The sequence below is a fragment of the Spartinivicinus marinus genome, from assembly GCF_026309355.1.
GTDB lineage: Bacteria > Pseudomonadota > Gammaproteobacteria > Pseudomonadales > Zooshikellaceae > Spartinivicinus > Spartinivicinus marinus.
This window is the reverse complement of record NZ_JAPJZK010000001.1, coordinates 3,035,841-3,093,511: the sequence shown is the minus strand read 5'-3', so window position 1 is coordinate 3,093,511 and position 57,671 is coordinate 3,035,841. Positions and strand designations below refer to the sequence as shown.

The 57,671-nt window shown below is 41.3% G+C and carries 53 protein-coding genes and 1 tRNA gene (2 of these 54 cut by a window edge); 22 read left to right on the top strand and 32 right to left on the bottom strand.

The window, feature by feature from the left end; translation table 11 throughout:
- The 8 genes from OQE68_RS13955 to OQE68_RS13920 all read right to left on the bottom strand — a co-directional run.
- Positions 1 to 557, bottom strand: partial view of a response regulator transcription factor gene (locus OQE68_RS13955; protein ID WP_180570473.1) — the 5' portion only. 64 nt of this gene lie to the left of the window's left edge; the window shows 557 of its 621 coding nt (coding positions 1-557); it begins with the start codon at positions 555 to 557; the stop codon falls past the left edge of the window.
- A 460-nt stretch (positions 558 to 1,017) separates the two neighbouring features.
- Complete coding sequence (locus tag OQE68_RS13950; protein ID WP_255491013.1) at positions 1,018 to 2,442, bottom strand: HlyD family type I secretion periplasmic adaptor subunit; 1,425 nt, start codon at positions 2,440 to 2,442, stop codon at positions 1,018 to 1,020.
- A complete protein-coding gene (locus OQE68_RS13945; RefSeq protein ID WP_180570474.1) occupies positions 2,439 to 4,622 on the bottom strand; it encodes a type I secretion system permease/ATPase in 2,184 nt (727 codons plus the stop codon). Before OQE68_RS13945 ends, OQE68_RS13950 begins: the two co-directional genes overlap by 4 nt.
- 14 nt (positions 4,623 to 4,636) lie before the next feature.
- On the bottom strand, positions 4,637 to 6,448 hold the full coding sequence (locus tag OQE68_RS13940) for a GGDEF domain-containing protein (RefSeq protein WP_180570475.1): 1,812 nt from the start codon (positions 6,446 to 6,448) through the stop codon (positions 4,637 to 4,639).
- 205 nt (positions 6,449 to 6,653) lie between these two features.
- Entirely contained in the window at positions 6,654 to 7,547 is an 894-nt protein-coding gene (locus tag OQE68_RS13935; RefSeq protein ID WP_266195400.1) for an IS982 family transposase, read from the bottom strand.
- A gap of 106 nt (positions 7,548 to 7,653) precedes the next feature.
- Positions 7,654 to 8,514, bottom strand: coding sequence for an endonuclease/exonuclease/phosphatase family protein (locus OQE68_RS13930; protein WP_180569950.1), 861 nt, complete (start codon positions 8,512 to 8,514; stop codon positions 7,654 to 7,656).
- 69 nt (positions 8,515 to 8,583) lie between these two features.
- On the bottom strand, positions 8,584 to 9,294 hold the full coding sequence (locus OQE68_RS13925) for a thiol:disulfide interchange protein DsbA/DsbL (protein ID WP_180569951.1): 711 nt from the start codon (positions 9,292 to 9,294) through the stop codon (positions 8,584 to 8,586).
- A 265-nt stretch (positions 9,295 to 9,559) separates the two neighbouring features.
- A complete protein-coding gene (locus tag OQE68_RS13920; protein ID WP_353618570.1) occupies positions 9,560 to 10,012 on the bottom strand; it encodes a pilin in 453 nt (150 codons plus the stop codon).
- A gap of 244 nt (positions 10,013 to 10,256) precedes the next feature.
- Between OQE68_RS13920 and OQE68_RS13910 the strand changes: the two genes are divergently transcribed.
- Positions 10,257 to 10,790 carry a hypothetical protein gene (locus OQE68_RS13910; RefSeq protein WP_180569952.1) on the top strand — a complete coding sequence of 178 codons (534 nt, stop codon included), beginning with the start codon at positions 10,257 to 10,259 and terminating at the stop codon, positions 10,788 to 10,790.
- A gap of 90 nt (positions 10,791 to 10,880) precedes the next feature.
- On the opposite strand, the gene OQE68_RS13905 is transcribed toward OQE68_RS13910, so the two are convergent.
- On the bottom strand, positions 10,881 to 11,522 hold the full coding sequence (locus OQE68_RS13905) for a c-type cytochrome (protein WP_180569953.1): 642 nt from the start codon (positions 11,520 to 11,522) through the stop codon (positions 10,881 to 10,883).
- 375 nt (positions 11,523 to 11,897) lie between these two features.
- Here OQE68_RS13905 and yihA point away from each other — a divergent pair, with 375 nt between their 5' ends.
- From yihA to OQE68_RS13885, 4 genes are all read left to right on the top strand, one after another.
- Positions 11,898 to 12,518, top strand: a complete 621-nt coding sequence (yihA, locus tag OQE68_RS13900; RefSeq protein ID WP_180569954.1) for a ribosome biogenesis GTP-binding protein YihA/YsxC — start codon at positions 11,898 to 11,900, stop codon at positions 12,516 to 12,518.
- 452 nt (positions 12,519 to 12,970) lie between these two features.
- Positions 12,971 to 15,547: a polynucleotide kinase-phosphatase gene (locus OQE68_RS13895; protein WP_180569955.1), complete on the top strand. Its 2,577-nt coding sequence runs from the start codon at positions 12,971 to 12,973 to the stop codon at positions 15,545 to 15,547.
- 13 nt (positions 15,548 to 15,560) lie between these two features.
- Positions 15,561 to 16,961 carry a 3' terminal RNA ribose 2'-O-methyltransferase Hen1 gene (locus tag OQE68_RS13890; RefSeq protein WP_180569956.1) on the top strand — a complete coding sequence of 467 codons (1,401 nt, stop codon included), beginning with the start codon at positions 15,561 to 15,563 and terminating at the stop codon, positions 16,959 to 16,961.
- A 161-nt stretch (positions 16,962 to 17,122) separates the two neighbouring features.
- Positions 17,123 to 18,034, top strand: coding sequence for a nucleotidyltransferase domain-containing protein (locus OQE68_RS13885; protein ID WP_180569957.1), 912 nt, complete (start codon positions 17,123 to 17,125; stop codon positions 18,032 to 18,034).
- A 110-nt stretch (positions 18,035 to 18,144) separates the two neighbouring features.
- On the opposite strand, the gene OQE68_RS13880 is transcribed toward OQE68_RS13885, so the two are convergent.
- The 5 genes from OQE68_RS13880 to OQE68_RS13860 form a co-directional block, all read right to left on the bottom strand.
- The gene (locus OQE68_RS13880; RefSeq protein WP_180569958.1) at positions 18,145 to 18,537 is read right to left on the bottom strand and encodes a RidA family protein; all 393 of its coding nucleotides are present in this window, start codon (positions 18,535 to 18,537) and stop codon (positions 18,145 to 18,147) included.
- A gap of 194 nt (positions 18,538 to 18,731) precedes the next feature.
- Positions 18,732 to 20,846, bottom strand: coding sequence for a bifunctional GTP diphosphokinase/guanosine-3',5'-bis pyrophosphate 3'-pyrophosphohydrolase (gene spoT, locus OQE68_RS13875; RefSeq protein WP_180569959.1), 2,115 nt, complete (start codon positions 20,844 to 20,846; stop codon positions 18,732 to 18,734).
- A gap of 185 nt (positions 20,847 to 21,031) precedes the next feature.
- On the bottom strand, positions 21,032 to 21,271 hold the full coding sequence (gene rpoZ, locus OQE68_RS13870) for a DNA-directed RNA polymerase subunit omega (RefSeq protein WP_180569960.1): 240 nt from the start codon (positions 21,269 to 21,271) through the stop codon (positions 21,032 to 21,034).
- Between the two features lie 121 nt (positions 21,272 to 21,392).
- Complete coding sequence (gene gmk / locus OQE68_RS13865) at positions 21,393 to 22,013, bottom strand: guanylate kinase (RefSeq protein ID WP_180569961.1); 621 nt, start codon at positions 22,011 to 22,013, stop codon at positions 21,393 to 21,395.
- Between the two features lies 1 nt (position 22,014).
- Complete coding sequence (locus OQE68_RS13860; RefSeq protein WP_180569962.1) at positions 22,015 to 22,881, bottom strand: YicC/YloC family endoribonuclease; 867 nt, start codon at positions 22,879 to 22,881, stop codon at positions 22,015 to 22,017.
- Positions 22,882 to 23,176: 295 nt separating this feature from the next.
- Between OQE68_RS13860 and rph the strand changes: the two genes are divergently transcribed.
- On the top strand, positions 23,177 to 23,893 hold the full coding sequence (gene rph, locus OQE68_RS13855; protein ID WP_180569963.1) for a ribonuclease PH: 717 nt from the start codon (positions 23,177 to 23,179) through the stop codon (positions 23,891 to 23,893).
- Between the two features lie 110 nt (positions 23,894 to 24,003).
- On the opposite strand, the gene OQE68_RS13850 is transcribed toward rph, so the two are convergent.
- The gene (locus OQE68_RS13850) at positions 24,004 to 24,801 is read right to left on the bottom strand and encodes an exodeoxyribonuclease III (RefSeq protein ID WP_180569964.1); all 798 of its coding nucleotides are present in this window, start codon (positions 24,799 to 24,801) and stop codon (positions 24,004 to 24,006) included.
- Positions 24,802 to 25,144: 343 nt separating this feature from the next.
- Between OQE68_RS13850 and pyrE the strand changes: the two genes are divergently transcribed.
- A complete protein-coding gene (pyrE, locus tag OQE68_RS13845) occupies positions 25,145 to 25,792 on the top strand; it encodes an orotate phosphoribosyltransferase (protein WP_180569965.1) in 648 nt (215 codons plus the stop codon).
- A gap of 21 nt (positions 25,793 to 25,813) precedes the next feature.
- Positions 25,814 to 26,809, top strand: a complete 996-nt coding sequence (locus OQE68_RS13840) for a hypothetical protein (protein ID WP_180569966.1) — start codon at positions 25,814 to 25,816, stop codon at positions 26,807 to 26,809.
- A gap of 147 nt (positions 26,810 to 26,956) precedes the next feature.
- Here OQE68_RS13840 and slmA read toward each other — a convergent pair whose 3' ends face one another.
- The 5 genes from slmA to coaBC form a co-directional block, all read right to left on the bottom strand.
- On the bottom strand, positions 26,957 to 27,553 hold the full coding sequence (gene slmA, locus OQE68_RS13835) for a nucleoid occlusion factor SlmA (protein ID WP_180569967.1): 597 nt from the start codon (positions 27,551 to 27,553) through the stop codon (positions 26,957 to 26,959).
- Positions 27,554 to 27,691: 138 nt separating this feature from the next.
- Positions 27,692 to 28,582, bottom strand: coding sequence for an acetylglutamate kinase (argB, locus tag OQE68_RS13830; protein WP_180569968.1), 891 nt, complete (start codon positions 28,580 to 28,582; stop codon positions 27,692 to 27,694).
- A gap of 340 nt (positions 28,583 to 28,922) precedes the next feature.
- Positions 28,923 to 31,520 (bottom strand): phosphomannomutase/phosphoglucomutase, encoded by a 2,598-nt coding sequence (locus tag OQE68_RS30850; protein WP_353618571.1) that lies wholly within the window; start codon positions 31,518 to 31,520, stop codon positions 28,923 to 28,925.
- Between the two features lie 318 nt (positions 31,521 to 31,838).
- Positions 31,839 to 32,297, bottom strand: a complete 459-nt coding sequence (gene dut, locus OQE68_RS13820; RefSeq protein WP_180569969.1) for a dUTP diphosphatase — start codon at positions 32,295 to 32,297, stop codon at positions 31,839 to 31,841.
- A gap of 8 nt (positions 32,298 to 32,305) precedes the next feature.
- Positions 32,306 to 33,526 carry a bifunctional phosphopantothenoylcysteine decarboxylase/phosphopantothenate--cysteine ligase CoaBC gene (gene coaBC, locus OQE68_RS13815; RefSeq protein WP_180569970.1) on the bottom strand — a complete coding sequence of 407 codons (1,221 nt, stop codon included), beginning with the start codon at positions 33,524 to 33,526 and terminating at the stop codon, positions 32,306 to 32,308.
- Between the two features lie 110 nt (positions 33,527 to 33,636).
- Here coaBC and radC point away from each other — a divergent pair, with 110 nt between their 5' ends.
- From radC to OQE68_RS13790, 5 genes are all read left to right on the top strand, one after another.
- A complete protein-coding gene (radC, locus tag OQE68_RS13810) occupies positions 33,637 to 34,311 on the top strand; it encodes a RadC family protein (RefSeq protein WP_180569971.1) in 675 nt (224 codons plus the stop codon).
- Between the two features lie 161 nt (positions 34,312 to 34,472).
- Positions 34,473 to 34,709 carry a 50S ribosomal protein L28 gene (gene rpmB, locus OQE68_RS13805; protein ID WP_180569972.1) on the top strand — a complete coding sequence of 79 codons (237 nt, stop codon included), beginning with the start codon at positions 34,473 to 34,475 and terminating at the stop codon, positions 34,707 to 34,709.
- A gap of 12 nt (positions 34,710 to 34,721) precedes the next feature.
- Positions 34,722 to 34,877, top strand: a complete 156-nt coding sequence (gene rpmG / locus OQE68_RS13800; RefSeq protein ID WP_180569973.1) for a 50S ribosomal protein L33 — start codon at positions 34,722 to 34,724, stop codon at positions 34,875 to 34,877.
- Positions 34,878 to 35,139: 262 nt separating this feature from the next.
- Entirely contained in the window at positions 35,140 to 36,465 is a 1,326-nt protein-coding gene (trhP, locus tag OQE68_RS13795; protein WP_180569974.1) for a prephenate-dependent tRNA uridine(34) hydroxylase TrhP, read from the top strand.
- A 290-nt stretch (positions 36,466 to 36,755) separates the two neighbouring features.
- Positions 36,756 to 36,983 carry a hypothetical protein gene (locus OQE68_RS13790; RefSeq protein ID WP_180569975.1) on the top strand — a complete coding sequence of 76 codons (228 nt, stop codon included), beginning with the start codon at positions 36,756 to 36,758 and terminating at the stop codon, positions 36,981 to 36,983.
- A 112-nt stretch (positions 36,984 to 37,095) separates the two neighbouring features.
- Here the strand turns inward: OQE68_RS13790 and OQE68_RS13785 are convergent, their stop codons facing one another.
- Both OQE68_RS13785 and OQE68_RS13780 read right to left on the bottom strand, forming a co-directional pair.
- Positions 37,096 to 38,277, bottom strand: a complete 1,182-nt coding sequence (locus tag OQE68_RS13785; RefSeq protein ID WP_180569976.1) for a DesA family fatty acid desaturase — start codon at positions 38,275 to 38,277, stop codon at positions 37,096 to 37,098.
- Positions 38,278 to 38,646: 369 nt separating this feature from the next.
- The gene (locus OQE68_RS13780; RefSeq protein WP_180569977.1) at positions 38,647 to 40,689 is read right to left on the bottom strand and encodes a hydantoinase/oxoprolinase family protein; all 2,043 of its coding nucleotides are present in this window, start codon (positions 40,687 to 40,689) and stop codon (positions 38,647 to 38,649) included.
- 204 nt (positions 40,690 to 40,893) lie between these two features.
- Between OQE68_RS13780 and mutM the strand changes: the two genes are divergently transcribed.
- Both mutM and OQE68_RS13770 read left to right on the top strand, forming a co-directional pair.
- The gene (mutM, locus tag OQE68_RS13775) at positions 40,894 to 41,715 is read left to right on the top strand and encodes a bifunctional DNA-formamidopyrimidine glycosylase/DNA-(apurinic or apyrimidinic site) lyase (protein ID WP_180569978.1); all 822 of its coding nucleotides are present in this window, start codon (positions 40,894 to 40,896) and stop codon (positions 41,713 to 41,715) included.
- A gap of 212 nt (positions 41,716 to 41,927) precedes the next feature.
- Complete coding sequence (locus tag OQE68_RS13770) at positions 41,928 to 42,281, top strand: hypothetical protein (protein ID WP_180569979.1); 354 nt, start codon at positions 41,928 to 41,930, stop codon at positions 42,279 to 42,281.
- A gap of 195 nt (positions 42,282 to 42,476) precedes the next feature.
- Here the strand turns inward: OQE68_RS13770 and OQE68_RS13765 are convergent, their stop codons facing one another.
- The 5 genes from OQE68_RS13765 to OQE68_RS13745 all read right to left on the bottom strand — a co-directional run bounded on the left by OQE68_RS13765 (position 42,477) and on the right by OQE68_RS13745 (position 47,431).
- Positions 42,477 to 42,731 (bottom strand): YfhL family 4Fe-4S dicluster ferredoxin, encoded by a 255-nt coding sequence (locus tag OQE68_RS13765; RefSeq protein WP_163831195.1) that lies wholly within the window; start codon positions 42,729 to 42,731, stop codon positions 42,477 to 42,479.
- A 179-nt stretch (positions 42,732 to 42,910) separates the two neighbouring features.
- Positions 42,911 to 43,396, bottom strand: a complete 486-nt coding sequence (gene coaD / locus OQE68_RS13760) for a pantetheine-phosphate adenylyltransferase (RefSeq protein ID WP_180569980.1) — start codon at positions 43,394 to 43,396, stop codon at positions 42,911 to 42,913.
- Between the two features lie 314 nt (positions 43,397 to 43,710).
- Positions 43,711 to 45,300: a GMC family oxidoreductase gene (locus tag OQE68_RS13755; protein ID WP_180569981.1), complete on the bottom strand. Its 1,590-nt coding sequence runs from the start codon at positions 45,298 to 45,300 to the stop codon at positions 43,711 to 43,713.
- Between the two features lie 2 nt (positions 45,301 to 45,302).
- A complete protein-coding gene (locus OQE68_RS13750; RefSeq protein WP_180569982.1) occupies positions 45,303 to 45,953 on the bottom strand; it encodes a twin-arginine translocation pathway signal protein in 651 nt (216 codons plus the stop codon).
- Between the two features lie 47 nt (positions 45,954 to 46,000).
- On the bottom strand, positions 46,001 to 47,431 hold the full coding sequence (locus OQE68_RS13745) for a coniferyl aldehyde dehydrogenase (RefSeq protein ID WP_180569983.1): 1,431 nt from the start codon (positions 47,429 to 47,431) through the stop codon (positions 46,001 to 46,003).
- A gap of 159 nt (positions 47,432 to 47,590) precedes the next feature.
- On the opposite strand from OQE68_RS13745, the gene OQE68_RS13740 reads away from it, so the two are divergent.
- Together OQE68_RS13740 and OQE68_RS13735 are read left to right on the top strand one after the other, a co-directional pair.
- On the top strand, positions 47,591 to 48,262 hold the full coding sequence (locus OQE68_RS13740; RefSeq protein ID WP_180569984.1) for a TetR/AcrR family transcriptional regulator: 672 nt from the start codon (positions 47,591 to 47,593) through the stop codon (positions 48,260 to 48,262).
- On the top strand, positions 48,252 to 49,070 hold the full coding sequence (locus OQE68_RS13735) for a Ppx/GppA phosphatase family protein (RefSeq protein WP_180569985.1): 819 nt from the start codon (positions 48,252 to 48,254) through the stop codon (positions 49,068 to 49,070). The genes OQE68_RS13740 and OQE68_RS13735 overlap by 11 nt, the downstream gene beginning before the upstream one ends.
- A gap of 69 nt (positions 49,071 to 49,139) precedes the next feature.
- On the opposite strand, the gene OQE68_RS13730 is transcribed toward OQE68_RS13735, so the two are convergent.
- The gene (locus OQE68_RS13730) at positions 49,140 to 49,952 is read right to left on the bottom strand and encodes an HAD-IIA family hydrolase (RefSeq protein ID WP_180569986.1); all 813 of its coding nucleotides are present in this window, start codon (positions 49,950 to 49,952) and stop codon (positions 49,140 to 49,142) included.
- Between the two features lie 6 nt (positions 49,953 to 49,958).
- Positions 49,959 to 50,681, bottom strand: coding sequence for a sulfite exporter TauE/SafE family protein (locus OQE68_RS13725; protein WP_180569987.1), 723 nt, complete (start codon positions 50,679 to 50,681; stop codon positions 49,959 to 49,961).
- Positions 50,682 to 50,836: 155 nt separating this feature from the next.
- Here OQE68_RS13725 and OQE68_RS13720 point away from each other — a divergent pair, with 155 nt between their 5' ends.
- Positions 50,837 to 51,475 (top strand): hypothetical protein, encoded by a 639-nt coding sequence (locus OQE68_RS13720; RefSeq protein WP_180569988.1) that lies wholly within the window; start codon positions 50,837 to 50,839, stop codon positions 51,473 to 51,475.
- A gap of 318 nt (positions 51,476 to 51,793) precedes the next feature.
- Positions 51,794 to 52,987 (top strand): adenylate/guanylate cyclase domain-containing protein, encoded by a 1,194-nt coding sequence (locus OQE68_RS13715; protein WP_180569989.1) that lies wholly within the window; start codon positions 51,794 to 51,796, stop codon positions 52,985 to 52,987.
- A 17-nt stretch (positions 52,988 to 53,004) separates the two neighbouring features.
- Here the strand turns inward: OQE68_RS13715 and OQE68_RS13710 are convergent.
- Both OQE68_RS13710 and OQE68_RS13705 read right to left on the bottom strand, forming a co-directional pair.
- Positions 53,005 to 53,081: transfer RNA gene (locus OQE68_RS13710), tRNA-Arg, on the bottom strand.
- 34 nt (positions 53,082 to 53,115) lie between these two features.
- Positions 53,116 to 53,682, bottom strand: a complete 567-nt coding sequence (locus OQE68_RS13705; protein WP_180569990.1) for a hypothetical protein — start codon at positions 53,680 to 53,682, stop codon at positions 53,116 to 53,118.
- A 229-nt stretch (positions 53,683 to 53,911) separates the two neighbouring features.
- Here OQE68_RS13705 and OQE68_RS13700 point away from each other — a divergent pair, with 229 nt between their 5' ends.
- Positions 53,912 to 54,367 carry a hypothetical protein gene (locus OQE68_RS13700; RefSeq protein WP_180569991.1) on the top strand — a complete coding sequence of 152 codons (456 nt, stop codon included), beginning with the start codon at positions 53,912 to 53,914 and terminating at the stop codon, positions 54,365 to 54,367.
- 75 nt (positions 54,368 to 54,442) lie between these two features.
- On the opposite strand, the gene OQE68_RS13695 is transcribed toward OQE68_RS13700, so the two are convergent.
- A complete protein-coding gene (locus tag OQE68_RS13695) occupies positions 54,443 to 55,624 on the bottom strand; it encodes an SGNH/GDSL hydrolase family protein (RefSeq protein ID WP_180569992.1) in 1,182 nt (393 codons plus the stop codon).
- Between the two features lie 311 nt (positions 55,625 to 55,935).
- Between OQE68_RS13695 and sbcD the strand changes: the two genes are divergently transcribed.
- Together sbcD and OQE68_RS13685 are read left to right on the top strand one after the other, a co-directional pair.
- Positions 55,936 to 57,198 carry an exonuclease subunit SbcD gene (gene sbcD / locus OQE68_RS13690; RefSeq protein ID WP_180569993.1) on the top strand — a complete coding sequence of 421 codons (1,263 nt, stop codon included), beginning with the start codon at positions 55,936 to 55,938 and terminating at the stop codon, positions 57,196 to 57,198.
- A protein-coding gene (locus tag OQE68_RS13685; RefSeq protein WP_180569994.1) for an AAA family ATPase crosses the window boundary here: on the top strand, positions 57,198 to 57,671 show its start. It continues 3,201 nt past the right edge of the window; the window shows 474 of its 3,675 coding nt (coding positions 1-474); its start codon is at positions 57,198 to 57,200; its stop codon lies off the right edge, out of view. The genes sbcD and OQE68_RS13685 overlap by 1 nt, the downstream gene beginning before the upstream one ends.

Below are 57,671 nucleotides of genomic sequence, written 5' to 3'. Positions count from 1 at the left end.
GAAAGGTGGGCTTTAATTGTACGCTCTGATACACCCATTTTATTGGAGATATCTTTATTATTGAGTCCTTCCACCACTTGTAGTGCAACTTCCTGTTCTCTGGGAGACAGTTTGTGTAATAGTTCCGTATTTGCTTTTTTATTCGGTTGCTGGGCAAGACTTTTTACCATAGCTTCCATAAAAGGTTTTCCACACCATACCTGTCCTTGTGACACCACAGCAATTAATAATGGGATTTGTTTCGCTGCCATAAATGCATTACATACACCTACGACACCTGCTTGAAAATAGGTATACGCCCGTTTGGTATCATACTCATCTTCCAATACAACAACTTTTGCTTGTGGTTGCTGAGTAATCAACTCTGGAATCATTGTCAGTGGATCTGCAAGGTCACGCTCATGCAGTAGGTAAATACTTTCATGGATGGTGCGCAAATTACTTAAAGCGTCCTGCAGTGAAGAAGTCGCAATCAGCTTGTAGTTAGCGTCAGCAAGTGCTCTTTGCCAATGCAAACAAACATGCTCTGATGGACTGTATAAAAGTAAAGTCAGCATACTGCTCAAATAATTCTTATCACTACTACCTAAACTTCACTACTTGGTACCTAAAGTTCAAGACTGGGCACCCAAACTTCAACACCTAGCATTCAAATTAAAACAACTTGATACATGAAATTCTCTAACAGCATCTAGATTTATACAACTAGTGCTAAATAAATAATTTATAATTAAACGGGTCCCAAATAGTAAAACACTTACTCCTAATTATTACAACAAATTTCAATTAAATAGCATTGCCTAATTAGCACTTTCCGTTCCAAATTTAGTTATACTCAACTTAGCCATATTCAGTAGCCTACTCAACTATCAAATCTGGCAATTGACATTGTGCTAACAATAACATTTAACCTATTAAATAGGTCACCTTAAGGGTGCCTCTAATAAGCCTAGCAAGTTTGTAGAACAAGAGTAGATAAAATAAGGCAACCTGACCAGATTTATTATTTTTTTGCTATCAGCGCTCAGTCAAAGCATTCTGTTTTGCTCTTAAAATTGGTTTTAGCAAATAATCCAGCACTGTTTTCTTACCAGTTATGATATCCACATCTGTAAGCATGCCTGGAATAATCGGTAAAGGTTTGTCTTTACTACCAAGATTGCTCTCATCAGTTCTTATTCTCACTAAGTAGTAGCTTTCATCTTCTTCATCTTGAATGGTATCGGCACTAATATGCTCCACAACACCATCCAACCCACCATAAATAGCAAAATCATAGGCAGTGAACTTAACCACAGCTTTGAAACCAAGACGAATAAAAGCGATGTCTTTTGGTCTTATTTTAGCTTCGATTAACAGCGTATCTTCCAAAGGTACAATTTCTACTAAGTTCATGCCTGGCTGTACTACTCCACCAATGGTTGTAATATCAATTTTCTTAACAATCCCCGCCACTGGTGAACGAACAGAGGTCCTCTGTACTTGATCTTCTATTGATGAACGAGACTCTTTCAGCTGGGCTAATTTCACTTCAGTTTCTTTCAGTTCTGCTACCGCTTTTTCTTTAAACTCTAAACGAACTTCCTGTTCTTGCTGTTTAGCTTCTTTGAAAGAAGACTCCAACTTTGGTATTGCCAAGCTAGCGGTTTCCAGTTCACCATCTAAATCATTCAACCGCTGCTCCAGCTGAATCATTTCTACTTCAGATACAACCCCCTGCCTAGCTAAAGGCTTGGTCATTTCGTACTCACGCTTCAATAAACTCCTACTTCTTTCCAAACGTTTCTTCTGTGCTTGAGTACTTTTTAAGTCCTGCTGCACTTGCTCTGCTTGCTCTTTTACGATGGATAACTCAGACTCCATTGATTGTTTGCGACTTCTGTAGATCTCTCTTTCACGTCTTTTATACTCGGGAAAGTTGTCTAGCTCCTTGGGGAAAGCCAACTGCGTTTCATTTATTTCAGACTGTAATCGAGCAATGGATGCCAGCAGGCTAAAGTATTCCACCTCACTTTCTCTAAAACTCGATGCAAAACGGGTATCATCCAGTTGCATGAGTGACTGACCTTTTTTCACCATATCACCTTCTGCAACATACAATTCTTTTAATATCCCCCCTTCCAGATTTTGCACTACTTGTAAGTGAGTAGAGGGAATAACTTTGCCTGAGCCACGGGTAACCTCGTCAATCTCTGCCCAGGCTGACCAAATTAATAAAACAATGACAACGACAAAAACAGTAAAGAGTAATATCCGGCTACCTTTTGGCGTTTTCAGCATCATTGCTGCACTGGTATCAGACATATAGTCAAGATCATAGGAAGGCATATTATCAGCAAGTTTTGCTTTAAAAGCCCGCCGCTCTCCTAGTCTTGCTTTAGTCGCTTTTAAGCGTCCTTTCTGAGCCTGTTGGCCTTGCATTTTTGGGGCTGGTTTATTCATGCTTCAATTTTCAGTTTGCCTTCCCGCAAAGCAGCATGAACCAATTCTTTAGGTCCATCTGCCACTATTTTGCCCTGATCAACGACTATCAGCCGATCAACCAACTCAAGTAGTGAGGCTTTATGCGTTACTAACACTAAGGTTTTATGTGCCAACTGCCCCATCAATTTCTGCTTCATTTGCATTTCACTGGTGTTATCCATCGAGCTACTGGGTTCATCCAACAGTAAAATTGGAGGATCAAGCAGAATAGCCCTAGCTAATGCAATACTCTGACGCTGTCCACCAGAAAGATTACTACCTCGCTCCCCCACCATTAAATCCAAACCATCCGGATGCTTGTTAGCAAAATCTGCAACTCCCGCTATTTCTGCTGCTCTGATAATAGCGGCATCATCGACAAAGTGAGCACCCAGCGAAATGTTATCTTTCACAGAGCCATAAAATAAAACAATATCTTGCGGCACACAGCCAATGTTATGGCGTAAATCAGAAGGATTCACTTGCCGTAAATCAATGCCATCTATTCTGACAGCCCCTTCATCAGGCTGATAAAGCCCTAAAACTAGCTTTTCTATGGTGGTCTTGCCTGACCCAATCCTGCCTATAATAGCCACTTTTTCACCAGTTTTAATTTTAAAGCTAACGTTACTCAGCGCTCTAATTTGCTGGTTAGGATAGGTAAAACTGACACGATCAAAGTCAATATTGCCTTCAAATTTTGGGCGGTTAACAAAGCGCTTGTCATCTGGATTTTCTCCTGGCAGTTTCATCACCTCATCCAACCCTATAAAGGCAGATTTTGCCTGGTTATAGCGTGTAGATAATGAAGCCACTTGAGCCATAGGCGCTAAACAACGACCTGCCAGCATAACAGTGGCAATTAGCCCTCCCATGCTGACCTCGCCTTCTGCAATCAAATAAACCCCTAAAGCGATAATCCCAACGGTGGACATCTGCTGTACATAAGTAGCAACGGCTCCAGCAGAAGCAGACAATAATTTAGTTTTTACTCCCCATTTAGCAATATTGCCAACTGCCTGCTCCCATTTATACTGCACTTCACTTTCAGCTCGGGCTATTTTCAATGCTTCTAGCCCAGTCAAACTTTCTATTAAAGTTGCATTTTTCTGGGCAGAAGTACGCAAAGTTTGCTCAATGGAGTCTCTCAACGGTGCTTGGATCAGATAACCATAAACACCTATTATGATGATACCAATAATGGGAATCCAAACCAGTGGACCAGCAATGACAGCTATAATCAGCAAAATAATAAAAACAAAAGGCAAATCAACTACGGCAGTAATACTGGTAGACGTAATGAAGTCTCGAATACTTTCAAACTCTTGCAGGTTTTTTGCAAACGATCCCACCGAGGTAGGATTTGCAGACATTTTTATCCCTAAAACCTGAGAAAATATTTTGGCCGACAACAAAATATCTGATTTTTTTCCTGCCAAATCAATAAAATAACTTCGCAGCATTTTTAGTAAAAAATCAAAACTAAATACAATAACGGCTCCTACTGCCAGCACCCACAAGGTATCAAATGCCTGATTAGGTACAACCCGATCATATACATTCATTACAAACAGGGGTGATGCCACTACAAAAATATTAATTAGCAGAGAAGCAAATAGTACATCCCGATAAATTTTCCAAGACCCCTTCAAAGTGTTCCAAAACCAGTGGCCTTTTTCTTCCTGAAGATGGGCAGCAGTACGCTTATCGTAGCGAAATTGCTCTTTTATAAAAAATGCGTAACCACTATAACGCTTTTCCAGTATTTGAATAGAAACCTTTTTTTCTGCGTCGCCCGCTTCTGGAAGAATTATTTTAGCTGCACCAGCCTTATGATTGACATCAACCAGTACAACTGCGGTTTGATCATCCAACAGTAATACAGCTGGTGTTACTAAAGAACTAATCGCTTTAAAAGGACGCTTAATCAAACGTGCAGATAAACCTGCCCGCTCCGCAGCACGAACAAATAAACCCGGCGTTAAGTAACCATTCTCCAGTGGTAAGCCTGCACGTAATGAGTCTTCCGAGTGAGCTCGACCAAAAATTTTAGTTAGAATAACCAGGCTAGCTAATAATGGATCAAAAAAGGTTGAGTCATCAGATGACACTTGCCAGTTTTGCTTTTTCTTTACAGCTTGAGGTTGCGCTTCAGCCATGAATAACATTCACCCTAATCATTATGTGCTACACAACACCGATTGCGACCGGTTTGTTTAGCTTCATACAGTGCTTTATCAGCACGATCAAACACCACTTTTGGGGATTCATCCCCTTCACGGCAGGCTGCTAAACCAAATGATGCAGTAATTTGCAATTTATTGCCCTGATAATGAAATGGCGCGCTTGCTATTCCTTGCCTTACACTATCCATTACACTCTTCGCATCTACAATATTAGTGTTTGGCATAATAATGACAAACTCTTCTCCCCCATAACGAGCAATAAAGTCAACTTCTCTTAACCGCTTATTAAGTTGCTTCGCAATAATTTTCAATAAGTTATCACCCGCCAAATGACCATAGTTGTCGTTTATTTTCTTAAAAAAATCAACATCAGCAACAGCAAAAACCAGTGGTTGCTGATAGCGTTTCCATCTCGCCAACTCATACCTGGCTCGCTCTTCATAGGCTTGTCGATTGGCAATGCCTGTCAGGGTGTCTTCTAGTGCTTTAGCTCGCTCTTTATAAAGGGTATTTTCTAGTTCTTTAGTTTGCGTTTCCATTTGGGAAACTCGCTGAACTAGTTGGGTGAGTTGGTCTGTAAGACTAGGCGGGTTATCCAGTTGTGTATGCTGGCTTTCTAGCGACTCTAAAACTCTATCAAGCTGATGACTAACAACTTGTTTTAAGTCTTCAAGATCTGTGGCCTGTTCTACTGAGTTTTGCAAATCACCTAAATCTTGCTGTATCAGCTGATTATATCTATCAGCCGACTCTAATGCTTGCTGATAATCAGCCTGTGCCTCAACTGCAGTACTTTGAAACGTATGAAGTCGCTCGTTTAAGGTTTTTAAATAATGCTCAAACTCAGTTTTTATTTCACCGATAGTTGCCAGAATAATAACATTGACCGTTTCTAGTGCTGGTACCAATTCAAACCAGGAGAGCCCTTGCTCGGTCTTTTTTTTCAAATACTGCGAATCATCAACCACCGACTCAGGAACGGTCAGCTGGTTAAGCAGCAAAGCAAGACACTCCCCCACATGCTCAATAATAGTCGTAAATTTTTGCTCTAAAGCCGATACCTGCTCAGACTCTTGCATTTGAGCAAATCTCTGTTCACTCACTTCTGCTGGCTCTGTAGGTGCTACTTGCTGATCAGGCTGTACAGCTATTGTCTTATCAGCTGCCTCCAGCTGCCTGGTTGTCACTTCATCACTGACTTGCTTATCTTCACTGGAATCATGCTCTGGACCTCCTGTTTCAGACTCTGCACCAAACAAACGCTGCCAAAGGCCTTTGGTAGGCTCTTTCGTGTCTGCTTCAAGGTCAGCGCTTCCCTGCTGAATCGTGGGCAATATTTCAGATACTAGCTCAGCAAACTGCTCAATTAGTTGGGGTAACTCACTATAAGAAGGACTTTGCTGTTTTATTTGTTTGCGATATTGCTTAATGTCCTTACTGGTTTGTTTTCCCAACTCAATGTTATTAAAAGCATCTAAAGCTGTTTCCAAGGCACTAATTGTCTGTTGTCGATAGTTACCTTCAATTACTGGCTCAGCAGCTTCCTGTAAGGTCTCAAGCGGGCGAGCAATATCTAAAGATAAATTTTCACCCCGTAGCGCCTTATTAAATCTTGTTAACTCAACATCTAATGCAGGATGTAACCCATGACACGCTAGATTAACTACCAATAAAGCTTTCCTTAGCTGGTTAATTTTTTCTATGGCGGTTTGTTCCAGCTTATCTAGTTCAGCCAGCTTATCAGCATATTTATTACGCCAATGTTGCGAATCTTCAGATGTTGCATTTAGTCCTGTCATAGTAAGCTCAACCCTGATGCCTGCTAGTAAAACCTCAAGATCCTAGAATCAGTATAGTCAGCTGTTTAGTAAGGCCTAAAAAAGCAAGTGTAGGGAAACTTGTTTGGTTCTTCTTAAGTAGTAACCAGGCCAAAGATAGAAAACCAGATAAAGTAGATAGAGAATAACGTGGGCTGTCTTCTATATTAACGCAATGCTCGACTTTTCAGCCTATTAATTTAGATAACTGTAGTGGAGCATTGCCTTGGTTCCTATTAAATAATACACATAAGCTGTGCGATAACAGCTTGCGGGTCATTCGATTAGTCAAACTCCACAGGGTTCTGCCTTTGGTCCGTTGAATATTAAACCTCTCTACTAGCTGACCAATGGTTGTCTCAACTCGTCGTCGTAACCGATTAAGCTGGCTCCTCCAGGATTTGGGTAAAGGATCAATCATGTTATCTCTAACCGGGGTTTCTAGCTGAAGCGATTTTAACTCTAACAATTCAGCTTTAAATTCAGCCCCCAAATAACCTTTATCCCCTAACAACATGCCTGACGGCATACCTTCTGTTAACTCCCATACAGCTTCCCTTTCGCCATCACTTGCTGGGGTTAATGTAAATCCTGCTATGGCTCCATGAAAGTCAATAATGAGGTGCCCTTCAAAGCCATAATAGGTTTCCCCCTTGGATGCACAATAGCCATACTCAGCCTCTTCTTTAAAGCGGCGGCAATTTCTTGCACGTTTAAAGTGGCTAACAGGCAAAGGAAAACCATCGACAACATGTATAGGATCATTAATAGTACCCAGCTCAGCTGTTACTTGCTTTTGTAATTGTTGTTTTATCGCCCATAAATTAGCAGCTTGTTTAGCAAACTGGCTTCTTGAGCCTATGCCTGGAAAATACGCTTTCCAATGCTCTTTGAAGTATTTCCAGATAGCGGTATCAGCATCAAGGCCTTGAAATTCACCAATTAACTCCATGGTAATGACTTCTGCATCCGACAGTGAGGGCTTAATTCCTCGCTGACGTAATCGCCGTTGTTTTAATAAATCAGTTAAAACATCATCGACCCAACAATAAGTAGTTATGATAAACTCTTCCAGTGACATTCCCTTTCCTTGATATCCCTGTTTTCGCAAACTTAGGATGGGGTTAGGGTTTGTCATTTCAAGTTATTAAAAGTCGAGCATCGCGTTAATATTAATATATTCAGCGTTATGAAAGCTTTAACTCAAGGGCTACTGGCAAATGATCAGACATTGGCATATCAACTACATTTATGTTCTTAACCTGTAAATTTTTGCTCACCAATATATGATCTAAAGCGCGGTTGGGCTGCCAGCTTGGGAAAGTATTCAGGTTATTTTGCACGGATACCAGATTAGTATTACTCAGCGGTGAGTGGTCAAGAAGCTGCTCAGCATGGGTATTCATGTCACCCATTAAGATTACTTTAGGGTGATCGCCCACCAGCTCTCGGACATAAGACAGCTGTCGATTTCTACTGCGGCTACTTAACGATAAATGCATCATTACAACTAATAATGCAGAGTTACCATGACCTAGTTTAGCGACAATAGCCCCTCTACCGGGAAATCGACCGGGAAGTTTATGGTCTTCTAAAATATCAGGATCGACTCGACTTAGCAGCCCATTACTATGTTGAGCGAGCTTACCCAGGTTACGGTTTAACTGCTGATACCAAAAAGGAAAGCCTGCTCGACGAGCCAGATACTCAATTTGGTTAATATGACCAGAGCGAATGCTACCCCCATCCGCTTCCTGAATAGCAACTAAGTCATAATCACGTAATAAGTGACTAATTCGGTTTAGATTTTCATCACGCCCATGATGAGGTAATACATGCTGCCACCCCCGGGTGACATAATGACGGTAGTGCTGAGTATTAATGCCCACCTGGATGTTAAAGCTCAGCAATCTTAGGGTGTCTTTTTCCGTTAAACAGGATTTAAATTCAGCATGCTCAGACTCAAACTCAGTGTGAGCTAGCTCAGGTGCCACTTGCACTTGAGAGGTAACAAACTGCTTTAGCGTCCTTACCGAAGTACGCAACATCTGTGGTTTCCTTCGCCATCGAGACCGACTGAACATGCTTGATTAACTACCAGCTTTAGGACATAGAAACTACTCAGCAGCTGCTGACTCTGTGCGCTTTTCCTTTACAGACTCTGTACTTTCTTGCTGTTCAGTACCGCTTTGGCTAGCCGTTGAGGTTAGCTTTCGTTCCTGTTCAACCAGGTATTCAGCCACTTCCAGCATTTTTTGCTCACCGCCTGCCATGGCTGCTCCTGTTCGGTACTTTCCATTAATAATAATAGCGGGAACTCCTGTCGCACGATAGCCACGCCCTTTAGAGCTTGCCAAGCGAAGTTGGTTAGCAACCCCAAACGACTTGTACTGTTTCATGAACTTTTCTTCTTCTACTCCAAGCTTCGCTAAAAGCTTGGCCATTTTTTCTGGTGTATCCAGTTTATTGTTATTGGTATGGAAAGCCGCAAATACTGCATCATGAGCTTTATCATCCAGCTTAAGGGCTTCTATGGCATAAAACAGTTGCGCATGCTTATTCCACAAACCACCAAAGGTTGCAGGTATTTTCACAAATTCAACATCATCAGGTAATTTAGCTGACCATGGCTTTACTAATGGCTCTAACTTATAACAGTGCGGACAGCCATACCAAAACAGCTCTGCTACCTCTATTTTTGCTGGGTCAACGGTTGGAACTGACTCAGGCAACTTAACATAGTGCTTACCTTCCTCGAACTGAGCGGCTACCGCGGCTAAAGGCATTGTCACCAATAACACAAGGGCACGGCTGAATTTTTTCACCATAGTCTGCTTCACTCCAGGTTGTTGATAAATAATGATTGTGGTTTGACAGTAGCTTTACTAAAAAGGTTGCTCTAATCAAGCAAATAGCGTTATTTTCATCAACCAATAATAATAGGCTTATTAGCTTTAGCGTTTCACGGAAGTAACCATTAACATTAAAGGCACCCCTAATATGCTCACTAAATACACATCACCAACTTTAAGTGCAAGTTTTTTCAGCTAGATTTTAACGCAATATTTGTATGCCTGGCGTGGAGTAGAACGACTAACGGCAAGAGGCAGGTCGGTAGGTTACGTTTAAAGTGGCGGAAGAACAGTTAAGCGTGATCCCTGTGCCTCCTGATTGCACAACATAACGGAAGTCCCAGGTTTGCCCTTGCAGGCCAGAGCCTAACTCATTCGTCAGTGTTGCCCGAATCGTCATTTGTGTATCACTGTCTCGAATAGCATTAGCAATACTAATATATACAGAGTCTTCCATCTTGCTAATTAGATCGGCAACCGCTAAATCCGCAGTTTGCGGCATACTACCCAAGCCAACATAAGCATCCAGTAAGTCGGCTTTACCTGTGCTGGCAAAGTTTAATATCTCTGTCGTTTTAGCGCGAATGGTGTAGTTTAAATAAGATGGAATAGCAATTGCCGCCAGAATGCCAATAATTGCTACAACAATCATTAACTCAATTAAAGTAAAGCCTGTTTGCTTAAAAGATTTCATTAATATAATAACAGTCAATAATATAAATAGAGGTTATCTACTAAGTGTAGTATTAAACATTGGATAGCGCTGATTTTGGTACCAAAAACTACTGATTAGTCGCTTCAGTTATATCACTAGCCTTACATTTGGCTATTTTATATTTCTCTATTTTTAAGGCTTTACTTAATTATTTAACTATTATATTTAACAGCCAACTACCATTGCAGGTGATGCGATAGCCTTACTTTAGAAGGAGTACCTTGTGAAAGTCATATCATCAGTTTTTATGAGCTATTGCTTAATTGCTGCTACTGCCTGGGGAGATGATCGTCAGCCAGCTATAGTTCATCTTATCCTACCCAGCAACTGGAGCATTACTGAGTCAAATATCCAAAGCAAACAAGAGAACCAAGGCAAAACTACTTATGTGGCTCAGCTTGATGATCAAGACCATTTCGAGGCTCATAAAGATCGTACTTTAAGTGTATTTGCTATTGCGGTTTCACCCAATGACGGCGATGCCCAAACACCTGTAGAGTTTCAGAAACAAACTAAATACGAAGGCACTACAGAACCTATTAAAGCAGTCTATGAGATAAAGATTGCGGGAGAACAGTTTGCTGTTTCGGAAACCAAAACAGTCCTACAAAAATACGAAACCATTGAGAAAAATTATGTTGCCTTTAAAGGCCCTTGGGTAGTTGAAGCCATGGTCGTGTGTGCGGTAAGAGAAAGCTGTGTGGAGTTTGAACAGGTTCTATCAAAAATAGAGCTAGGGCCAAAAGAGCAAGAGTAAGCGTTTTACATTGCTTGTTGCTGATAGGCCTAGAACATAAGAAAGGGTGCTGGTAAGCGCCCTTTCTTATGTGTCATTCAAAACCAGATACTACTTGTACAAACCTTGTACATAGTAAGAAAGAGCCTGAATCTCTTTATTGCTTAATTTTTCAGCAACTGCCCGCATAATTTTACTGTCACCGTCATTGGTTCGATCGCCTTCACGGAAGTCTGTTAGCTGCTTAGCAATATATTTAGCATGCTGCCCTGCCAAGTGCGGGAACCCAGCATACGCATTACCTTTGCCCGTTGGCATATGGCAAGCTGTACAGGCGGGTATTCCTTTCTTCAAGTCACCTGCACGGTAAATTCTTTCAGCTAGCTTTAAGTCAACCGTACCTTTACTGTCTTTTGGCTCAACTTTACTTTTTGGTACCACGCTTAAAGGCGCTGATTGACTAGCATAAAAAGCGGCAATATCAGCAATATCCTGCTCAGATAAGTTATCTGTCATGCCTGTCATTTCCAGCACAACCCGCTTTTTGCTCTTAATATCAGTAATTTGTTTGATTAAGTAACGCTCACCTTGCCCTGCAAGGTTGGGGAAGTTATCTGCAGCACTAACACCAGTTGGCCCATGACAGGCACCACAAACAGCCGCTTTCTCTTTTCCTGCGTTCTTGTCACCAGCGGCATGGGCCAGGCCTGTCACACCGATTGTCAACATCACGCCTATCAAAACTTTTTTCATCAGCTAATCCAAACTTTATTACGTTGATATTGCAGTACACCCAGCCCGGGCTACACGACAGTTTATCAAGTATGTTAACAGTAGCCCTGTTTACTAAAGCTATACTTTTTGTATTAGCTATGCACTACCAAGACCTTTGTTAAGCAATTTTTTATAGACCATAGACGATGAGTCAGTCGGCAGTATCACTATTTCATCACCTACTATGGCAAATCGGCGCCATTATATACTATTCTCTGCCGCAACGTGAACGCTGTCCGAGCCCGAATACTTCATAAAGTTATGTATAATCTCGCTTGCCCCTAGATTCTGCAGGCAATACTCTGTTAGGCGCTCGTAATTCAACCCAGTATTATTATGTAGCTGACGACCAATATGACTGAGCCAAATCAAAGCAATCTTATCAACTTCCAAAAAGCACAATTTTTAACCAGCGCCAGTAATTTATCCCAATGCCCTGAAGATACTGGTTATGAGGTTGCCTTTGCAGGCCGTTCCAATGCTGGAAAGTCTAGCGCACTTAATACTTTAACTGGCTCCAAAAAATTAGCCCGAACCAGTAAAACGCCAGGTCGCACCCAGTTGATTAATTTTTTCTCCATTTCTGATCAACAGCGCTTAGTTGATTTACCCGGTTATGGTTATGCCAAAGTACCTGAAGAAATGAAAAAGCAATGGCAGTATCACCTGGAGCAGTACTTAAGCCAGCGCCAGTGCTTAATGGGTATAGTACTAATGATGGATATTCGTCATCCACTAAAAGAGTTTGATTTGATGGTGATGCAATGGTCCAACTCTTGTGAAATGCCATTACATATTCTGCTCACTAAAGCCGATAAGTTGAAATACGGAGCAGCCAAGCAAGCGTTGAATAAACTGCAGTCAATTATTGGCAGTTACCATAACCCAATGAGTGTTCAACTGTTTTCAGCATTAAAGAAAACAGGTGTCGATGAATTACGGGTGAAACTGTCGGGATGGTTGCAGGAGGATTAGACTGATAAAGAATTAGCACTATCCAGCCCCCCCCCTTTAGAGGCTGTCGCAAAAGGGTGTTTAAAATAAGTCTAGTGTCCAATAATGAGCAACAGGCCATTCTTCCGCCGCTCTTGAAATGCCATCCCTGGCCTATCAAGAGCTAAAGCAACAGCCATATTGCAGCTTTAGAATACCCTGTTACTCCATATCCGCTAACTTTTGTGACAATTTCCAATAAAACAGAAAGCCTAGTTTTTAACCAGTCCTCTCTAAACACAATCCATATAGTTCATCATCTATCTTAATAGATAATATTTCACTCCACCAAGCATCCCTCACAACTCCCACACAAAGAAAAAGCCTATCAAAAACAGCTATATAGCCTCAAAGCCCTATGTTGGCACAATAACTGCCTGCAGAAATATCAGAAATTAAGAATTAAAGCTTTTAGTTAAGTAGTAACAGGTTTTATGACAGATTCAAATTTACCAAAACACACTATCGAAATTCCTGAGCTTTCCCTGGTCATGTTAATGGGGGCATCTGGCTCCGGTAAGTCTACCTTTGCTAAGCAGCATTTTTTACCAACAGAAATTATCTCTTCCGATTTTTGTCGTGGTTTAGTGGCTGACGATGAAAATGACCAAAGCGCATCAAAAGAAGCTTTTGAGGTTTTGCATTTAATCGCCGATAAGCGCCTACAGCGAGGGCTGCTTACCGTTATTGATGCTACCAATGTACAGGCTGAAGCAAGAAAATCATTACTAAAAATTGCCAAAGCCAATCATTGCTTGCCTGTAGCTGTGGTTTTAAATACTCCTGAAAAAGAATGCCATGAGCGAAATCAGTCTCGACCTGATCGTCAATTTGGTCCTCATGTAGTTCGCAACCAAGCCAGACAATTAAGAAGTTCGTTAAAACGACTGAAAAAAGAAGGCTTTCGTCATACCTATGCATTAAGTCCAGAGCAAGTTGAAAAAGCACAGATTAAGCGAGTACCACTTTGGACTAACAAAAAATATGAACAAGGACCGTTTGATATTATTGGCGATATTCATGGCTGTTTCGATGAATTAATAATATTACTGGAAAAGCTGGGCTATCAAATTACTCAAACTGATAATCACAAGCTTACTTTCCAGGTAACAGCCCCTGAAGGCCGCAAAGTTATATTTTTAGGCGACTTGGTTGACCGTGGACCGAAAAGCAACCATGTATTAAGACTGGTAATGGATATGGTGGCCCAGAATGCCGCTATTTGTATTCCTGGCAACCATGAAAATAAATTACTGCGAAAACTATCTGGCAAAAATGTCAATTTAAGTCATGGCTTGGCTGAAACTATGGAACAATTGGCTGAAGAAACACCGGAATTTATTGAAAAAGTGAAAGACTTTATCAATAGCCTGGTTAGCCACTTTGTTCTAGATGATGGCAAGCTGGTGGTTGCTCATGCAGGAATGAAAGAAGCCTATCAAGGCCGCGGTTCTGGTACCGTTCGCTCATTCGCTTTATATGGTGAAACCACAGGCGAAAAAGACGAATACGGTTTACCTGTGCGTTATAACTGGGCTAAGGATTATCGCGGTAAAGCACTGGTCGTATATGGTCATACCCCAGTACCTGAAGCTGAGTTTTTTAATAACACTATTTGTTTGGATACAGGTTGTGTATTTGGTGGTGAATTAACTGCGATGCGCTACCCAGAAAAAGAGCTATTAAGCGTACCGGCAAAACAGGTTTATTATGAGCCATCTACGCCTTTAAATCCTGAGTCATCATTATCTTCTCAGCAACAGGATGACGAAGTTTTAAATATTGAAGACGTCACAGGCAAACGCTTTATCAAAACCAGCATTAAGAATTCAATTTGTGTAGAGCCTTACTATGCAGCGGCAGCGTTAGAGCAATTAAGTCGCTTTACTGTACATCCTAAGTGGTTAAATTATTTGCCACCGACGATGTCACCTTGTGCCACCAGTGAATTACCTGAATTATTGGAGCACCCACAAGAAGCTTTTGATTATTACGAAAGTCAGGGTGTACTACAGGTAGTTTGTGAAGAAAAACATATGGGCTCTCGGGCAATTGTGCAAGTATGTAAGACAGCTGACGTTGCAGAAAAACGGTTTGGTATCACATCAGGTGAACAAGGAATTTGTTACACCAGAACTGGCCGACGCTTTTTTAATGACAAGCAGTTAGAAGCTGAATTTATCGATCAAGTGGCTAACAGCGTTGCTCAAGCAGGTTTATGGGATGAGTTAAATACCGACTGGATGACATTAGACTGCGAATTAATGCCCTGGTCTGCCAAAGCGATGGAATTAATCAGGCAGCAATATGCCTCTGTGGGTAGTGCAGCTAATGCTATTTATCCAGCAATAGCTGAAACTTTAAAAAAAGCAGAAAACCGTGGCCTAACAGTAAAGACCCTGTTACAAAAAACAACAGCTGCCGTAGAAAATGCGAAAGCATTTCGTGAGTCTTATCAGCACTATTGTTGGCCTGTGAATGGATTAGCTGATATCAAACTAGCCCCCTTCCATATCATGGCTACCGAAGGTGCAGTGCATAGTGATAAAGATCATCTATGGCATATGAGTTTAATAAAGCAACTGGCTGATAACAGTAATGGGTTGCTTCAAGCCACTGCATATAAAGTAGTGGATTTAACGTTAGTCGATGAGCAGAAACAGGCTATCGATTGGTGGCACCGTTTAGTCGCCAATGGCGGTGAAGGTATTGTAGTCAAACCCATGGAATTTATCTGTAAAGGTGAAAATGGGTGGGTTCAACCGGCGTTAAAAGTCAGAGGACCAGAATATTTACGCATTATTTATGGGCCTAATTATTCAATGCCAGAGCATTTACATGAATTAAAAAAACGTAGTTTGGGTAAGAAACGTCGTTTAGCTTTGAGAGAGTTTGCCCTTGGTATTGAAGCACTTGAACGCTTTGTTAAGAAAAAACCATTGCGTGAAATTCATGAATGCATTGTTGGGTTAGTGGCCTCGACGACAGAACCAGTTGACCCCAGATTATAAGTGGTAAAGAAGAATGTTATTGAATATCACTCTACATAAAAATCAGGCTGCTAACTATCAGCCTGCCGACTTAGGCTTTTTACTGCATAAGCACCCGGATAAAGTTCAGGAGTTTGAATTAAGCTATGGCAAAGCCCATGTGCTTTATCCTGAGTTAACTGAACAATTTTGTACTGCCAGTTTACTAGTGGAAGTTGATCCTATTAACCTGGTTCGTAGTTTTAAAGGGCCTGCCAGTAACCGTCAGCTGGAACAATATGTTAATGATCGGCCTTATGTGGCCAACTCTTTTTTAAGTGTGGCTATTGCTAAAATATTTCGCTCTGCTATGGCAGGGCAATGCCAGAATAAACCTGAATTGGCTGAAGCAAAACTACCATTTACTATAGAGTTAGCCGCTTTACCCTGCCGTGGTGGCACAGAATTATTAGAAAAACTGTTCAAACCACTAGGCTATGAGATTACTGCGGAAGCAATCGGGCTAGATGACCAATTTACCGAGTGGGGTGATAGTCATTATTTTAAAGTTAAACTAACTAATCAGTGTCGTTTAGCAGATTTATTATCTCACCTTTATGTGTTGATTCCTGTACTAGATAAGGACAAGCATTACTGGATCAATGAAGAAGAAATCGAAAAGTTATTACGCAAAGGTGGCGACTGGTTAAAACTGCATCCTGAGAAGTTTTTAATTATTCGCCGCTATTTAAATTTTAGGCAGCGTTATACACGTTTGGCTATTAACCAATTAACTACTGAAGTAGCAGCAAATAATACAGCGGATAATCAGGAAGAAAAAATTGAAAAGCCATTAAGCTTAAATAAACAACGGATTGACCAAGTATTAACAACTCTGGTCAGTTTGCCAGTAAAAAAAGTGCTCGATATAGGTTGTGGTGATGGCAAGCTATTAAAGCAATTATTTAATAGCAAGCAATTCACCCAAGCAACAGGTTTGGATGTATCCAGCCAAGCCTTGGCTATTGCAGAAAACAGATTAAAACTGGATAGGCTGCCCGAACACCAACAAGCACGGGTTAATCTATTACATGGCTCGCTGTTATGCCGTGATGCGAGAATTAAAGACTTTGACGCCATTTGCTGTATAGAAGTAGTTGAGCATGTTGATGAAGACAGATTACCAGCGTTAGAAAAAGTGTTATTTGATTATGCCAAAGCACCTTATATTATAGTCACAACACCTAATAGCGAATATAACCAGCGATTTGGTTTAGAGCCTGGACAAGTACGCCACCCTGATCATCGTTTTGAATGGTCAAGACAGCAATTTACTGAATGGACGCGACTTATCGCTGATAAATATCACTATAATGTAACTGTTTCAGGTCTTGGCGAGGTTGATCAAGAGCTAGGGCAACCAACACAAATGGCAGTTTTTACCCTTCACGAATGATTTTTAGGCTTTGTTATCTTCGCTCCTCACCCCAGTCACTTAGTTTACCTAAGCTCCTGGGGCCTCGTCGCTTGATGCCTCGCCTAAATTATCCTTCGCTGAGGGTAACATGAGTCAACTTAAATAATAGCTTTAGAATTTCACAAAAAAGTGATAATAAAATGAGTAGTACAGTAGCGAAATTAAGATCAAAAAATTTACTCAAAAACTCACCAAAATTTTTGGAAAGCAATATCCAATATGAAGTAATAATGGGCTCTGTGGCTTATGGTGTTTCCAATGATACTTCTGATATGGATATTTATGGATTTGCAATCCCCATGAAAACCGATATTTTCCCTCACCTTGCGGGGGAAATCGTCGGCTTTGATGAACCTAAGCAACGGTTTGAGCAATTTCAACAACACCATATAAAAGACCCATCAGCTATGGGTGGTAAAGGCCGAGAATACGATATCTGTATCTATTCAATAACCAAATATTTTCGGTTATTAATGGACAACAACCCTAATATCGTCGACTCCTTGTTTGTGCCGCGTAATTGCATACTACATACGACACCTATTGGTGAAAAAGTACGGGAAAATCGCCACCTATTTTTACATAAAGGCTGCTGGGCAAAATTTAAAGGTTATGCTTATTCGCAAATGCATAAGTTAAAAACCAAAGAGCCCATTGGTGGCAGAAAAGCTATCTTAGAAACCTATGGTTACGATGTAAAATTTGCTTATCATGTCGCTCGCTTATTATTGGAAGTTGAACAGCTATTACTGGAAGGAGACTTGCAATTAAGCCGTCATGCAGAACAGCTTAAATCCATCCGCCGTGGTGACTGGAGCCTATTAGAGTTAGAAGAATTTGTGGCCAGTAAAGAAAATGCACTGGAGCAATTGTTTTTAAAATCGGTATTACCAGACAAGCCAGACAAAACCCTGATCAAACAACTACTGATTGAGTGCTTAGAAATGCACTATGGTTCTTTGGAAGGCGCTATCCATTTGGATAAATCAGAAATTAGGCAGGCTTTAGAACAGATACAAGCTTTAACAGGACGGTTGATTAACTCAATTTAAAACCTCTTGAGCCAGAAACCTTCTTTATTCGGCTCATAAATTTGCCTGATTTGAGCCGAATACAGCTAAGGTTCGGCTCAAATCAGAAAATTACGCAACTGATTCAAGCCTTACAACTCAACCAACTCCATAATTCCATCCATTTCCACTGCCACTCCTTTTGGTAATTCAGCAACACCGATAGCGGCTCTGGCCGGGTATGGCTCTTCAAAATAACGGGCCATAATTTCATTCACAGTGGCAAAGTTACTCAAGTCTGTCAGGAAAATATTGAGTTTAACAATATCCTGCAACGTTCCACCCGATGCTTCGGCCACGGCTTTTAGGTTTTCAAAAACTTGTATAGCACTTGCTTCAAAGCTGTCTGCTACTACTTCCATAGTTTCTGGATTTAAAGGAATCTGGCCAGATAAGTAAACAGTAGTGCCCACTTTTACGGCTTGTGAATAGGTACCAATTGCAGCTGGGGCTTTATCAGTGCTGATAATTTGTTTATTACTCATGTTCACTCCAATTCTTTTTCTCTATTGTAACTACATATTTATTGTTGAAATTGATACCCAAAACGAAGGTTTTTTAGGCGAGGCCGTCAAACGACGAAGCCCTAGGAGCCTATAAGTAATAGGTGGCTAGGGTGAAGAGAGCTGACAACAAAGCACTTGTGCCCTAGGGGTATAAAAAGCATTCGTGAAGGGTATCAGCCTTTAATGCGTGATATTGATGTTACCCCTTTAATCGCTCGCAATTTTTTAATTGTACGAGCAAGGTGCACTCGGTCGTTCACATTAATTAACAAGTGAATAACGCTAAACTGCGCATCACGTTCTTCCATACTAATTTTTTCGATATTTGCATCGGTAGCAGTAATGGTTGTTGCCAGTGTGGCGACTATACCCCGCTGATGTTCCAGCTCAACTTTCAGTTCAACAGAAAACTCGCCAGATACATTTTTATCCCACTCTACTTCCAGACACCTTTCTGGATTATGCCGCATTTCAACGATATTACGGCATGAGTCAGTATGAATAACCATACCTCGCCCAGAACTGACATGCCCCACCACAGGATCACCTGGTATTGGGTGGCAGCACTTAGCAAAGCTGAGCACCATACCTTCTGTCCCCCTGATTGTCAGCGGCTGTTCTTTACCACTGGTTTCCAACTGGCTTTTCTCATCTTGCACAGCCAGGTGTCTGGCAACTAAATATGCCATTCGATTACCTAAGCCAATATCCTGTAACATCTCTTCTTTAGATTTAAAGCCAAATTCTTTTAGAGAGTTTTGGATTTGCTCTTCGCTTAGTTTATCTACAGTAGTTTCAAAGCTTGCTAATGCTTTATTTAATAGCCGTTTACCCAGGGCAATGGATTCTGAAAAACGCTGCTGTTTCAGGAAGTGGCGAATATTTGCTCTTGCCTTACCAGTAATAACAAAGCTCAGCCAGGTGGCATTAGGTCGGGCACCAGGCGCAGTAATAATTTCGACTGTTTGGCCGCTTTGCAGTGGCTGGCTTAATGAAGCCAATTTTCTGTCTATACGACAGGCAACGCAGGTTTTACCTACATCAGTATGCACTGCGTAAGCAAAATCAACAGGAGTTGCACCTTTTGGTAACTCCATAATATTGCCTTTCGGGGTAAATACATAAACCTCGTCAGGAAACAGGTCAATTTTTACGTTTTCAATGAACTCTAACGAGCTACCAGCATTTTTCTGTAGCTCCAGCATACCTGATAGCCAGCGACGAGTTCGGGCATGACTACCATTTAATGCTTCATCATCCGACTTATACAACCAATGGGCAGCAATGCCATTATTGGCCATATCTTCCATTTCTTGCGTGCGGATTTGAATTTCAATGGGCACACCATGCATACCAAACAATGTAGTGTGCAATGACTGGTAACCATTAGCTTTGGGGATAGCAATATAGTCTTTAAACCGCCCAGGGAAAGGTTTGTATAAATTATGAACCGCACCTAGTACACGATAACAGTCGTCTACGCTATCTACAATAATACGAAATGCATAAACATCCATAATCTCAGAAAAGGATTTACGCTGATTTCGCATTTTTTTATAAATGCTATAAAGATGCTTTTCACGACCAATAACATCTGCGCTAATATCATGTTCTCCAAGTCGGCCACTAATCGCATGCTGAATTTTATTAACCAGTTCTTTACGATTACCTCTGGCCCTAATAACAGCCTGACGAATTAAAGTCGCCCGCATTGGGTGCATTGCCTGGAAGCCAAGCTCTTCAAATTCTACCCGGATATTATTCATACCCAGACGGTTGGCAATGGGCGCATAAATTTCCAAGGTTTCTTTAGCAATACGACGACGCTTATCTGGACGTAACACCCCTAGTGTTCGCATATTATGCAGCCGGTCAGCCAGCTTAACCAAAATAACCCGAATATCTTTGGCCATGGCCAGAGCCATTTTTTGAAAGTTTTCAGCTTGCTGTTCAGCTTTAGACTCAAAATGCATTTGAGTCAGTTTACTCACACCATCAACCAACTCACCTACTGTTTCACCAAACTGTTCAGCAATTGCCTGTTTTTCGATTGCAGTATCTTCGATGACATCATGAAGCATGGCTGCCATCAGGCTTTGATGGTCCATGTGCATATTGGCAAGTATGTTGGCAACCGCCAGCGGATGGGTAACATAAGGCTCACCACTACGGCGGCGCTGCCCAAAGTGAGCCTGCTCCGCATAGTAATAAGCTCGACGAACACAGTGAATCTGGCTACGATCGAGATATGTATAAAGTCGCTCAGCTAATGCATCAATGGTTGGCAATAGTCGCCTCCTGATCTTCTGCAAAAATACGACAGCAGCAACCACAACTAAACCAAAAGGTTAATTTGCACATAAGACCCATACTTTCTTTACCCTGGGGCTGCAAAGTGTAGTGTTGCGACACCCTCCTTTCTTACAGGGTTTAATTAATAGACACCAAACTCCAACCATAAGTTGATGCGGGGTTAGCCGTTTTCAGCACCCATGCCATCAGCCTGCTTATCCTGCTCTTCAAGCATATCTCGCTTGATTAAGCCTGCTGAGATTTCTCTTAATGCCATTACTGTTGGTTTGTCATTTTCCCAATCCAACAAAGCATCTTTACCACCAGTGGCAAGTTGGCGTGCCCGTTTGGTAGCAACCATTACCAACTGAAAGCGGTTATCTACATTATCAAGACAATCTTCCACAGTGACTCGAGCCATGACCTACTCCCAATATCCCAAATATCAATAAAAGCTACTTAATTCAGACAGCCCAAAAGGTATTCTTTTCAAGGCGCCCAATATAAAAAAATAGCCACTCAGTTTACTTAATCACCAGCTATTATGACAAGAGTTCAGTCAGTAATTGCTGATGTCTCATCTGTTGTTTAGTTAATTGCTGCCGGCTTGCTATCACAATAGCCTGCAGTTGTTGCAATGCCTGATCAAAGTCATCATTCACCACTAAGTAGTCATACTCGACATGGTGGGTCATTTCATCTACAGCAGCAGCCATTCGTTTGTTGATCACACCTTCATTATCTTGCCCCCGCTTTTCCAGACGATCCTGTAGCGCTGCTTTTGATGGAGGTAAAATAAATATACTCATTGCATCAGGTAACAACTCCCTAACCTGCTGAGCACCCTGCCAATCTATTTCTAAAATAACATCTATTCCATTAGCTAATTTCTGCTCAACCCATTGCTGAGAGGTACCATAGTAGTTACCAAACACATTAGCACTTTCCAGAAAAGCAGATTGATTAAGCATCTGTTGAAATTGTTCAACACTGACAAAATGATAATTAACACCATCTTGCTCACCAGGACGCTGTGATCGAGTCGTATGAGATACCGACACACAAATATCCTTGGTCTTTTCTATAAGTGCATTTACCAAACTGGTCTTTCCTGCACCAGAAGGCGCAGAAATAATAAATAGGGTTCCGATACTTTTGCTCATCTTACTCAATGTTCTGGACCTGCTCTCGCATTTGTTCAATGAATACTTTCAGATTAACTGCACATTGGGTAGTGTCTGCATTGATTGATTTCGAGGCTAAAGTATTGGCTTCTCGATTCAGCTCTTGCATCAAAAAGTCAAGGCGACGACCAACCGCTTCTTTAACATCTAGCACCCGTCGTACTTCTGTAATATGCGTTGCTAAACGATCCATTTCTTCGTCAACATCCGCTTTTTGCGCCATTAACACGAGTTCTTGCTCAAGCCGGTTAGAGTCTATTTCAACTTTGGCCTCTTCCAGCCGCTGAACTATTTTTTCCCGCTGGATTTTTATCAAGGCTGGCATCATCGCTCTCACACTGCTGACTTCTTGTTCTATTTGTGTCAGCCGTTTTAAGATAAACTGCTTTAATTCTAGCCCTTCCCTACTGCGGGTTTCATTTAAACTAACAACGGCTTGTTCAAACTCAGCAAGTGCCGTTTGGTGAATACTGGTCAAATCAATTTCCTGCTGTTGTAGTACACCTGGCCATTCTAATACTGATAATGGTGCCACAGGCGTAACATTAGGAAACAGCCGCTCAATCTGACGACAGGCTTTTGCAATGTTTTTTGCTAGTGGCTCATTAATTGACAGCTCACTTTCTTGGTTTACTACTAAGTCATAGCGCAAAAAACACTCTACTTTCCCACGCGATAAATGCTTACGGATTATTTCTCGAAGCGCAGGTTCAGTTTCACGAAAGGCTTCTGGTAGCCTAAGTTGAGGCTCTAAATATCGATGGTTAACCGAGCGCAGCTCCCAGACCAGAGATCCCCAGGCTTGCTTGGTTTCACGCCGCGCATAGGCGGTCATGCTTCGGGTCATAATAACGTCCCAAATCAGCTTTAAAATTTTTATTCTAACCTGAACATATAACTATAGAGTAGAGCTTGTTGACGTTTATCTGAAAGTCCCCCCCAATCAACAAGTTTGTAACCACAAACTTTTGAGCAACCTTGTTATAATCTGGAAGAAAACAACCAAGAGCCAACACCCCAACAACACTTCTCTCTTTTTATAATAGCCAGCACTTCCTATATAATACCCACCTAGTTTTTCAATTGAGTGTCGCTTTAAACGACAACCTTTCCCACCTGTTAGCCTATTGTAAGGAACCCCTATGCGTCCCAGCGGCAGATTATTTGATCAGTTACGCGCAGTAAAAATCACTCGAGAATATACTAAACATGCCGAAGGCTCTGTATTGGTTGAGTTTGGTGACACTAAGGTCATTTGTAATGCTTCAGTAACTGAAGGCGTACCTCGGTTTTTAAAAGGACAAGGGCAAGGCTGGGTAACTGCAGAGTATGGCATGCTGCCTCGCTCTACTAATGAGCGAATGGGCAGAGAAGCTTCCAGGGGCAAACAAGGGGGACGCACATTAGAAATTCAGCGACTCATTGGCCGATCCTTGCGTGCAGCAATTGATCTAAAAAAACTCGGAGAGTTCACCATTCAACTGGATTGCGATGTTATTCAAGCTGATGGTGGCACTCGAACGGCTTCTATTACTGGTGCCTGTGTAGCAATGGTGGATGCCATTCGTTATTTACAGCGTAATAAACAACTGACAACTGACCCACTTAAGCAGTTGATCGCCTCTGTATCAGTTGGTGTATACCAAGGACAGCCGGTGCTAGACCTTGATTACATTGAAGACTCAAATGCCGAAACCGATATGAATGTAGTGATGACTGAGAGTGGTGGGCTAATAGAAGTACAAGGAACAGCTGAAGGTGCGCCATTTAATCGTGCAGAAATGAACCAAATGCTTGATCATGCGGAACAAGGTATTGCCCAGCTGATTGAACTACAACGACAAAGCTTGGCAGAGTAGTTGCTGATAGGTAGTTGTTGATAGATACCTTTTTAATAAACGCTTTTTGATGTCTTTTCGATAATGCTGGAAAAGTAGAGGGTGACCTTTCCTCTACTTTTCACAGCTGATTAAGTCATTAGTTCCCAATCGTAGTCAACTATAACCGGTGCATGACTGGAAAATGCCTGTCCTGCATAAATACCCGCACTTAGCACGGTATGGCGCATACCTTGTGTGGCTAGGGTATAGTCATAACGACAACCCTGGTTTTTCTCTTTTGCCTCAGCTGAAGGCCACCAACTATACTTACCTGCTTCCCGATCCACTTCACGATAAGTATCAAGTAAGCCGACTTCATCATTTAAGTAGCTTAGCCAGTTACGTTCCTCTAACAGAAAACCACTCTGCTCCTGTTGTGTTCGCCAGTCAGCCACATCAATTTTCTGATGGGCAATATACCAGCTGCCACAAATCAAAAATTCTCGCCGCTTGCGCTTTTGCTTTTCAAGATAGCTAGCATATTGCGTTAAAAAGTGCTGTTTATCCGCCAGACTATACTTATTATTTAAACCACTGACTTGCTGAGAGACCGCATCAGGTAGTAACAAGCTGGCAATACTAACTTTGTCAAAGTCAGCTTGAATATAGCACCCTGCATTGTCTGCTAGCTCAAATCCTAAACCTCTGATAATAGCCTTCGGTGGAATTCGGCTATAAATAGCAACACCTCCAACAGAGGCGTCAGCCGCTGAAAAACAGTAAGGCTCATAATCCTTCAAGTTAAAGTCACTGGTCTCGATTTGATATTCATCGGCATTGGTATTTTGCAAGCAAATAATATCGGCATCTTGCTGGGCCACCCATGTAAAAAAACCCTTTTCCTTTGCCTTTTGAATACCTTCTAAATTAAAGCTGATAATCCTCATACGTAGCCCCTTTTTAAAGGAGGGTGTATGATACCTGAGATGTTGCCTTTGCAGAAATAGCGTGTTAACCAGAGCTTGTAGTTGATCAATTGAAGAGCACACTATTAGTGAATTATGGTCTTTACTGAATGATAGCTACAGGTATTACAATAGTGTTAATTTAATTTTTGTAGTAGTTATGCAGGTTATTACTGTTAAATCCATGGCAGTAACACTTGTTCAACGAACTGTGCAACTTTTAACGCTCACATTCCCCTACCTTCTTAAGCCATAATCACTATGTAAAAGGTGCCTGTTTCTGCCTAAGCTTTAAGTAAAGGGGAAGATAAAACCTGGGAAGCTTATGGAAAACTATCAACAAGCATTCATCGAATTCGCTATTAAACACAATGTTTTACGGTTTGGTGAATTCACCTTGAAATCCGGTCGTATCAGCCCTTATTTTTTTAATGCCGGACTTTTTAACACTGGCCAGGCTCTTGCCCAACTAGGCCAGTTTTATGCTGCAGCATTACAGTCAACTAACCTCTCTTTTGATGTCATCTTTGGGCCTGCTTATAAAGGCATTCCTTTAGCAGCTAGCACTACTGTTGCACTCGCTAACGACTATAACAAAGACTTCCCCTTTGCATTCAACCGAAAAGAAGCCAAAGACCACGGTGAAGGTGGAACAATAGTGGGAGCCCCATTAAAGGGTAAGGTGCTTATTATTGATGATGTTATTACTGCGGGCACTGCTATACGAGAGGTCATGTCTATTATTGAAGCAGCAGGCGCTGAACCAGCTGGCGTATTAATTGCTTTGGATAGACAAGAAAAAGGCAAGGGAGAGCTATCTGCCATCCAGGAGGTTGAAAAAGACTTTGGTGTTCCTGTGCTTAGCATTGTGAACCAGTTACAAATTCTCGAATTTGTTAAACGCGATGAGAATTTAATAGAATATGCTAATGCCATTGACGATTATCGTTTACGTTATGGCATAAACAACTAATGTAGTCTAAGGGCAATAAAGTTGGAAGTTTCTCTGCAATTCTCAAGGTGGTGCCTTGCAATTTCACTAGTTTGTCAGCTGCTTGTTAGCTCAGTAGAGGCTGAAAGCCGACGCTTTTATAAATATAAAAACGAGCAGGGTCAAACGGTTATCAATAGTAGTATACCGCCCAAGTATGCGAAGAAAGGGTATACGGTTATTGACACTAGAGGCCGAGTATTACAAGTCGTGGCTCCTGAGCTTACCCAGGAGCAAATTTTGGAAAAAAAGCAACGGGAGTTGCTAGAGCAAGCCAAACGAGAACAGGAAGAACAGCAAAAACAGGCAGATCAGACTTTATTGCGATTGTATAGTTCAGCTGAAGATGTTGAGCGAGCCATGGAACGACAGCTCAACGAAATTAGCGGACGGATTGGCGTCATTCAAGGCAATATTGAGCGCTTACAAAAACAAAAAGCTGACAAGCAAGCCAGAGCAGCCAATATTGAACGAGCAGGACGAACTGTACCCAAACAATTGTTAGATTCGATTAAAGAGCAAGAGCAAGAAATAGCTGGCTTATTAAAGCAGGTTGAAGACAAGCGAAAAGAGCAAGAACAAGCGAAGACCAAATTTGCACAGGATGCATACAGATTAAAAGTCCTACTTGGGCTGGAGCAGGCAAACGGCTCTAAAGCAGACAATGGTGTCAAGGTGGCCAAACAAGACTTACTGGGAAACTGGAAATCTACTCAAACTGCAGAAGACAAACATGAGTGGGTTCTCAATCCAAAAGGCACTTTTACCTGGATGAGAAAAATGCTCACAGGTGAGCGAGTTGTACTGGATGGCAAATGGAAGTTACGTAACCAAAACCAGTTAGTTTTTAATGTAAAGCTTGAGCAAAAAACTGATAAAAGTGGAACTACTACAACCTCAAAACAAAGTAAAACCTTATACATAGGCCTTACATCATATAAAAATAATAAAATCACAGTCCAATATAGTAATCAGCAAGTCATCCTACAAAAACAATAAGAAATGTGTTGGGTATTTTTACAAAAAAAGGCTAGTTATTATGCTCTATTAAAGGGGTATAAACAGGTATAAGACAGATCAAGGGACTTCTGAACCAAACAAAAGTCCCTTTTGTTTTGAGTAACATGCAAGCGAATGAATAATCAGCTATTCGCTTTTAAATACCGCACTGGCTAACAGCGGCCACTGATCTGACCAAAACTCAGTAGGCGGACGCTTAAACTCACTACGTACATATTGGCTAATTCGCCCCTCAGCGGCTGCCAGTAATAAATTAGCTCCACCAGTGAGAGTAAGATTGGTACGCAACCCTTCTCTAACTTCTGCTTCACGAATTATTTGTTTTAGCTGGGTTTCAAGACGATCAAATAACTGAATCACTCTATTTCTTAACCGTGCTGTTTCACCTGCCAAAGCATCACCCGTCAATATTCGTGTAATTCCCGGGTTTTTCTCAGCAAATGCAAGCAGCATGCTTAATATTTTTTCACATCGCCTGATTGCAGTTTGTTCTTCATTAACAATTAAATTAATTCGAGAAAAAATAGTTTCTTCAATAAATTCAATCAACCCTTCAAACATCTTTGCTTTGCTGGGGAAATGCCGATAAAGCGCTGCTTCTGAAACCCCAACTTCCTTAGCTAACTTTGATGTTGTTATCCTCGCTCCTGGACTGGTTTCTAACATAGTTGCCAAGGCTTGAAGAATTTGTTCTTTGCGCGAGGTTTTTCTTGTCTTATCCATTATCACCTTATTTCTACATTATTAGTTTATGTTTTTCATGGTGAGGTGTCTTACTATCCACTATCCCTGACTACAAGGCAATCCTGATAGTTGCTAGCCAATTAAAGGCTAATGCAAATTACACTAGCCCATTTTAAATTAGTTGATTAGGGTCCCAACCCCTTCATTAGAAAAAATTTCTAATAACACCGCATGGGTTTGACGCCCGTCAACTATATGAGCGCTTTTGACGCCATGTTTTACTGCACTTAATGCACAGCGAACTTTTGGCAGCATCCCCCCATGAATTGTCCCGTCGGCGATCAAGTAGTCGACGTCTTCCGTGCTGAGCTGCGTCAGTAGCTGCCCTTGCTTATCCAGCAAGCCAGCAACATTGGTTAATAACATTAACTTTTCGGCGTTTAGCACTTCGGCAATTTTTCCGGCTACCAAATCTGCATTAATGTTGTAGGAAATCCCCTCTTCATCAACGCCAATTGGAGCAATCACCGGAATATAATCACTGGCTATCAGCGTATCAATCAGGTCAGTCTTAATTGATTTGACTTCCCCAACATGGCCAATATCAATGATTTCAGATGTGTTGGTTTCAGGTGACTGACTACTAACATTTAGTTTTTGGGCACGTATCGTTTGTCCATCTTTACCCGTTAAGCCAACTGCTTTACCACCTTGGTGGTTAATTAAATTCACAATTTGCTTATTGACCAACCCCCCCAGAACCATTTCAACAACATCCATGGTTTGGCTGTCAGTCACTCGCATGCCTTGAACAAAACGGGTTGGGATATTCAATTTGGTCAGTAACTCACCTATTTGTGGGCCACCCCCATGAACAACCACTGGGTTGATACCTACCTGTTTCATCAGCACAATATCACGCGCAAACCCCCTTTGCAGTTGCTCATTTTCCATAGCATTTCCACCGTATTTGATAACAATGGTTTTACCTGAAAATTTTTGCAAATAGGGCAGCGATTCCGTAAGAACTCGCGTAAATTGGGCTGCACTATCATGTGTCAGCGTCATAATTCCAACCTGATAAAACTGCACAACACGTCTTGTGCACCTCTTAATTAGAGCTGGATAAAGAAGCTCAAAAACACTGAGGCGCTCTTGTGCTAACTTATCGCAGCATGTGATTTGTTACAAGCTTGCAATGTGAAATAGATTCAATTAATTGTCGTAAATGGCTAAAAAGTACGCTTTTAGACCATTAAAAAAACACTATAAGATAATTATTAGCATTTTGTCGATCCCCATTGGATACCTTTTCAACAGCACACCCTACCTGTCGTAGGTATCCAAGTTAGGACCTAGTGAGCTAACCTTTTTAGAGCAACCTCAACAGACTCCAAAGTAAACTCAGCTAAAATGGAACATCAATCTGCGGTGCTACAGATAATAATTGTTTTTTAAATAAAGCCTGAATTTTCCTCAATAACTCCTGAGTATCAGCTTCAAAGCGCAACACCAGCATAGGTGTTGTATTTGATGCTCTGACTAGCCCCCACCCTGCTTGAAAATCTACGCGCACACCATCTATATCAGTAATGGTGCCTTTTCCAAAATTACCTTCTTCAGCTAATTTCTTTACTATTTCAAACTTGCTTTCATCAGTTACTTCAATATTGATTTCTGGCGTACTCACCCCTTCTGGAAATGAGCTAAAAATAGCTTCCATCGAGCGGTTATCTGTACTGATAATTTCCAATAAACGTGCAGCACTATAGATGCCATCATCAAAACCATACCAGCGCTCTTTAAAGAAAATATGGCCGCTCATTTCACCAGCAAGTAGCGCCCCTGTTTCTTTCATTTTGGCCTTGATTAATGAGTGACCTGTTTTCCACATAATAGGGCGCCCACCATAGCCACTAATTAAACTGGTAAGCTTACGAGTACACTTCACATCAAAAATAACATCGGCACCTGGGTTTCGAGACACCACATCCTTGGCAAACAGCATCATTAACCGGTCAGGATAAATAACTTTACCTGTTTCTGTAACCACACCGACCCGATCACCATCACCATCAAAAGCCAAACCTAAGTCAGCTCCGGTTTCTTTCACCATGGCTATTAGGTCTTTTAGGTTTTCTGGTTTACCTGGGTCTGGATGATGATTAGGGAAATTACCATCCACATCACAATACAGTGCTACCACGTCACACCCTAACTCTTCTAATAGCCTAGGTGCAATTTCTCCAGCTACACCATTACCACAATCCACAACGACTTTAAGTGGTCGGGCAATACCTATATCGTCTCGCACCCGCTCAATGTAGCTTTCAATAATATCAATGGTTTGGCGCTGCCCTTGCCCAGAACTGAAGTCCTTGTTGATAATTCGTTGATAAAGTCGCTGAATATCTTCATTGGCCAGTGTCTTTCCATCAATTACTATTTTAAAGCCATTATAGTTCGATGGGTTATGGCTACCTGTCACCATCACTCCAGTATTACTATCCTCAATAATATGAGTAGCAAAATACAGTAATGGCGTTGGTACCATTCCAACATTAATGACATCTACCCCAGTAGCAAGAATACCCTTTATCAGCTGCTCACTGATTTCCGGGGAAGATAACCGGCCATCAGCCCCTACCATGACACAGTTTTCATTAGCTGCTTTGGCTTCACTGCCCACGGCCCGGCCAATTAGCTCCGCTGTTTCTAGAGAAAGTGTTTCACCCACTACCCCTCTGATGTCGTATGCACGAAAGATACTTGCAGGCACATCAACCGTATCAGAGTTACCATTCACTACGTCTTCCGTTTGCTCTTCATCTATCATCTCAATATCCAAGGTACCATGTTGAAAAAGTGGGTTGGTGAAGTCGAAATCAGCGATTGTCCCTTCAGTTTCTTGAGTTTGCTCTGTGGCAACTGTCGTCTCCTCTGTTGTCGTATGAACTGACTCTTCAGGCTTCACTTTGCCAATATGAGACTGTAATAAATTCTTAAGACTAATCGCCAGGTTGGAAAATAGTTCTAGTTTAAAAGCAGCATCGGACGTACTAGGGCGCTTTAATAAGGCTTCAATATAATCCAATAAGGTACTTGTATCTGCTTGCTCAGCAGCCCCCTGTTGCTTTTGCACAACAAACGTCGCTATAACAACACCCAAAATACCCACTAAAGCTGCCAGGATTAAAATCAATAATGAATTAGGCGTATTATCAGCAATAGCTTGACCAGGTTGAAACTCAAGTTGCCATAAAGGGTTGATTGTTTTGAGTGTAAACACCTCTTCACTAGCAGGCTGACCCAGGCTGGTTATTTCTGTTGCGATCCCTCTGAAACTTTGCAGCAGTTTAATTTGCCCTTTAGGTGTTTGCTTGTCTTTTAACAAGGCCGCTTCCAGCGCGCGTTTATCAACCACGGCAACAATCGAGCCTAAAACTTGATTACCCCTTTTGATAGCTGCCGCATGAAAGATAACCGGCCTCTGCTGTAATTGATGAAACTCAGGAAATACCTCTTTGTCAGCTTCTGCCTTATTTGCCAAGTCACGAGCAGCAAAGTTTAAAGGCAACGCACCACTATTATTGAGGTCACTACTACCGCTGATGCGATAATTAAGCTGAATACCTCCAGGTATTATTTTTGACAGCTTATGAGCCAGCTCATTCAGCCCCGCATGATCTTTTTGTTGCGCTTTTTCTATAAACTCAGGTAATCGCCCGACAGCTGATACCTGTTGAGCTAACTGGGTCATATAGCTGTTAGTTAATGACTGATATTGTTGTAGTTGCTCATTAGCAATACTTTCTTGATAGCTATTATTACCTTGTTGAATAAAACCAACATACACCACAAGCAAGCTAATCAAAGTAGCTGCCAAACTAATTGCACCTGCTAGAAAAGCAAATTTAGTGGAACTTTTTTGACTGGTATTTGATTTCCCTTCACTTGTATCATTATTAGCCGCTGATTGTTGTTTCTTTTTGGCTAGTTTTGCCATATTGTCCCCACTATGTCTCTCCAGACTTGAAGGTGGTATACCCTGTTGGCTAAAAAATCAAAGTCCCCAATAGCTGTCTTTTGGCAAAAGCAGCGATGCTAAGCAGTCTTCTCTTGTTTCATTTGTTATAGCAAAGGCAGCTACTACTAGGGTCTTTAAACTATATTTGCTTAATACACTACTGACCGTACAACAGGTATCTTTTCTCATCGTAAGTTTTGAGAAAGACCAAACCTTTAGTATAAACATGGTTATTGCAGATGTTAGTTAATTAGCTAGACCTGCCAAATGTTCAAGAGGCCCAGCCAATTAAATTAATTAGCGGGTGCCTGAATGGCCAAAACCACCTGCTCCTCTACTGGTGGTTTGAAACTCATCAACCAACTCAAATTCAGCCTGCACTACCGGCACTAATATCAATTGTGCTATCCGCTCACCTGGCTGGATAGTAAAAGTACTACTGCCCCGGTTCCAGCAGGAAATCATTAGCTCTCCCTGATAGTCAGAGTCGATTAGCCCAACTAAATTACCAAGCACAATGCCATGCTTATGCCCAAGCCCTGATCGAGGCAAAATCATAGCTGCAAAATTGGGGTCTTCAACATAAATTGCCAAACCTGTAGGAATCAGCACTGTTTGGCCTGGCTCAACGATTATAGGTTCATCAATACAAGCACGTAGATCCATCCCCGCAGAACCATCTGTAGCGTAGTGAGGTAGAGGAATTTCGTTGCCTAACTTAGGGTTGAGTATTTTAGCTTGTAACTTTTGTTTCATGATGGCTTCTAGTGTTGGTTGTCTACAGCGGAGCTAATAAGGTCAATCAGTTTTCTGGCCAGTAGCGTTTTAGGCATTGGCGGAAAAGCGTCTTCAGCTTCATGACTAATGACAGTGACAGCATTTTCATCACTATTAAAGCCTACTGTCGTATCAGCTACATTATTGGCAATAATCAAGTCAAGGTTTTTACGCTCTAACTTGTCTTTTGCATAATTGATAACATCCTGGGTTTCAGCAGCAAAACCCACGACAAATGGCTTATTAGGCTGGTTAGCTACTGAGGCCACAATATCAGGGTTACGAATCAGCCGAATAATCATTTCATCTTCGGTAACAGCAGGGTCTTTTTTTAATTTTTGGTCAGCTATTTGCTCTGGACGATAGTCAGCAACTGCCGCGCAGGCAATAAAAATATCCGTTTCCGCTATTAACTGGTGAGTAGCTTGATACATATCCATTGCACTACTGACATCCACCCGGTTTACTCGATCAGGAGTAGTCAGAGTCACAGGCCCTGCTATGAGTGTCACCTTGGCTCCAGCAGCCACAGCAGCTTCTGCCAGAGCAAACCCCATTTTGCCCGAGCTGTGATTACTGATATAGCGTACAGGGTCTATTGCCTCCCGAGTGGGACCTGCAGTAATCACCACATGTTTGCCCGTTAATTTCTCTGACTGAAATTGCTGAGCACAGCACTCAGCCAGCTGCATAGGCTCTAACATCCGGCCTGGACCAACATCACCACAGGCCTGCTCACCATCAGCAGGACCAAAGCACTGCATACCACGCTCATGCAACACGGTGACATTATGCTGAGTACTGGCATCCCTCCACATGGCTTGATTCATTGCTGGAGCCAGACAAATGGGTGCTTCAGTAGCCAGGCATAAAGTCGTTAGCAGGTCATTCCCCTGCCCAACCGCGAGCTTAGCCATCACATCAGCAGTAGCTGGGGCAATTAAAATTAAGTCAGCCCAACGGGCCAATTCAATATGCCCCATCGCTGCCTCAGCTGCTGGGTCAAGCAAATCTACATGGACTGGATTGGCAGAGACTGCCTGCAGCGTCAAAGGAGTAATAAAAGACTGAGCAGCCTTCGTCATCACCACTCTGACTTCAGCTCCCTGCTCTTTGAGACGCCGGACCAATTCAGCAGTTTTGTAAGCGGCTATGCCGCCAGCGATACCAACAATAATGCGTTTGTTGCTTAGGGTTGCTAATGTCATGGGTAAAATGTGTTCAGCTTGTGATTATCTGCCGTCTTTTAAAGTTGGCTTAAGATACCATTGTTGCCAGTTTTTTCGAAGTAAGTCGTAACAAGGAGCAGTGTTTAATTATGGCCATTACTGACTGGGATAAGTCTGAGCAACCTCGGGAAAAACTACTCAAACACGGCCCTAAGCATTTATCCGATGCTGAGCTGCTAGCCATATTTTTACGCACAGGAATACCCGGAAAGTCAGCAGTTGACTTAGCCAGAGAAATGATTACTCAGTTTGGCGGCCTTAATCCATTGCTGGAAGCCAACCAGGGTCAGTTTTGCTCTATCAAAGGAATGGGGGTAGCAAAATATGCCCAACTACAAGCTGTATTAGAAATGGCCCGGCGCTACTTCTGGCATTCGATGAGTCAAAAGCCCTTACTCAACAGCAGTGATACTGCCAAAAATTTTATCAAGGCCTGTTTACAATCCTATCAACGAGAGGTCTTTGGCGCTCTAATGCTCAATAGCAAAAACCAGGTTATTGAGTTTAAAGAGCTGTTTTTTGGTACCATTAGCAGCGCAGCCATCTACCCTCGGGAAGTTGCAAAAGCAGCTCTAGAATCAGGGGCCAGGCATGTCATCCTGGCTCATAACCACCCTAGCGGTTCTGCTGAACCCAGCCAAGCAGATGTTGACATTACTACCAGCTTAAAAGAAGCACTGGAGCTGATCGAAGTAAGTGTCATTGACCACTTGGTTATTGGGGACAACAAAGTCGTATCACTGGCTGAGTTAGGCTACATTTAAAAGCAAACTCAACTCAAAAATTAGCCAATTTTCTTGCCTAGAGAGAGCTGTTCTGGTATAAAGCACTGCTCTTTAAGGGGGGTGCTGCTTGCACACTGTGGCAAAACACAAGCCTCCTCGTGGCACTAGTTGGAACTTAATCAAGCGCAGAGGCTGAGCAAATGTCTAAGGTTTGTCAGGTCACTGGAAAGCGTCCAGTTACCGGTAACAATGTATCTCACGCACACAACAAAACGCGTCGTCGTTTTTTGCCTAACTTACACCACCATCGCTTTTGGGTAGAGTCTGAAAAGCGGTTTGTTAAATTGCGGGTTTCTGCTAAAGGCATGCGCATCATCGATAAGAAAGGCATCGATAGCGTATTAGCAGATCTTCGTTCTCGTGGCGAAAAAGTGTAAGGAGCAACTATCATGCGTGATAAAATTAGAATGGTTTCCAGTGCAGGAACTGGTCACTTCTATACCACTGATAAAAACAAGCGTAGCACTCCAGACAAGCTGGAGATGAAAAAGTACGACCCTGTTGTTCGTAAACACGTTATCTACAAAGAAGCAAAAATCAAGTAAGATTTTTGTCGTTTTGTCAGTGTGCAAAAAACCCGCGAAAGCGGGTTTTTTTGTTATAGGTCAGTACTCAACAGCTATAGCCAAAGCGAATGTTTTTTAGGGGCGGCCGTCGAGCGATGAAGCCCCATGAGTTTATGTTCTTATAAATGATTGGGGTGAAGAGCGACGACAACAAACCCTAAAAATCATTCGAGAAGGGTATAACTTGAGTTAAAATTCAGCCTTTCATTTTTCAAGCTTACTTTTTTCAGAGGCAGTCGCCATGGTCAAGGCACCTGAACTTTTATCCCCAGCTGGTACTTTGAACAATATGCAATATGCATTTGCTTATGGTGCAGACGCTGTATATGCAGGACAGCCGCGCTACAGCTTGCGGGTTCGCAATAACGATTTTGATCTTAAAAACTTAGCCACAGGCATAGATATTGCCCATCAACAGGGCAAGAAATTTTACCTAGCTAGCAATATTGCCCCTCATAACAGCAAGGTTAAAACCTACCTGCGTGATATTGAGCCAGTTATTGAAATGCAGCCTGATGCCTTAATTATGTCAGACCCCGGCTTGATTATGCTGGTAAAAGATCGTTGGCCAGAAACAGAAATTCACCTTTCAGTACAAGCCAATGTTGTAAACTATGCAGCAGTTGAGTTTTGGGCCAGACAAGGCGTTAGCCGCATTATTCTATCGCGTGAATTATCCCTGGATGAAGTGGCTGAAATTCGTGAAAAATGCCCAAGTATGGAATTAGAAGTATTTGTTCATGGCGCCCTTTGCATTGCTTATTCTGGTCGCTGTTTACTCTCCGGCTATATGAACCATCGCGATCCCAACCAAGGGACTTGCACAAATGCCTGCCGCTGGAAGTACGATGCCCATGAAGCCAAAGAAACGGCTGAAGGCAATGTTGTTCCCGTAAAAGCAATCGACCCAGCCAACATTGAGCCTCAATTAGGCAGTGGAAAACCCTCTGACCAAATTGTCTTACTTCAAGAGCAAGGACGACCTGAACAATATATGCCTGCATTTGAAGATGAACACGGCACCTATATTATGAATTCAAAGGATTTAAGAGCTGTACAACATGTGCCGCGTTTTGTTGAGATGGGTGTCCACTCCTTAAAAATTGAAGGCCGCACTAAGTCCCATTATTACGTTGCCCGTACCGCACAGGTTTATCGACAAGCAATTGATGATGCCGTCGCAGGCAAAGCTTTCAATATGGAGTTAATGGATACCTTAGAAAACCTGGCTAGCAGAGGTTACACCGAAGGATTTTATCGACGCCATGTACACGATGAATATCAAATGTATGAGCGAGGAAATTCGATTAGCGAAAAACAACAGTTTGTGGGTGAAATTGTTGATAGTGATGGTCAGATGATTACTGTTAATGTGAAAAACCGTTTTCAAGTCGGCGATAAATTAGAATTGATGTCACCGCAAGGCAATCAAACATTTGTGCTAAATCATATTGAAGCCAAAAATGGAGAAAAACGCGATGTAGCTCCAGGCTCTGGACATCAGGTAAAAATACCTATGGTGGGTTATGACAGCCAGTTTGGTTTACTCACAAAGTATTTAGGATAAGAGCACACAAATAATTTTTTTACACAACAGTACCAAAAAAACTTGTATTTATTAGCCTAAATGACTATTTACTCAAATGAGAAAAACGCTAGCCTAGATACATAATTTCTGTGGTCCAATGTATCCAGACTATGCTACAGCAGTGGTGCACTGTATAAATAAGGCTGCACCCTCAGGAAGTAAGGGGGAAATACTTCCTAATCTTACACCCACAACAATAGTGATAACCTGTGATACCAGCCATTTAATTTTTGACACTTTTCCATAGTGCATTAATGGGGGAATAAACCATGCATGGATTAGCAACTCAACAGCATAACAGCAGTGTTGTCCATATAAGTACTTGGCATGCTTTGGTCGCAGAGTTGGCCGAAACAGCTCAGCCAGTTTTTATCTTATTACCATCAATCGGCAAAGTGCAGGGAGTAATAGAGTCATTACAAGGAGATATGGTTACCATTCGGCTGACTAATAGCCGGCTATTGATGCATTTAAACCAATTAGTCATATACCGCTAAGGAGTTTCTTTATTTACCTCAGTTAGTGGCAACAACATATACAAATAGAACGACTCAAAGGCAGGCAGAAAGCGGCTGTTATTGATAAAGCCATAACAGCCTGAATTTCTTTTTAACCAGAGACAGGGCTCGCTAACCGATAGCTACGCAGTAGCGCTGCAAAATCAGCCAGTGCTTTAATCCCACTGGCTTCTGCTTGCTGGCACCATTCCTTTAATGCCTCAACTCGCTCATGTTTATCCTTAAAGGTAGTTTGCCAAATTGACTGTAATGCAATGCGTTTTTCATAGATTATTTTTAATATATGGCTATGTTCTAAAAGATGTGTAATACGTTCCTGATGAGCCGGATTAACTAAACTGGTTTCACGTGCAAGCAGTTTATGCGCCCTTCTAAATAACTTTTTGTTCTTCGCTAATGACTTCTCAATCTTAATAATGGGGCTTATCACTTGCTTACGATAGTGCACCATAATTTGAAAGCGATTATTAATAACAGCCATGATGGTTTCTGTATCAATATGCTTTTTCTTATTATCGGTATAACTAACTGGTTTTTTATGTTTTACATCAGCCAATTTCAAAAAGCATAGAATTTTGATATATAGCCACCCAATGTCAAACTCCCAGGGTTTTGCCGACAACTTCGGTGAATTTGGAAATGTATGATGATTGTTATGCAGCTCCTCGCCTCCGATCAAAATACCCCAAGGACATATATTTCGGGCAGCATCTTTACACTCAAAATTACGATACCCAGTGTGATGGCCAAGGCCATTTATAACACCTGCCGCAAAAAGTGGAATCCAAATCATCTGAATAGCCCAAACAGTTAAGCCAATAATGCCAAACATCAACAAATCAACTATTAGCAATAAGCTCACCCCCAAACTAGGGAATCGGCTATAGACGTTGTTTTCTATCCAATCATTTGGGGTACGCTGACCATAACGCTCCAAAGTTTCTTCATTTTCAGCTTCTTCACGATAGAGTTCTGCCCCTTGCCAGAATACTTTTTTAATTCCTTTAATTACTGGGCTATGAGGATCTTCCTCCGTTTCACACTTGGCATGATGTTTTCTGTGAATAGCTGTCCAGGCTTTTGTTGTCATACCTGTTGTTAACCATAACCAAGCACGAAATATATGCTGCAAGGCTGGATGTAATTCCAAAGCGTTATGGGCACTAAAACGATGGAGATAAATAGTTACGCTGATAATGGTAAGGTGGGTTAGCAATATGACAGCTAAAATTAGTTCGCCAATGGACAGTTGAAGCAGTCCGTTATACCACATGAGTAATATCCTCTAACTTTACTTAAGGGGTGCCCGAAGCACCCTCAACTTATTCTTATCCAATTTCTATTTAACACCCGCAGGAGATAGATATCAGTTATAACAACCTGGTTGTTACATGACCTTTGGTGTAGTCAAGACTTGAAGGGAGCAGCAAATACCATTCCACCAATAGCCCCCTCCACTTCAAATTTTTTAATATCAATCAGTACTACCACACATACTTTCTTTGTTTACACCCTACCGGAAACTAATCCTTTTTAACTAGCTTGGTTGGTCGGCTTATTATTCAGGTTAGTAAAAACACAAGTCATTTTTTTCTTAACAGAAACTGTTAGACACTTGCTAGCTGTTTTAATTTGCAACGTTTTAATTATTTTGGCGATTAAGCTGTAAGTTACCAAACCGATCCACCTCTGCTTGCCAACCAGGAGCAAGGTAGGTTGTTGCTACCTGCTCACAAACAATAGCTGGACCTTGAATAATTATACCCCGGCCAAGCTCTGCTCGCTGGTAAATAGGCACTTTGCTAGAAACTCCGTGAACATGACAACAATCAACCTCAGTTAATGGTTGGCACTCTATTTCTGGTAGCTCAATAGCCAATTGGGGCGCTTTTAGAGCCAGCCGCAAATTGACCAGCTCAACTCCAGACTCCATGCGGTGCCCATAATGTGCTTGGTGCGCCAAGTGAAACGCCTCTTGCATTGCTCTCAAATCAGGCTGCTGCCAATCGCAAGGAACCGTGAGTGTGAAGGACTGCCCTAAGTAACGTACATCCACTTCGGCATCAACTGTTAACTCTGCTTCAGCCAGCCCTTCCGCAGCTAGCTCAGCAACACCATTATGCTTTAAGTGGCAAAAAGCCTGATGCAGTTCTGATTCTATTAATTGGCTAAAAGGCTTTTGATAGGTATGGACCAACTGCCGTGATCTAGGAGCTGCCAGCATTCCGAGCGCTGATAGCACTCCACTATTAACAGGCACTATCGCTTGGGCCATGCCTAAAGCATCCGCTACAGCACAAACATGTTGCCCTCCTGCACCACCAAAACAACATAAAGTAAATTCCTGTGGGTCATAGCCCTTTTGAATAGAAATAACTCGTATTGCATTAACCATGTGCTCATTGGCAAGCTGAATAATTCCTTTTGCCATCTCTTCAGTTACCAGTCCGACTGTTTCACCTAAGTCTGCAACCGTTTGCTTTGCTGCCTTGATATCTAGCTTAAGGCTACCGCCTAACAGAGTTGCAGAGGGCAAATGACCTAGTACCAGATTAGCATCTGTGACAGTAGGGCTATACCCCCCCAAGCCATAGCAAGCTGGACCCGGCTCTGCTCCTGCAGAAACTGGCCCCACCTGTAGCATACCGCCGCTATCAAGATAAGCAATAGAGCCTCCACCAGCTCCAATGGTGTGCATATCAACCATTGGCACCGCCACGGGGTAGTTGGCAATTTTCCCTTCATTTGTGAGTTTGAACCTGCCATCAATTAAAGCCACATCAGTGGATGTTCCTCCCATATCAAAAGTAATCAGCTTACTTTGCCCAATCAAGTTGCCTATAAAACTAGCTGCCGACAAGCCGCCAGCTGGTCCCGATAGCAGCAAGTTAACCGCTCGATTACTAGCTTGCTCAGCTGCGGTCGTACCACCAGATGACTGCATCACTGCCACTGGGCAGGGGGCCGTTACCCGACACAACTCATTTAAATAGCTGGCTACTATTGGTCCCAACCAGGCATTCAGCCAGGTGGCCATACCACGCTCATACTCTCTGTATTCAGGTAACACAAATGATGAGCGACTAGTAAATGTTCGATCACTAACAGCAGCTTCAAGGGCTTTTTCATCTGCATCATTTAGAAATGAAAACAACAAATTGATTGCCACCGCAGCAGGCTGGTGCTCAGCTACCGCTTGCTGCAATTTATAAATATCAATCCCTGTTAATGGCAATATATTGTTGCCTTTTGCATCCAACCGACACCCTACCTCAATACACAACGCTTTAGGCACAGGTGGTTTTATCGGATCAGGCTGGAAGTTATATAACTCCTGGCGCTGCTGCCGCCCAATGGTTAAAACATCAGCAAATCCTTCATTAGTGACATAAAGCGTTTTCACGCCTTTACCTTCAAGGGCTGCATTGGTTGCTACTGTTGAGCCATGAATAAGCAGGAGACTTCCCGCCTCTATTAGCGGCTGCAGTCCCATTTCACTAATACCCTGCCAAATAGCTTGTGCAGGTGCTTGTGGCGTACTAAGTACTTTATGGATCACCACTTCAGCTGTCACTTGATCACCGGTAGCAGCAGATGTAGTTGATAAAGGCACTGTCTGTAAATAGACAAAATCTGTAAACGTACCGCCCGTATCAACACCGAGCAGATGCAGTGGATGTGTCATGGTAGCTGGTGACCTTATTCCAAAACCGCGATTAAAGCTTTATTATGCCAACTTAGCTCGCTAGGCTACACCTGTTTTACGCCCACCCTCTTTAGAGAGTGTCGCAAAACTACTGCACTCATAGTCTTTTTTTGCAATCTCACTATGTATTATGTAAACCCCAAGTGATTTACACTCTATTTTCATTATGCCCTAGTATTTTTTATGCCAGAGTTACCAGAAGTTGAAACAACCCGCCGCGGTGTAAGCCCGCATGTTGAGGGTAGCAGTATTGAGCAAGTGATTATTCGTGAACACCGTCTTCGCTGGCCTGTTCCTGATACATTACCCGAATTGCTGACAGGCTCTCAGCTCATCAACATAGAACGCCGAGCCAAGTATTTATTGTTTAGCTTTCCACAAGGCACCTTGATTATTCATCTAGGTATGTCTGGCAGCCTACGAATAGTCACCCCCTCCCAAACGATTGCCAAGCATGACCACGCCGACTTTGTGTTTAGCAATGGGCAGATCTTACGCTTTACTGACCCTCGGAAGTTTGGTGCTATTCTATGGGCTGATAACAGCATACCTATTCAAGAGCATCAGCTTCTAAGCCATCTTGGCCCAGAGCCTCTAACAGATCAGTTTGATGGCAACCTGTTATTTGAACGCTCCAAAAAGCGATCTGTAGCAGTTAAGCAATTTATTATGGATAACCAGGTCGTGGTGGGTGTTGGAAACATTTACGCCAATGAAGCTCTATTTAAGGCAGGTATTAGACCAGACAGACAAGCAGGCAGCATTTCCCGGCAACGCTATATTCGTTTAGGTGCTGAAATCAAAACAGTATTAACAGCAGCTATTGAGCAAGGTGGCACCACCTTAAAGGACTTTGTTGGAGGAGATGGCAAACCTGGTTATTTCAAACAAGAGTTATCCGTATATGGCCGAGGCGGCGAAGCTTGTCTAATCTGTGGTAAGACATTAGTAGAGGTTAAGCTTGGACAACGTGCAACTGTATACTGTCAACGCTGTCAGACTTAGCCAAACTGATGGGGTAATAAGTGAAAAATACGACATATTTCACAAACAATTTGTTGAATAATAGGCCATTATTGTCAACTTCATAAATAAAGCCTATTTTGTCATCTGCGTGTAATAAATAAGCCTAATTGTTGCCATATGATGACAGATGGCCCAGAGTTGTTATAGTTGATTATATTGTAAAAGCACCGTTTGATAATAAGGAAAACGCTATGCAAAGGCTGAAGTCAAAGCTTTCAGGGTTGTTGGGGACTGTATTAACCGCTGTACTTTTAGCAATGCCTGTTACCAGTCAAGCTGAGATTCAATCGATTGATGCAGATGTAAAAGCAGAGCGTACCATTGTCGGTACCAAGCAAGACCCATCGGCATATGCCATGGTAGGAGATGCATTGATTGCGCGGCCACTATTATTTGGTATGACTATTGTGGGCTCTGTCGCTTATGTGGTTACCTTGCCATTTTCACTACTTGGTGAAAATGCTGGTCAAGCCGCTGAGACACTAGTTTTACAGCCCGCTCGAGCAACATTTGTTCGCTGTTTAGGCTGCACAGTTTACGACTAAGATATTTAAAGCCGGGTAAGCTTAATCACTCAAGTTAAGCAGTACACGAACGCCTGGCACCAGAACACTTATAGCAACCAACAAAAGGTTATAAGGTCTGTTGCCAGTAAGCGTTATTGTGGTTTGTGCTTAATTCTCTCTTTGCAAGCTGATGAGTAGCTTTGCAGATTAATGGCTAGCGCCAAAAGAAGGGCGTTAACTGGCCTGGCCAGTAATTATCATATACTTTTGCATCAGCTCATCATGACTTTCCTGGTGATCAGGGTCATGAGGGATACAGTCTACTGGACATACCTGCTGGCACTGAGGCTCATCATAGTGGCCCACACATTCGGTGCAGAGCATAGGGTCAATTTCGTAAATCTCTTCACCAGGTGAAATAGCACTGTTTGGGCACTCCGGCTCACAAACATCGCAGTTTATACACTCATCAGTAATCAGTAATGCCATTGCTTAGCTCACAGTTATTGGCGCCAGTCACTACATCATTGTAATTTTATTGCGGCTGAACGCTGTTGTTACAACATCTAGGGCACATCCTTCTAGGACACAAGCCCAAAGCTAATTGTACGCTACTTCTGTGTAGCTGAAAAACGGATAGTTTGTGTGTGTTTTAATCAACGGCCTCTTCACTGATGGGATTCAAAACAGTCCTTCAATGCTTGCTCTACACAAGGATGAACAAACTTAGAAACATCCCCTCCTAATGAAGAAATCTCTCTTACCAAGGTTGAAGAAATATAAGAATACTTTTCTGAAGGCGTTAAAAATAAACTTTCAACACTAGGCGCTAAAATGCGATTCATGTTAGCCAGCTGAAACTCATATTCAAAGTCTGATACCGCTCTTAGCCCTCTCAATATCACATTAGCCTGGCGCTCTTGAACAAAGTCAGCCAATAGATTATTAAAGCCACACACTTCGACATTTTTGAGCTGACTGGTTGCTTCTTTAGCTAAGCTTACTCGCTGCTCTAAGGAGAAAATCGGCTTCTTTTTTGGGCTTTCTGCTACAGCAATAACAACCTGATCAAACAGTTTGGCAGCCCGCTCTACCAAATCAGTATGACCTTTGGTAATCGGATCAAATGTACCTGGGTAGATAACGGTATTCATAGTTTTCCCTATAACAATATTTCCGGGACAGTAATTCCGGTTTTTTTCAGTGCTTTTCAATAACTGTATTCAGAAAATAACTTTTTATCCCAAATAGGCTATAGCCAGCAGATATGGAGGGGGTGTTCTTGTAGCTGCGATTGGATGTCGCTTTAGCGCTTGAAGAGCCAAGGAAGGCTCTTCAAGCGCGGAGGAAGAATACCCTGTTTTCCATATCAAACACTAAATGTCTTCGCTATAAAGCGAATGGTATATGAAGAGTATATAAATACAAGGTGGTTTGCGGATAAATAAATAACTCAGCTGATGTTTTTTTAACTTTTTAGCTCATTCGCTAACCGACTTGACTGTAATGCACTAAATGCATAAATAGACAATTGAGGGTTAGCACCAATGCTGGAGGGAAATACTGAGCCATCCAAGATGGATAAATTATCAAGGTGATGAAAACGACTCTGGCTGTTTACCACACTATTATAGGGCTTTTCACCCATTCCACAGCCCCCCATCACATGGGCAGAGCCTAATAAAGTTTTATAAGACACAAGGTCCAGACTATTGATCTGCTCTTTAACTTCAGGCCAGCTACTGCTCAAAGAAGAGTCAATATGAGCAGGAAACACTTGTGTAGCACCGGCTGCAAACTGTATTTCTGCCATGGTTAACAGCGAATGCTTAACCGCCCTCCAGATATAAGGTGTTATTGGATAATCCAAAACCGGTGTCCCATCATTTCGGAGTATCACCCTGCCACCCTGGCTTTCAGGATGAAAACCATCTCTTAATAATGCCAATAGCACTTGGGTATAAGGCAGTTTTAACATGTGCTGATGCAGCTCATCACCGGTTTTCTTCATTAACACCGAAGCTAATACAGGCTGCAGTGGCGGCACTTCTAATTTAAAACCCATACTATCACCGTCAGGCCACTGGAAGTGATCCGAATAAATGGATTGAGGTGCCCCTGAATAGCCTGCAATTTTTTCCGACATTTGGGCAACACTCATGGTAACAGGATGTAAAAAAGTACGCTGACCAATTCTTCGGTATGGATCAGGTACATTGGAGCGTAGCAGTATTGCTGGGCTGCCAATTGCTCCAGCTGCTAGTAAATAGTGTTTGGCTTTAATCTTAATAGGTGCCTGTTTATTTAACACACCATTGGCTTTTTGTAATGGAAAGCAAACAAGCTCGTTAACCTGGTTTTGCTGCCAATTAAACCGTTGAGCAACAGTGGCATATAATAAAGTTGCATTATTGTTCAATGCAGTAGGAATTGCAGTCACCAACATTGACTGCTTAGCGTTGGTGGGACATCCCGTACCACAGTAGCCTAAGTTCCAACAGCCTTTAACATTACGAGGAATACTAGCAACCTGATACCCCAGCTTTTCACAGCCTGTTTTTAATACCCCATTATTTGGATTTGGCGGTACATCCCAAGAGCCTATATTTAAGCGCTTTTCAATGTATTGATACCAAGGAGCCAGCGTTTCTGCTGTAATGCCTGTCACCGAAAACTGATCTTGCCAAAACTGCAAAGTAGCATCTGGCGTATGAAAACAGGATGTCCAATTTACTACCGTTGTCCCCCCTACCGCTTTTCCTTGCATTATTGTAATCGCACCATCTTTAGTCGACCGCCCACCGCCTTCCTGATATAGCTCAGCATAAGCAATATGCTCATCCATATTAAAATCATTAGACGACCGAAGCAGTCCTTCCTCAACCATCAGCACAGTTAAGCCAGCATTACTGAGAATTTCTGCGGCAATGCCACCACCAGCTCCTGTGCCGATGATAACGACATCTGCCTCAAAGACCGAAGGCTTGGTTATTTTTAATCCATTAACCACCTGCCAGCCACTTTTTATGCCTTGTTGTATAGGATCAGGTATAGCCATATTTAAAATTGATTAGAGGGTGTAATTAACGTCTGCTGAAAAGGAGGGCCAGGATAACCAATAGCAGGCCAGCTATCAGACAAACTATACCAAGCCATAATGCATAATTGCGTTAAACCATGGTGGGCTTTACGTAATAACTTAATACGACTGGTCTGCCAGCGTCGTAAAAAATTTTCTATGGCTAATGTTGAAGTGTTTTCCCAGCTACTGTGGATACCTGTAATCAGCCACCGACTGAAAGGAGAACCCACCAAATCTAACAATTCTCTCAGTTCAAGTTGTAATGCAGGCGATAAATAAGCTAGCTTTTCATCTAGCTGCTTTAGAAAAGCTTTTTGTTGTGCAAGCCCCCAGTTTAGTCCCTGCCTGACCTGATCTGCTCTTAACTCAGCTGTATTTATCCCTAAAATAACAGGTGTAACTGCACTCAAGAAGACAATATCAGCTGAATTCAGAAATTGATAGCCTGTTGTTTTTTCACTAAAGCGATTATCAGCCAGCTGATTAACAACAATCACACCCGAGAGCACCAACGAACCAACAGCTCCCACTTTTAAAAGCTGACGGCGTTTCAACATAAAATGCTTATTAGATGAAAAATATTTATTAGATAAAGCAACACCACTTTCATTGTATTTATCAGCAGGCATATTTGTGTATTTTATTATTAAAGATATTGGCACAAATCACTGTAAGATTATCTAACAAAAAATCGGTACAGTAATTTTAAAATAGGCTGTTTATACGGTGGATAAACCAGCTTAGCTCCATTAAATTTACCCTTACTAAACACTGGTTTAGCTTTTGAAAATGTTAAAAATCCTTCATGTCCATGATATTGTCCCATTCCTGAGTGACCAACCCCCCCAAAGGGTAAGTCATCTACCGCCACATGCATCATAGTATCGTTAATACATACCCCTCCTGAATGGGTATGAGTCAGGACTTTTTCTTGTTGGTTTTCATCTAAACCGAAATAATATAGTGCTAATGGCCGTGGCCCGGAATTTACTAGCCCGATTGCTTCATCAAGATTTTCATAGCCCACTATTGGTAAAATCGGCCCAAATACTTCCTGCTGTCTTATCTTCATTCCAGGTTTTGTATTAGCAACTAAATGCATTGTCATGCAGCCTTGCTCAGCATCCTCAGCAACACTTTCCATTTTATGTATTGTGGCACCTTGCTGGGTAGCATCTACCAACCAATCTTGTAAACGCTGATATTGCCTTTCATTGATAATACAACTGTAGTGCTGTTGATTACTGCTATACATTTTATTGAAGCAGGCTTTAAAAGCATTAATAAAATTATTTTCCTGCGACTTTGGTAATAAAATATAATCAGGTGCCACGCAGGTTTGCCCAGCATTAAATGCTTTACCAAAACAAATACGTTCAGCCGCTTCAGCAATGGGAAAATCCTTATCAATAATCACTGGCGACTTACCACCCAACTCTAGTGTTACTGGGGTAAGGTTTTCTGCTGCTGCCGCCATTACCGCATGCCCCACCTGGGTTGAGCCAGTAAATAACAAGTGATCAAAAGGCAGTTTAGAAAAATTAATCCCCACTTGAGCATCACCAGTGGCTACAGCAACTAAATCATCAGGAAAATTATTGGTTAATAGTTCAGCTAATAATGCTGAGGTTTTGGGTGTATATTCAGAAAGCTTCAAATAAGCTCGATTACCTGCTGCCAATGCGGTTGTTAAAGGCCCCATGGCTAAATAAATGGGATAATTCCAAGGCACAATAATGCCGACAACACCCAGAGGCTGGTAGATGACTTTTGCTTTCGCCGGCTGTAACTGCAACCCTACATGACGCTTGCTTGGTTTCATCCAACGTTTGATGCGTTTCATGGCATAATTGATGCCCTGAATGCTTGGCATGATTTCACCCAGCATAGTTTCTGGTGTCGCTCTGTTACCAAAATCTTCGTTTAAAGCAGTAACCAGCTGATCCTGGGCATCCAGCAATACCTGCTTCAATTTAGCTAGCCATTCAGTTCGCTCCAAAACCGTTGGCATAGGTTGCTTTCGAAACCCACACTGAAGATCCCGAAGTCGATCAAGTAAAGGGTTAAGCTCTGTTGTTGAACGCATTTGAGCAGCAGGTATGGCCATAATTGATCTTCTCCAGCAAGAAGGACGTTAACTTGTATTCCTTTTACTGCTTGTCACTGATAACATTATTAGAGTTATTACTCTAAATAGTCAATAGCAGCTATAGATTTAATAAGCTTTATAAACTTAATAGCTTTTATAGATTTAACAGGTTTATTTGTGGCAAAACCTAAAACACGAGATAAGATCATTAACACCAGCTTGGCTCTCTTTAACGAGCAAGGGGAGCGAAACGTGACAACAAACCATATTGCTTCTCACTTAGGAATATCACCAGGCAATCTGTATTACCACTTTAAAAATAAACAAGAGATCATTTATCAGATTTATCTTAAGTATGAAAATGACTTACAGAGCGTTTTAGTATTGCCTGAAAGCCGCTCTATCACACTTACAGACAAACAGCATTACTTAACAGCAGTTGTACAATGCATGTGGTGTTATCGGTTTTTCCACCAAGACTTGGAACACCTGTTAGTTTCTGACCCGATATTGCATGAAAGATACAAGCAGTTTTCTCGGTTCTGCCTGCAGTCAGCCGAAGCTATTTATAATGCCCTACGTACAGAGGGCTATATGACAGCCAGTGACATCCAATTAAAGGCATTAAGCAATCACTGCTGGATTACAATGACTTCATGGGTTAGCTTTTTACGAACCGCTGTTTTGTCAGACAACAATCGATTAACCAAACAATGGATTCACGAAAGCATCTTTCAAATTATGGCTATAGAATTGGCTTTTTTTACTAAAAAAGCTTTATATGAACTGAAAACACTCCCAGAGCTAACCTCCCCTTCCTTACTATTTGAGGCAATAGATGCAGTATAAATGGTTTATTGACCTGGGCAGTCATTCAGCAAAACTTTACCACTTAGAGTCTGTTGAACTAGTCAAGTACTGCTTAAGAAGCTGGAAGTGGATACAGCATAAATATGACTGCCATACAATATATACTCAGCTTAAAAACCTGTTAAACGAGTTCTCAGTAAATGAGCCAATTTTAGCTATGGGTACTGCCGCCCTTAGAAATAATACAACATTAAGAGAGCACGCCGAACAAGCGTGCAACAAACTTTCAATTCCACTGAAAGTAATAACCCAACAGCAAGAAGCAGAGTTAATTCGTTTAGCTTGTCAGCACCATGGCTATTCTAATGATTATACGATAATTGACGCTGGTGGTGGCAGCATTCAACTTATTCAACCCGATCAAGAAACACTATTTTATTCGTATGGCTTAAATTATTTAACCCAACAATTTAATTTATCTGACAAACCAGAAAATAGAAACATCAAACCGTGTATCGACTGGTTAACCAGCCAGCTACCCAAGCCAATAGATTCATTTATTTATACCGGCGGTGAAAAACGTTATCTAGAACATTTAGCTGTACCACTAACTAAAGATAAATGTGCAAAATCAGACTTTATTAAACTGGCAAATCAACTAGCACCAAAAACATTAGAGGAGCTTCGCAGCTTATCCCCTTTTGACCCTGAATGGATGGATGGCGCTATCGCTTCTAACTGTTTAATAGTTGCATTACTTAGCAACAGTAGTGAAGATTTTTTTATGGCGAATAATCTAACTATTGTTGATGGTTTGCCGCTTATTGATTTTGCAAATAGGCTTTAGTCCTAATGCCTACTAATAACTGTTATATGCACTTAACCACCAATGTAAAGTTTCACTTACTAATTTATATTAAATATCTAAAATACATAATAGATCTTTTATTTCAGAAATGAATTTATTTGAGCTTATGTTATCCTTACTTAATTGTTCTGGTGTAAACTTTCCTGTACCTACCAATAGGGATGCTAGTTCTGCATTTTTAGCACCTTGAATATCACTATCAACATCATCTCCTACCACAAGCACTTGCTCCTTCAATAACCCCATAACATTAACTGCACTATCAAATAAAGTAGGTGATGGCTTCCCTGTAATAACAGCCGTTTGTTGAGTGATAGACTCTAGTGCACTAGTAAAAGCCCCACTATCCAACCAGGTTTTTCCTTCTTTAAAATAATAAGGGTTACGATGGAATGCTATTAACTGCGCTCCTTGACGTATAAAATTAAATACTCGATTTAATACTTCATAATTAAACCCATAATCTAGATCCCCCAAAATAACAAAAGCTGGATTTTCCTCTGTGTGACCTACTTCTGGCAACATCTGTTTTGTTGCTTCGGGTATAGCTAAATACCCTGATTTTCCAGCAAAATGGGTTGATATATAGTATTTACAGGCGGAAACTGATGTCTGTATTTCATGCGATTTAATATCAAAACCAAGCTTGGTTAACATCACTGATAGCTGTTCTGGAGAACGCCCAGTGGTGTTAGTCACAAACTGCAAGATTATCCCTGCTCCTCTAAGCTTGGCAATGGCATCTACAGCCCCAGGTAAAGCTAAATTATTCAACACTAATGTGCCATCAATATCGAGTATAATTCCTTTGATCTTACTATAATCTATGACATCTAAATAATTCACACTTACCAACTTCATTTGCACTTAGAAATTCATATACAGTGACTGAACAATCAAGTTAACAGCTACCAACGTAAGTACCCACTTTACTATAGAAGAAAAGCTTTTGTTACTCAGCTTATGGCGTACTTTTGTACCAATATATGTACCTATCACACTCGCAATAGCAAGCATAATGATAAGCGGCCAATAACCTAAAATTGAATAACCTAAAGCTCCATAGACAACCACTTTAAAAACATGGCTGATTGCCATTAGTACGGCATTAGTTGCTACTACTCCATCTTTAGTCAACCCCCTATCTGTCAACACAGCAGTTGCCAAAGGGCCTGTTGCACCAACAATTACACCTAGTCCAGACTGCAAGCAGCCAATAAGCCACATAGAGTAGTTCAAACGATTTAGCCAGCTGAATAGTTGCGTCCAAGTGCTTAGCAAAATGAATAAACCAATCAACAGTGGAAAATAGTTAAAGTTAAAATTAATGACAACTAAACTAGCAGTCAATACACCTATAATAGATCCACTCAAGAAAGCACCAACTACCTCCCAATGAACGCACCTAAAAGCAAAAAGAAACCTAGAGCTATTACTCACCAATTGATTAGCGCCATACATAGGAATAACAACGGAGCTTGGTAAGTAAATAGGCAAAATACCTAAAAATAATTGGCCGCCAGCAAAACCTAACACTCCACTAATAGTGGATGTCACTAATGCAGCTATCATTAGAATTATCCAATCCATACGCTACCTTAATCACATAACTTTACATATTCAACTTCAAGCTTATAAATAGCCAATGCAAATAGCGCAAAAAGAATGCTAAGGTCGTATTGCATTTTATCGTTAGTTTATTTAAAAGTGGTAAAGCTAAAATAACAAGGCAAGGAGTAAGCCCAATGAAGAAAATCAATGTATTATCAGCGCTATTCTGTTTAACTATAGGGGGAGGATATTTTAACTCAGCATCTGCTAGCCTGATAACCCAGGTGAATTCAGTAGATGGGCTTGGTGACCAAGCTAACTTTACACTTGAAAACTTTGAAGATAATCAGTTTGCCACTGGTATTCAATTTTCTTCAAGTACAGGCACTTACAGAGCACCTGCTGATGTATTTAGTGGTAGCAACACACCTTCAGGCAAGTATGGATTAACTACCAATAGTTATCCAGACCCAATTTCCATGACGTTTACAAACCCAATTACCGCACTGGGTTTGTTTTTTGGTAATGATGATACTTGCTGCACTAATAACTTCACAGCTTATCTTGATATATTTACTAATACTGGTGAAATTGAAACTATATCAGCAGAAGCCAACATGAATGACTGGACAGATCAGTTTATTGGCTTTGTAAGCGAGACGTTAATTACCAAAGTAGTTTTTCGCTATGGCTATAATGGCAACGAGCCACTTCATATATTTCTTGATGATGTAAGGTTTAGCGCTAAAGTCGAAAGCATTCCTTTACCCGGCACACTAGGCCTAACATTACTAGCAGGTTTAGGGTTATTAAGGCGTAAAACCATTAGTTAGTCGCTTGGCATTTATCTTTATAGTTACCACCTCCAGTCTTGGTTATGTTATGTTCAGATAGTACCTTCAAAAGTTCATAATATAACCAGCTCTTTCAGATCCCCTACCGCTAACTGAATCCTGAGTCTATTTTATAAACAAATAATAAATTTCGCCTATTAAACACATCTATAAGATTATTTCACTAAAATCAATCTAAGGGTAAGATAATTAAGGCATCTCCAATAATTGTTTACTACCTTTAGATACTCAGAAAGAGACTATAAACAATTACTAGAGGTCCTTTTTTCACTAACAGTTGTAAATGAAGGTGTACTGATGTCAAATGACACAGCTCCCTATAAGTGGCCTGATCCTGTTGTTGAATGGGCGGCTACTTCTATTATTGATGTAAATGCACCTTCAGAATGGGTAAAAAAGCTTGTAGGGCAGATGCTACAAGTAAACCTACCTTTAGAAAGGGTAAGAATTTTACATCAAATTCTCCACCCTCAATTATCAGGCATCAGCTACTACTGGACTCGCGCCAGCTCAGATGTCGTTGTTAATAAAGCAACTCAAGGCCTGCTAGAGCGAGACAGTTATTTACTGAGCCCTTTTCATCCAGTATGTAATGGTGCAACAACCATCATTCGTCGACATCTAACGCTTTCAAGTGAGCCGTTAGACTTCCCGATACTTAGCGAGCTAAAAGCCCAAGGAATGACAGATTATCTGGTTTTGCCTCTCAACTTTTCTGAAGGTGAAATTGGTGCAATTAGTCTAGCGACTAACCGAGCCAGCGGTTTTACAGAGCTTGAAGTCAAACGTATTCAACAAATTGTTAGAGCCGCAACGAGAGGCTTAGAAATATTGATCAGGCATGAAACAGCTTTATCATTGATATGTGCTTACTTGGGTAATACTACAGGAAAACGCGTTTTATCCGGCATGGTACAACGAGGTGAAGGAGAAGCCATTGACGCTATTATTTGGTTTTCAGATTTAAGAAATTCAACCAGACTATCTGAAAAACTACCGCCTGATGAGTACTTAGCATTACTTAATCAATACTTTGACTGTCTTGCAGGTGCAGTACTCAATCAAGGTGGGGAAGTACTTCGATTTATTGGTGATGCTGTATTAGCTATTTTCCCAGTAGACAAACAAAACTTCGCCAACTGGGAAGCGGCCTGTAAACGTACACTATTAGCTGTAAAAGATGCGGAATTAAGAATCGCTGTTTTAAATGAAATTCGTGCCAAAGATAGTTTACCACCAATTAGTTATGGAATAGGCTTGCATTCAGGGCCAGTCTACTATGGTAATATTGGCACCTCTGGACGAGTAGAATTTACCGTAGTAGGCAAGGCTGCAAATGAGGCCGCCAAACTAGAGTCTCTTTGTAAGCAGCTTAATCAAAAAGTGATTATTTCTGAACCGCTTACTCAATATCACCAAGGACCTTGGATCGATCTAGGTAAACACCAAATACCCGGTACCAATACTGAAATATCATTATTTACTTGTTAATACTTGTAAAAACAATATGGTTGGCCGGGAAGGATTTGAACCACCTCACCCACCTTTATCAGGAGTGTGCTCTGCCAAATTAAGCTACCGGCCAACAATTATTAGGGGTGCCCAGAAGTGATTTAGCATTAAACTACTAACCTAATACTTTTGAGTCCTCGCCATAGACAGATAAATACAAAAATAGAAAAATAGAACCAGCCTATGTTAACTGAAATTGACTGAATTATGTGGTCAGCTGAAAGCCCTATCGCCTGATCAGCAGCCTTTCCAGTTAATACTACACCCAACCCAGCGGCTAATGTGATTGTTGTTTTCGTGATTCCAGAAGCTGTACCAGCTACAACAGGGCTAACAACGGACTGCGTTGCAACTAAAGTTAACGCATTCGCTATACCAAGAAAAACTGCACAAATAGTGATGCCTATTAAATACATACCAAATGATGATAATTTAGGCGCTGATATAAATACTACAGCGACAACCCCAAGCATATATTCATCACTAATACTGACATAGACTGATAATAAATAAACACTAATAACCCACTTCAACCCACCTTCTGATGCAGACAAATCAATACCAATTTGAGGTAAAGCTAAATTAAGTGCAAACGCATCCAACTGAATGCAAAAAATCCCTGCTGCGAACGCCAACAAAGCTAAAATAGAGCTGTTTGCAAACATTTTACTCATAAAGAAATAACCTCAATCTATGTACATTATGAATAGTACAGCTAATTATTTAATTACATTAAAAGTGCTAAATTTAACTAACACTAAGCACCCTATAACAAAGTGCTTTGAGCTTAATTAAAAGAAGTTTTTCGTATAGAGAAAACTAATGAACCTGAAGTACTTCAAGCTTAATTCCAGTAAGTACTGCTACACTTAGAAGACTTTGAGCCACTAACAGGATAAAGCCATGCTTTCTGCCTTAAAATCTATCACTCTGACAACTGGGTTGCTCTTCTGTATAGCTACTCAAGCCGCAACTATTGAACTAGTTGATGGAACTCGTATATTAGGTGAGATCAAGTCTCTAAACGACGGGGTTTACGTTATCGATACACCTAGCCTGGGCCAAATGCGAATAGAGCAAAAGAAGGTTCGTTCAATAAGTAAGGATAAAGCAGCGACTGCTAATAATCTATCAATTGATAGCATTAGGCAATCACTTATTAATAGTCCTGAAACAATGAAAGCCATATTGGCACTACAAAATGATCCACAAGTCAAAGCAATACTTGCAGACCCTGAACTGATGCAATTAATCAACAGTGGTAATATGAATGCCTTGCAGAACAATCCCAAGATTCAACAATTGATGACTAACCCTGAAGTGCAATCAATAACTAAACAGATTCTTCTAGGGCAATAGCTTGAATTACACCTAATAATGAATCGTAGAAGGGATACCAATCACGATTCATTATTAGGTGTAGAGCAGCTACCCTCAGCGGAGGGTATAGTACAGTTCAAAGAAGCTATACAGTCTATCAGCCAACACTTGATGTGCAGCAGTTGTTGGATGTACCTTATCCCAAAATAAATAGCCATCGCAGTTATCTGGTGCATTACCTGCTATATCAATACTTCTAGCCATTGTAGAGTCATCGTCATCTATTAGCCTAGAATTACCTTGTCGATTGAAAGTATCCCTTTCTCGAAGAGACATTTGTTGCCCTGAAGGTAAAGCATCATGCAGCATAGGGTTTTTAGAGAAATTAGGATCATTTTCAAACAACTCTCGTAATTCATACCTATTTAGCTCTTCCATTTTTTTTGGTTCAGTTTTCAAACCATAGTAATCATACTGTATTAGCGACTTACTATGAGCATACTGTTTGCTTTTACCTTTTATAAAAGGGTGCCAGATATAACCCTTGGTATAGCAGGCCTGATCAGTATTAGTAAAACCTAAACTCGCTGCATTTTGAATGATTTCTTTCAACTCACTTGCAACATCAAATAGCCTGACTTTATCAGGGTTTCTTGTACTCATTAACCTAATTAATTCTTGATTATGTTTGGTTGAGATATTTTCTAGATCAGCAGATTGTGTATTATCGTAATAATTTGAGAAAGGCGTTATATTGAGTTTAGGTATATTAATAACCAACACCTGGGCAGCTCCTCCAATTAATGCCTGACTAATTGTTTGATCAATAGCCAACATCACTCTGTCCGTATCTCGCCAGTTATTTGTCACATAATCATTGGCGCCAGCCCAAATAATTACAAGATCAGAAGATTGGAATTTATTATTTTCTAAAAACTGTTCTACTTCATGTTCAAGATTATTAATCACTTGATAAGTTGGGTTGTAAGACTCTTTTTCATATGCAGCTGCTGTAGCACCGCCTTCTGACTCATTAATTATTGTTAAGTCAATTGCTTTCTTTTGAAAAGCCTCTTTTATGTAGTCAACCCAAACTGGCCCATCAGCAAATCTCCCAGTATAATATGGTGGACTGGATGGTAACCACCCTTTTGACTTTTTATACATTTTCCCTGTATCGCTCAAACTATCCCCAAAAATCACAATACGACTAATACTCACTTGTTCTTTTGCAGAAAGTTGAGTTGCAGAAAATAACAGTACAGCAATGACAGAAAGCCTTATTAGTTTTTTCATAATTAATATTCTTTTTATTTTGAAGTATAAAATGCCACCCTCTATCACATAGAAGTTGTTTATTTTTAATACCCTTTCACAAACCACTCCATGTGGGAGAGGCAAAATAAAGCTGGTTACTTATTATTGATATCCACAGCCTATATTTTTATTTTAATTCTACTTTATAACAGTTGTTTTAAATGGATGATTGATCACAAAAACAGATTACTAAGCAAACTTTATATTTCATTCTTTCTAGACATATTAGTACTGTCTAAATATTATCATCAGTTGAAAAACACATGCCAGCGGATACTTAGGCCTTTAACATGCGTCTACTCCACACATCAGATTGGCACTTAGGCCAACACTTCATGAATAAAAGCCGAGAGGCAGAGCACCAGGCGTTTTTAGAGTGGTTGCTCACTACAATTAATGAGCAAAAAATAGACATATTAGTAGTAGCCGGTGACATTTTTGATACAGGCACGCCGCCCAGTTATGCGCGAAAATTATACAATAATTTGATGGTAGGCATTCAAAATACTCACTGCCAACAAGTATTGATTGTAGGAGGTAATCATGACTCGGTCGCTGTGTTACATGAATCTCGCCGCATTCTATCTTGTTTAAATATTACCGTCATTGGTGGTATATCAGACAACCTTGAAGAACAAGTACTTACAATTAAGGACAGTAACAGTCAACCTATAGCCATTATCTGCGCAGTACCTTACATTCGACCAAGAGATGTATTAAACAGCCAAGCAGGACAAACCCAAACAGAAAAACAGCAGACTTTAGAGCAAGCCATCGCTGATCATTATCAACAGCTCTTTGATATTGCACAACAAAAAGCCAAAAACAGCAATCAAGCACAGCCTCTCCCCATAATTATGACAGGTCATTTGGCTACAGTAGGGAGTCAATCTTCAGAGTCAGTACGTGATATCTATATAGGCAGTTTGTCAGCCTTTCCTGCACGACACTTTCCTCCAGCTGACTATATTGCCTTGGGCCATCTTCATAGTAGTCAGCAAGTGTCGGGGGTAGATCATATTCGCTATTCAGGCTCTCCTATTCCACTGAGCTTTGATGAAGTAGATGACGCTAAACAAGTGTTGTGTGCTGAGCTGACAAGTAATGGCTTGGCTTCTGTCGAAAGTATTGAAGTCCCTCGCTTTCAATCAATGGCTACCGTTAAAGGTAATTTAGCTGATATAGAACAACAGCTTGGTCAACTAGAATCAACACCAGGGCAATCCACTTGGTTAGAAATCATTATTCAGGAAGACGATTACTTATCTGATTTGCAGTCTCGACTTCAACAGCTGATCGCGGACACACCTTTTGAAATATTGAAGTTAAAGCGAGCCCGCAGCCAACAACAAACTATTGAACGAGAGGCTAAAGAAACCCTAACTGATTTATCTCCTATCGACGTATTTCAACGGCGGTTAGCCCAAGAAACTATGAATGACTCACTAAAAAATCAGTTAACACTGCATTTCAAAACCATACTAAGTGAGATAAAAGAAGACGAAACGCAATCGACAACAAGCATAAGTTGTAAGGAAAAAGCTTCTCTATAATGAAAATCTTAAGCTTACGGTTAAAAAATATTAATTCCCTTAAAGGTGAGTGGCTTATCGACTTTACTGAGCCAGACTTTGCTAACAATGGGCTGTTTGCTATTACAGGCCCAACAGGCGCAGGAAAAACAACATTACTAGACGCCATCTGTTTAGCCTTATACCACGAAACCCCACGATTAAAAGTGTCTGTTGCCAGCAATGACTTAATGAGCCGACACACAGCAGAGTGCTCAGCTGAAGTCGAGTTTGAAGTAAAAAACAACCGTTACCGTGCTTGCTGGCAACAACGTCGCGCCAGAGGCAAAACTGATGGTAAATTACAACCACCTGTTGCGGAACTTGCTAAATTGAACGGTTCTACAAGCGGTGTGATTATTGCTGACAAGTTAGCAGAAACCCGAAAACAAATAGAGACTGTCACTGGTTTAGATTTTAGTCGCTTTACGAAGTCAATTTTATTAGCCCAAGGA

Bases quoted from the DNA above. Each gene is read 5' to 3' on its own strand.
- OQE68_RS13950 (WP_255491013.1), bottom strand. From the start codon at position 2,442: ATGAATAAACCAGCCCCAAAAATGCAAGGCCAACAGGCTCAGAAAGGA.
- OQE68_RS13945 (WP_180570474.1), bottom strand. From the start codon at position 4,622: ATGGCTGAAGCGCAACCTCAAGCTGTAAAGAAAAAGCAAAACTGGCAA.
- OQE68_RS13940 (WP_180570475.1), bottom strand. From the start codon at position 6,448: ATGACAGGACTAAATGCAACATCTGAAGATTCGCAACATTGGCGTAAT.
- OQE68_RS13935 (WP_266195400.1), bottom strand. From the start codon at position 7,547: ATGTCACTGGAAGAGTTTATCATAACTACTTATTGTTGGGTCGATGAT.
- OQE68_RS13930 (WP_180569950.1), bottom strand. From the start codon at position 8,514: ATGTTGCGTACTTCGGTAAGGACGCTAAAGCAGTTTGTTACCTCTCAA.
- OQE68_RS13925 (WP_180569951.1), bottom strand. From the start codon at position 9,294: ATGGTGAAAAAATTCAGCCGTGCCCTTGTGTTATTGGTGACAATGCCT.
- OQE68_RS13920 (WP_353618570.1), bottom strand. From the start codon at position 10,012: ATGAAATCTTTTAAGCAAACAGGCTTTACTTTAATTGAGTTAATGATT.
- OQE68_RS13905 (WP_180569953.1), bottom strand. From the start codon at position 11,522: ATGAAAAAAGTTTTGATAGGCGTGATGTTGACAATCGGTGTGACAGGC.
- yihA (WP_180569954.1), top strand. From the start codon at position 11,898: ATGACTGAGCCAAATCAAAGCAATCTTATCAACTTCCAAAAAGCACAA.
- OQE68_RS13895 (WP_180569955.1), top strand. From the start codon at position 12,971: ATGACAGATTCAAATTTACCAAAACACACTATCGAAATTCCTGAGCTT.
- OQE68_RS13890 (WP_180569956.1), top strand. From the start codon at position 15,561: ATGTTATTGAATATCACTCTACATAAAAATCAGGCTGCTAACTATCAG.
- OQE68_RS13885 (WP_180569957.1), top strand. From the start codon at position 17,123: ATGAGTAGTACAGTAGCGAAATTAAGATCAAAAAATTTACTCAAAAAC.
- OQE68_RS13880 (WP_180569958.1), bottom strand. From the start codon at position 18,537: ATGAGTAATAAACAAATTATCAGCACTGATAAAGCCCCAGCTGCAATT.
- rpoZ (WP_180569960.1), bottom strand. From the start codon at position 21,271: ATGGCTCGAGTCACTGTGGAAGATTGTCTTGATAATGTAGATAACCGC.
- gmk (WP_180569961.1), bottom strand. From the start codon at position 22,013: ATGAGCAAAAGTATCGGAACCCTATTTATTATTTCTGCGCCTTCTGGT.
- OQE68_RS13860 (WP_180569962.1), bottom strand. From the start codon at position 22,881: ATGACCCGAAGCATGACCGCCTATGCGCGGCGTGAAACCAAGCAAGCC.
- rph (WP_180569963.1), top strand. From the start codon at position 23,177: ATGCGTCCCAGCGGCAGATTATTTGATCAGTTACGCGCAGTAAAAATC.
- OQE68_RS13850 (WP_180569964.1), bottom strand. From the start codon at position 24,801: ATGAGGATTATCAGCTTTAATTTAGAAGGTATTCAAAAGGCAAAGGAA.
- pyrE (WP_180569965.1), top strand. From the start codon at position 25,145: ATGGAAAACTATCAACAAGCATTCATCGAATTCGCTATTAAACACAAT.
- slmA (WP_180569967.1), bottom strand. From the start codon at position 27,553: ATGGATAAGACAAGAAAAACCTCGCGCAAAGAACAAATTCTTCAAGCC.
- argB (WP_180569968.1), bottom strand. From the start codon at position 28,582: ATGACGCTGACACATGATAGTGCAGCCCAATTTACGCGAGTTCTTACG.
- OQE68_RS30850 (WP_353618571.1), bottom strand. From the start codon at position 31,520: ATGGCAAAACTAGCCAAAAAGAAACAACAATCAGCGGCTAATAATGAT.
- dut (WP_180569969.1), bottom strand. From the start codon at position 32,297: ATGAAACAAAAGTTACAAGCTAAAATACTCAACCCTAAGTTAGGCAAC.
- coaBC (WP_180569970.1), bottom strand. From the start codon at position 33,526: ATGACATTAGCAACCCTAAGCAACAAACGCATTATTGTTGGTATCGCT.
- radC (WP_180569971.1), top strand. From the start codon at position 33,637: ATGGCCATTACTGACTGGGATAAGTCTGAGCAACCTCGGGAAAAACTA.
- rpmB (WP_180569972.1), top strand. From the start codon at position 34,473: ATGTCTAAGGTTTGTCAGGTCACTGGAAAGCGTCCAGTTACCGGTAAC.
- rpmG (WP_180569973.1), top strand. From the start codon at position 34,722: ATGCGTGATAAAATTAGAATGGTTTCCAGTGCAGGAACTGGTCACTTC.
- trhP (WP_180569974.1), top strand. From the start codon at position 35,140: ATGGTCAAGGCACCTGAACTTTTATCCCCAGCTGGTACTTTGAACAAT.
- OQE68_RS13790 (WP_180569975.1), top strand. From the start codon at position 36,756: ATGCATGGATTAGCAACTCAACAGCATAACAGCAGTGTTGTCCATATA.
- OQE68_RS13785 (WP_180569976.1), bottom strand. From the start codon at position 38,277: ATGTGGTATAACGGACTGCTTCAACTGTCCATTGGCGAACTAATTTTA.
- OQE68_RS13780 (WP_180569977.1), bottom strand. From the start codon at position 40,689: ATGACACATCCACTGCATCTGCTCGGTGTTGATACGGGCGGTACGTTT.
- mutM (WP_180569978.1), top strand. From the start codon at position 40,894: ATGCCAGAGTTACCAGAAGTTGAAACAACCCGCCGCGGTGTAAGCCCG.
- OQE68_RS13770 (WP_180569979.1), top strand. From the start codon at position 41,928: ATGCAAAGGCTGAAGTCAAAGCTTTCAGGGTTGTTGGGGACTGTATTA.
- OQE68_RS13765 (WP_163831195.1), bottom strand. From the start codon at position 42,731: ATGGCATTACTGATTACTGATGAGTGTATAAACTGCGATGTTTGTGAG.
- coaD (WP_180569980.1), bottom strand. From the start codon at position 43,396: ATGAATACCGTTATCTACCCAGGTACATTTGATCCGATTACCAAAGGT.
- OQE68_RS13755 (WP_180569981.1), bottom strand. From the start codon at position 45,300: ATGGCTATACCTGATCCTATACAACAAGGCATAAAAAGTGGCTGGCAG.
- OQE68_RS13750 (WP_180569982.1), bottom strand. From the start codon at position 45,953: ATGCCTGCTGATAAATACAATGAAAGTGGTGTTGCTTTATCTAATAAA.
- OQE68_RS13745 (WP_180569983.1), bottom strand. From the start codon at position 47,431: ATGGCCATACCTGCTGCTCAAATGCGTTCAACAACAGAGCTTAACCCT.
- OQE68_RS13735 (WP_180569985.1), top strand. From the start codon at position 48,252: ATGCAGTATAAATGGTTTATTGACCTGGGCAGTCATTCAGCAAAACTT.
- OQE68_RS13730 (WP_180569986.1), bottom strand. From the start codon at position 49,952: ATGAAGTTGGTAAGTGTGAATTATTTAGATGTCATAGATTATAGTAAG.
- OQE68_RS13725 (WP_180569987.1), bottom strand. From the start codon at position 50,681: ATGGATTGGATAATTCTAATGATAGCTGCATTAGTGACATCCACTATT.
- OQE68_RS13720 (WP_180569988.1), top strand. From the start codon at position 50,837: ATGAAGAAAATCAATGTATTATCAGCGCTATTCTGTTTAACTATAGGG.
- OQE68_RS13715 (WP_180569989.1), top strand. From the start codon at position 51,794: ATGTCAAATGACACAGCTCCCTATAAGTGGCCTGATCCTGTTGTTGAA.
- OQE68_RS13705 (WP_180569990.1), bottom strand. From the start codon at position 53,682: ATGAGTAAAATGTTTGCAAACAGCTCTATTTTAGCTTTGTTGGCGTTC.
- OQE68_RS13700 (WP_180569991.1), top strand. From the start codon at position 53,912: ATGCTTTCTGCCTTAAAATCTATCACTCTGACAACTGGGTTGCTCTTC.
- OQE68_RS13695 (WP_180569992.1), bottom strand. From the start codon at position 55,624: ATGAAAAAACTAATAAGGCTTTCTGTCATTGCTGTACTGTTATTTTCT.
- sbcD (WP_180569993.1), top strand. From the start codon at position 55,936: ATGCGTCTACTCCACACATCAGATTGGCACTTAGGCCAACACTTCATG.